Raw genomic sequence first — 55,541 nt, 5'->3', positions numbered from 1 at the left:
CGCCTCCACCCCCTTCGTGGGCGAGCCGAACCATTGGGTCGCGCCGATCGGGATCGCGGATTTCAACGGCGATGGTCATCAGGAGATCGCCCTGATCGACGCGCCGCACCGCTTGGGCATCCTGCGGCTGTTCCAGTTCGAAAATGGCGCGCTGCGCGAGGTCTTCCACGGCGGCACTCTCACCAATCACCGTTACGGCGCCGATCGGATCATGGGGGGCGTGCGTGATTGCGGATCTGGCCCGGAAATGATCCTGGCGAGCTTCGACTGGTCACAGCTCCGCGCGGTTTATCTTGATGCAGAGGCCAACGTGAAATGGCAAAGCCTCGGGCCCGACACCTCGCCTGCCGCCTTCGAAAAGGCGATGGCCTGCGCGCTGTGATCACTTCAACTGGCTGTCCTTCGAGCCGCGCCGGTTGATGCCGCCGCGCGGCGCACGCCGCGCATCGCGTTCGGAGGCGCACTCCACGCACAGCTTCACGCCGGGAATGGCCTCGCGCCGGGCCTGCGGGATCTCCTCGCCGCAATCGGCGCATTCGGTGAGGCTCTCGCCCACCGGGCCGCGCCGCGACTGAAGCCGCTCCAGCTCGTCGCGGATCGACGCCTCGATCTGCTCGCTCACCGCCCCGTCTTTTGCCCAGCCACCAGCCATGATTACCCTCCTTCAGGTCCGCGTGCCGGCCCATTTTCGGAACGGCGAGCCTAAGCCCGCCGCCCGACTCTGTCAAAGTACGCTCATTGATTGTCTAGCTGGCCGCGCACCGCACCGAGCCCCCGGCGCGAGATGCGATAGGGTTGCCCGCCTCTGGAGGCGATCAGCCCGCGGCGGCGCAACCGCGCGAACAGTTCGAGGTCGCAATCGGCCAACAGGTGCCCGTCGCGGGTCACGCAATGAATGGCGCTGATCTTGCGACCGGTTTGGCGCTCGTGGCGGATCGAACCGCCCTGCGCCAGAACGTGCAGAGCACGTTGCTCACGTTTCGAGATATTCATGGGATGTCCTGTGAAACGGATATGAAAATCCGAGCGGGGCGATCACCCCACCCAGCGGTTCACATCTGGCCCTTCCACGCGGAAGAGCCCCTTACACAGGCTCTGACATCCAGTCTCCATCACGGCCGCCAACTCGGGGCGGTGCCGGCCCAATATGGTCGTGCCCGCCTTTCCGATCAAGGGCGCGTCGCCTTTCGTGCGCACGCCGTCGCTTTCCCCCCAGCTTCGCGCAAAACAAACGCTGATTGTGCCTGCAACCCGGGCGGGGTAAGCCGACGCCCGAGACTGCGAAAGGACGCCAGCCATGACCCAGACCGCCGACACCTACGTTCTCACCGTTGCCTGCCCCTCGACGCGGGGGATCGTCGCGGGCATTGCCAACGTGTTGGCCGATCAGGGCTGCAACATCACCGACTCGCATCAATATGACGACCCGAAGACCGGGCAGTTCTTCATGCGCGTGAGCTTCGTGTCGGAAAAGGGCAAGGGCGCCGAGGAAATCCGCGCCGCCTTCGAACCGGTCGCCGCCGATTTCAAGATGGATTGGGCCCTGCGCGACTCCGGCGAGAAGATGAAGGTCCTGCTGATGGTGTCGAATTTCGGCCATTGCCTGAACGACCTTCTGTATCGCTGGCGCATCGGTGCGCTGCCGATCGAGATCGTGGGCGTGGTGTCGAACCACATGACCTATCAGAAGGTCGTCGTGAACCATGACTTGCCCTTCCACCACATCAAGGTGACGAAGGAGAACAAGCCCGAGGCCGAGAAGCGCCTTCTGGACGTGGTCGACGAGAGCGGGGCCGAGCTGGTCGTGCTGGCGCGCTACATGCAGATCCTCTCGGATGCGCTGTGCCAGAAGATGTCGGGGCGGATCATCAACATCCACCACTCCTTCCTGCCGAGCTTCAAGGGCGCGAACCCCTACAAGCAGGCCTATGAGCGCGGCGTGAAACTGATCGGGGCGACCTCGCATTACGTGACCGCCGATCTCGACGAAGGCCCGATCATCGAGCAGGACACCGTGCGCATCACCCATGCGCAGAGCCCCGAGGATTACGTCTCGCTGGGCCGCGATGTCGAGGCGCAGGTGCTGGCGCGGGCGATCCACGCCCATGTGCAGTCCCGCGTCTTCCTCAATGGCAACAAGACCGTGGTCTTCCCGGCCTCGCCCGGCGCCTATGCCTCCGAGCGGATGGGCTGATCAGAAGCGGCGCAACCCGGCTTCGGTCACGATCATGTCGAGCGACTGGTCGGTCGGCTCGGTCGGCACCTCCGGCACTTCCTGCGCCGCATAGGTGAAGCCGATCGCCGTGACCGGGCCGCGAGCGCGCAGGCCTTCCAGCGTGCGGTCGTAAAAGCCGCCGCCATAGCCCAGCCGGTAGCCGCGCGCATCAAAGGCCAGAAGCGGCACGATAAGCACTTCGGGGACCATTTCCTCGGCCTCGGCGGGGATATGCGCGCCGTAAGCACCTTCGATCATCTCGGTCTCGGGGCTCCAGCGGTGAAAGACCAGCGGCTGTCCCTGCCCCATCACCACCGGCAGACAGAACGGCCCGCCATGGGCCAGCATCGCCGGGCGCGGATCGGGCTCGGTGCGGATCGGCCAATAGCCCGCGAGAACCTTGCCCTTGAACGGTTCCAAAGCCGCCGCCAGCGCCTGCGTGGCTGCGCCGTCATCACCCGCATGGGCCATCTTGCGCGAGGCGAAGGCATCCTTGCGGGCGAGATCCTTGCTCATAGCAGCAGGATCGAGGCGAGACCGAGGAAAGCGAAGAAACCCACCACATCGGTCATCGTGGTCACGAACGTCCCCGAAGCAAGCGCCGGATCCGCGCCCAGTTTCTCAAGCGCCAGCGGGATCAGGATGCCCGAGAGCGCCGCCACCACGAGGTTGATCACCATCGCCAGCGCAATCACGATCCCCAGTTGCGCCCCCGAGAACCAGAAGGCCGCGACGATCCCCATGACGATTGCAAAGGCCAGCCCGTTGAGAAGCCCCACGACCGCCTCGCGTCGCACAACGCGCCAGACGTTGCTTTCGGTCAGGTCGCGGGTGGCGAGCGCGCGCACCGCAACGGTCAGCGTCTGCGTGCCCGCATTGCCCCCCATCGAGGCCACGATCGGCATCAGCACCGCCAGCGCCACGAGCTGTTGAATCGTCCCCTCGAAAAGCGAGATCACCCCCGAGGCCAGGATCGCCGTCAGCAAGTTCACGAAAAGCCAGGGAAGACGCTGACGCACGGTCTCCATCACCGTATCCGAAATCGCCGATTCCTCGCCCACACCGGCCAGGCGCAGGATGTCTTCCTCGTGCTCTTCGTCGAGCACCGACATCGCGTCGTCGATCGTAATCACCCCGACAAGCCGGTCATCCTCATCCACGACCGGGGCCGAGATCAGGTGATACTGGTTGAACGCATAGGCGACATCGCCCTCTTCCTGATAGGCCGAGATCGTGCGGAATTCCTCTTCGCAGATATCGAGAAGCTTCGAGGCGCGCGGGGCCGAAAGGATCCGTCCCAGCGTGACATTGCCGAGCGGGTGATAGGCCGGGTCAACTAGGATCACGTGATAGAACTGGTCAGGCAGCCATTCTGCGGAACGCAGAAAGTCGATCGTCTCGCCCACCGTCCAATGCTCAGGCGCGGTAACGACCTCGCGCTGCATGAGGCGGCCAGCGGAGTATTCGGGATAGGCGAGCGATTTCTCGACCGCGGCCCGGTCGGTATCGTCGAGCGCGTCGAGGATCGCCTCCTGCTGGGGCTCCTCGAGGTCTTCGATGAGGTCGACCACGTCATCGGAATCGAGCTCGCGCACCGCTTCGGCCAGAACCTCCGGCGGCAGGCTCTCAAGCACCTCTTCGCGGATGCCCTCGTCGATCTCGGTGAGGATCTCACCGTCGATCTCGCGCCCCCAGAGGCGCAGGATCTTGCGGCGTTCACTGCCGGAAATCTGTTCGAGAAGGTCGGCGATATCGGCCGCGTGCAGCGGCTCGAGCAGTTCGCTCAGCCGCGCTGCGTCCTCTTGCTCTGCAGCATCGAGGATCGCCTCGACCACCTCGCCGTCAAGCCGGTAGTCCTCTTCCTCGCGGTCATGTTCTTCGGCAAGTGCTTCGGCCATGTCGCCCCCATTCCGATCGCGCGGAAAACATAGACGGATTCGCGCGGATGGACAGGGGGCGCACGGAAAAAACATCACCGTGCTGCCAGAGATTTACCTTCGCGCGGCCTCGCCCTAGCATGGCGCGTCGGACGGGAGAGTGTGATGGCTGAGCTGCATCTGGGTCAGGTTCTGGAATATCGCGGGGATGCGCTGGTCGAGGGGCCCGAGGCGGTCACCCATCGCCGCCATGGCGCATTGCTCGTCGAGGGCGGAAAGATCGCGGCAATCGGCGAGGCCGACGATCTGCGTGCAGACCATCCGCAGGCCCGCGTCACCGATCACGGCGCGCATCTCCTTTCGCCCGGTTTCGTCGACGCGCATGTGCATTATCCGCAGACCGCGATCATCGCGAGCTGGGGCAAGCGGCTCATCGACTGGCTCAACCACTACACCTTCCCCGAAGAGATCTCCTTCGCCGATCCCGCCCATGCGACGGAGATTGCCAATCTCTATCTCGATCTCGCGCTGGAAAACGGCTCCACGACGATGTGCAGCTATTGCACGATCCATCCGGGCAGCGTGGACGCTTTCTTCACCGCCGCACAGGCGCGCGGGATGCGCGCGGCAGCGGGCAAGACCTGCATGGATCGCAACGCGCCCGATGGTCTGCGCGACACGCCGCAATCGGCCTATGACAACAGCAAGGCGTTGCTGGAGCGGTGGCACGGGGAGGACCGGCTGAGCTATGTCATCACGCCACGGTTTTCGCCCACCTCTTCGGCGGATCAACTGGCGGCTCTGGGGGCGCTTTGGGCGGAGCATCCTGATTGCCTGATGCAAACCCATCTGAGCGAGCAGGTGGACGAGATCGCCTGGGTAAAAGAGCTGTATCCCAATGCGCGCGATTATCTCGACACTTACGAGACCTACGGGCTGCTGGGCGAGAACGCACTTTACGGCCACGCGATCCACCTGGAGCCGCGTGAAGCCGACCGCATCAAGGAGACCGGCGCGGCGCTGATCCATTGCCCGACCTCGAATACCTTCATCGGCTCGGGGCTGTTCGACTGGCCCAAGCGGCTGGCGGAAGGTCAACGGATCGGACTTGCGACCGATACCGGCGGCGGGTCGAGTTTCTCGATGCTGCGCACGATGGCGGCGGCCTATGAGATCGGCCAGCTCACGCATAAACCGCTGCATCCCGCGCAGCTTTGGTGGCTGGCCACGCAAGGCTCGGCGCAGGCGATGGGGATGGGCGACAAGATCGGTGCCTTGGCCCCCGGCATGGAAGCAGATTTCATCGCCGTCGACCTCGCCTCAACCCACGCCATCGCCCAGCGCGCGGCGCGCGCCGAGGACATCTGGGAGGCGATCTTCCCGACGATCATGATGGGCGATGACCGCGCCATCGCCGGGGTCTGGACGCTGGGCGAAAAGCGGCGTTAAGCGCCCCTCACTGGTAATGCAGCGCCTCGATCGGATCGAGGCGGGCTGCGGCACGCGCCGGGAAATAACCAAACACCATGCCCACCACCGCCGAGAAACCGAAAGCCAGCGCGATCACGTCGAGGCTGGGCGAGAACGGGATCTCCATGATCTGCGCCGCGACATAGGCCAGCCCTAGACCCGCGAGGATGCCGATCACACCGCCCAGAAGCGACAGCACCACCGCTTCGACGAGGAACTGCATCAGAACCTGGCTTGCCTGTGCGCCCACCGAAAGGCGGATGCCGATCTCGCGGGTACGCTCGGTCACCGAGACCAGCATGATGTTCATGATCCCGATGCCCCCCACGAGCAGGCTCACTGCCGCGACCGAGGACAGCAGCCCCGTCAGCACCGAGTTGACCGAGTTCAGCATCGAGGCGAGTTCCTTCATGTCATTGACGGAGAAGTCGTCTTCCTCGCCGATGGCGATGCGGCGGCGGTCGCGCATCAGGGTCTTGATGTCCGAGATCGCGCGCTCGGAAGACACACCGGGGGCGACCGTCATCGAAATGGAGGACACGTCCTGGCCGCCCAGAAGTCGACGCTGCACGGTGCGCACCGGCATGATCACCAGATCATCCTGATCCTGCCCGAACGAGCCCGCCCCCTTGGCAACCAGAAGGCCGATCACCTCGCAGGAGATGGATTTGATGCGGATCTTCTCGCCCGTGGGATCGGTCGAGCCGAACAGCGCGGTGCGCACCGTCTCGCCTATGATGCAGACATTCGCTCCGCTGCGATCCTCGGCGGTCGAAAAACCGCGCCCACGCGCGATCTCCCAGCCGCCGATCTCGAGATAGTCCGAGGTCGTGCCTGTAATGGAGGTCGACCGGTTCGTATTGCCGTAAACTGCGGTTTCCGAGGTCGAGACCACCGGGGCCACCGCCGAAAGCGCGCTCAGATCCTGAAGTGCCTCGACATCTGCAAGCTTGAAGGAGGGGGCGTTGTCACGCGTGCCCGGCCCCATCATCTGTGCACCGGGCCGCAGGATCAGAACGCTTGTGCCGAGCGATTCCACATTGGCCGAAACCTGCTCGGACGAGCCCTGCCCCACGGTGACCATCGCGATCACGGCTGCCACGCCGATCACGACGCCCAGCACCGTGAGGAAGGAGCGCAGCGCATTGCGGATGATCGCGGTGAGCGCGAGCCGAACCGTTTCCCAAAGCATCACGCCCCCCTTTCGGCCATTGCCTCGTCACGCACGACCTTGCCATCGGTGAAGACGACCAGCCGCGAGGCATAGGCGGCCATGTCTTCCTCGTGGGTCACCATGACAATGGTCAGCCCCGCATCGCGGTTGAGCTCCTGCATCAGCTCCATGATCTCGACGCTGCGTTTCGTATCGAGGTTGCCCGTGGGCTCGTCGGCAAGCATCACCATCGGCTCGCCAGCAAGCGCCCGTGCGATCGCCACGCGCTGTTGCTGGCCGCCCGAAAGCTGCGAGGGGGTGTGATCTTCGCGCCCTTCGAGACCCACCCGCGCCAAAGCCTCGCGCGCCCGTACCAGCCGCTCGGCCTTGCGCTGGCCTTTGTAGATCAGCGGTAGTTCCACATTCTCGATCGCGGTGGTGCGCGGCAGCAGGTTATAGCCCTGGAAGACGAAGCCGAGGTAATGACGGCGCAGAAGCGCACGCTGATCTTGATCGAGCGTCGCCACCTCGACCCCGTTGAAGCGGTACTGCCCGTCGCTCGGCCGGTCGAGACAGCCGATGATGTTCATCGCCGTCGACTTGCCCGAGCCCGACGGCCCCATGATAGCAACGAATTCCCCTTTTTCCACGCGCAGATCCACACCGTCGAGTGCTCGCACCAGCGCCTCGCCGGAACCATAGGTGCGGGTGATCCCGCTCAGCTCGATCAGCGGCGGGCTCATTGCGCGCCGTCCCGCTGATCGGTGATCACCTGATCGCCCTCGGTCAGATCACCCGCGGTAATGATCGTAAGCTTGCCATTCGACGCGCCCGGCGTGACGGCGACTTCGACCGGGCTGCCGTCGCGCAACACCCAGACGGATTTGCCCGTGGCGGTCGCGCTGTCCGATCCGGGACGGGATGGCATGATCAGCCCGACCAGCCCGCCCGCGCCATTGCCCGTATCTTCGACCACCTGCGGCGGCGCGTAACGCAAGGCCGCATTGGGCACCAGAAGCGCGCCGGTTTCCTCGTCCACCGTGATCGTCGCGGTGGCGGTCATGCCCGGGCGCAGCAGCATCTGGCTGTTATCCACCGCGAGCACGCCCTTGTAGGTCACCACGTCATCGGTGGTCTCGGGCGCGTAGCGCACCTGGGTGATCGTCGCGGGGAAAATCTCGCCGGGATAGGCATCGACGGTGAAGCTCGCACGGTTGCCAACCTCGACCTGACCGATATCAGCCTCATCGATGTCGACGAGAAGCTGCATCTTGCTCAGATCCTCGGCCAGCGTGAACAGCGTCGGCGCCGAGAGCGAAGCCGCCACGATCTGCCCCGCCGAAACGTCACGGTCCAGAACGACCCCCTTGATCGGCGAGCGGATCACCGTCTTTTCCAGATCGTCCTTTTCCAGCGCGAGATTGGCTTCGGCCAAGGTGAGCGAGGCCTGTGCCGCCTGAACTGCCGCCACCGCCCGGTCACGCGCGGCGACATAGCCCACGAAATCGCTGTGGTTCACCACTCCGCGCCGCTCAAGCTCGGCCTGCGCGTCGTAGAGCTCTGTCGCTTCGCGCTGGGTGGCCTCGGCCTGCAAAAGCTCTGCTTTCGCCGCAGCCAGAGCGGCCTCGGCATTGGCGACCTGCGCATTGAATTTCGTGTCGTCGAGACGGGCGAGCACCTGCCCCACCTCGACCGTGTCGTTGTAATCGACCTCAACGCTCGCAAGCGTGCCCGACAGTTCTGAGGAAACCTCGACCTCGGTCGTCGGCTCGACCGTGCCGGTAGCGGTCACCGTCACCGTCAGGTCGCCACGGGTGACAGCCTCGGTCACGTAACTCACCCCACCCGATTGCTCGGATCCTGCGAGCCAGAACCACGCCCCGCCCGCGCCGAGAAGCGCAACCACCGCAACCACCCAGAGCCAGCGCCGCTTGCGATGCTTGCCCCCTGCGAGCATTCGTTCGATCTCTTCGCTGCTTCGATCTGCCATCTGGGCCGTCCTTCATTCGTCGGGCTTGCATCGCAACTCACACGATGTCTCCTCATCTTACGCATGATGAACAGTCCTCCGTCGCAGCACAAATGCATTGAGGCAGAACAATTTAGCCGCGAATAGACGATATGCGCCCAGCGATTGGCTACGAGCGCCGATTACCCGGCGGGCTCCTTGCCTGCGCCCTTACCGTCAAGGCGATGGCGCAACGGCAGCAGACTGAAAAGCGCAGCTCCCGCGAACCCGGCACCGGCAAGAAACGTCCATTGCGCGCCCCAAACCTGCCATAGCGCACCTGCGACGACGCTCGCCACCAGTAGCGCGACCCCGGTCACGAGATTGAACATCCCGAATGCTGTCCCACGCAACTCGGCCGGGACGGCTTCGGCCACCAGCGTCGAGAGCAGCCCTTGCGTGAACCCCATATGCACACCCCAAAGCAGAACGCCCACAGCCAGGCTCGAGAACCCGCTCGACAATGCAAGCACGATATCGGCCGCGATCAGCAGGCACAGTCCGATGATCAAAAGCCCGATCCGGCCGATACGATCCGACAGCACCCCGACCGGATAGGCGGTGAGGGAATAGACGAAATTCATCCCCACGAAGACCAATGGCACCAGCATGATCGGCACACCCTCGCCCTCCGCGCGCAGGATCAGAAAGGCCTCGCTGAAACGCGCCAGCGTGAAAAGCGTCGCCACCACCACGACCCACCAATAGACCCCGCCCAGGAGTTTCAGCTCGGCAGGTGCAAGCGGGTTGCGCACCCGGCGCAGCGCCTCGGGGCGTGCGGGCTCCTTCACCGCGAAGAGGATCAGCCCCAGTGACAGGAAAGCCGGGATCACCGCGACCCAGAACACGGCTCGGAAATCGTCGGAGAAGAGCCACATCAGACCGATCGCGGCGAGCGGCCCGACGAAGGCACCAACCGTGTCGAGCGACTGGCGCAGTCCGAAGGCCGCACCGCGCAGCCCCTCGGGCGCGAGATCGGCCACCAGCGCATCGCGCGGCGCACCGCGAATGCCCTTGCCGACGCGGTCGATGAAACGCGCCGCGACCAGCCAGCCGAAGCTGGGCACGAGCGGAAAGATCGGCTTGGTCACTGCCGCAAGGCCATAGCCCAGTGCCGCGAGCAGCTTGCGCTGCCCGATCCTGTCGGACAGCGCCCCGGAGAACACCTTGGTGATCGCCGCGGTCGCCTCTGCGATCCCCTCGATCACACCGACGGCCAGCGTCGACGCGCCAAGCCCCACCGTCAGGTAGACCGGCAGAAGCGCGTGGATCATCTCGGAGGAGACATCCATGAAGAGCGACACGAAGCCGAGCGCCCAGATCCCCGCGGGCAATACCTTCCTGTCTGCCGCGTTTGGATTGCTCACGCGCTCGCTCCTCTCTCAGCCCGCTGTCACGATGCGCTATCGTGGCGCGGATTTGGGCGATGACAAGCCTTGGAAGGTCGCCGAAGCGCCGCAGATGTCGCAAAGCGTGCGCACAGTCGCGTGATCCGCGCTAGGGTCGGCATCAAGACAGCGAAAGGCGCGACTCCATGAGCGAGACATCCCTGATTTTCTCCGCGCAGGAATATCGCGATCGCATCGCGCGGCTGCAAACTGCGATGGCGCTCGAAGGGCTCGACGCGCTCTTGCTGAGCACGCCCGCCGATATCTTCTACACGACCGGATTTCTCACCCGTTTCTGGGAGAGCCCCGCCCGACCGTGGTTCGTCGTGGTGCCGCAGGCCGGCGACCCCGTTGCGGTGATCCCCACGATCGGGGCCGAGTTGATGGGACGCTGTTGGATTCCGCAGGTCCGCACCTGGGACGCGCCCGATCCACGTGATGACGGGGTGAGCCTTCTCGCCGGGACTCTCGCCGATATGGTGCCCGAGAACGGACGGATTGGCCTGCCAATGGGGTTGGAAACTCATCTGCGCATGCCCTTGGGCGATTTCGAGACCTTGCGCAGCCACCTCGCCCCGCGTGTGCTCACCGATGCAACCGCCAGCGTGCAACGGGTGCGCGAAATCAAGTCCGAGGCCGAGATCACAAAGATCCGTACGAGCTGCGAGATCGCCGCGCGTGCCTTCGACCGGGTGCCGGAATTCGCGCAGGCGGGCCAGCCACTCGACGCCGTCTTTCGCGATTTCCAGATCGCATTGCTGAGCGAGGGCGCGGATTGGGTGAGCTATGTCGCAGGCGGCGCTGGAGCTGACGGATATGGCGACGTGATCTCCCCCGCAGGTCCGGACCCCTTGCATGTTGGCGATGTGCTGATGCTCGACACCGGGGCCGTGCGCGAAGGCTATTTCTGCGATTTCGACCGCAACTGGGCGATCGGCTCTGCCTCGGATTGCGCGCGGCGCGCCCATCGCGCGCTCTGGCAGGCAACCGAAGAGGTGATGGCCACCCTGCGCCCGGGCCACCGGGCCTGCGATGTCCATGAGATGCTCTGCGCCGGGCTGCGCCGCCATGGTGCCACGCCCTCGGGCGGCAGGCTCGGCCACGGGCTCGGGGTGACGCTGACCGAATGGCCCTCCTTCACACCCCTCGACACCACACCGTTGCGCGCAGGCATGGTGCTCACGCTGGAACCGGGCTGCAAGACGCGCGACGGGCGCATTCTCGTGCATGAGGAAAACATCGTCCTGCGCGAGAACGGAGTGGAACTCCTCTCCCCCCGCGCGCCCGCAGAGCTGCCGGAGATCCTTGGATGAACGCCTTTCCTTATGAATTGCTCGAAGAGGCCCTGCCCCGGCTCGGCCTTGTGGTGCTTCAGGTCGATGAAACGATCGAACAGGATTTCCGTCGCCTCTTCCCGTCTGGCACGACGCAGATACATGTCAGCCGCGTGCCCTCGGGGGCCGAGCTGACGCCCGACACTATCGCGCAGATGGAGGCCACTCTGCCCGCGGCGGCGGCTCTTCTGCCCCCGGCTGCACAGTTCGATGCGGTGGGCTATGCCTGCACCTCGGGAACGACGCTGATCGGCGCGGCGCGCGTGGCGGAACTGGTGTCCGGCGCGGTGCAAACCCGCGCCGTTACCGACCCGCTCAGCGCCGCACTCGCGGCCTGCCGCGCGCTGGGGCTGGAACGGGTGGGGATCGTCTCGCCCTATATCACCTCGGTCGCAGGGCCGATCCGGCGGGCTTTCGAAGCGGCAGGGCTGAACGTGCCCGACACGCTGTCTTTCGGCGAAGAGGTCGAGTCGCGTGTGGCCCGCATCGCCCCGGCCTCGATCGCCGAGGCCGCACGCAACCTCGCCAAACGCAACACGCTCGACGGGGTCTTCCTGTCCTGCACCAATCTGCGCACGCTCGACATCATCGCACCGCTCGAAGCCGAGCTCGGTCTGCCGGTGCTCAGTTCGAACCAGGTCCTCGGCTGGCACATGGCGCAGCTCTCGGGGGCACGGATCGCGACGGCGGGACATGGCAGGCTGCTTGCAGGCTGACCCGACGCGCGAACGGTCTTGACGGAACGTCGCAAGGCGCGCATTGGACGCCATCTGGTCCTTGCCTGAAAGCGCCGCACAATGTCCCACAACCCTTATGAAGCGGCCGGTTTCTACGACACCGCCATCGCCGAAGGGCGACATCGCGCCGTAGTGGGCGGGCGCTGGGACGAGACCGGGCGCATCCAGATGGAGGTGCTGCGCGCAGCAGGATTGCAGCCGCATCATTACCTGCTCGATATCGGCGCTGGATCGCTGCGGCTGGGCTGCAAGGCGGTGCCCTATCTCGAGCCCGGGCATTACTGGGCGACCGACGCCTCGCGCGCGATCATGCTGGCGGGCCATCGCGAGGAACTGACCGAGCCGGAAAGGCTCGATCCCGCCCAGCTGATCGAGGATCCCCGTTTCGAGTTTCCTGACATTCCCCAGACAATCACCCATGCGATCGGCTTCGCGGTCTTTCCGCATCTTCCGATGGCCTATCTTCGCCGCGCACTCACCAACCTGCGCGGGTTCGAGCAGCTGGAAACATTTCTCTTCAGCGTTTTCCTCGTCCCCGATGCCACGCAGGCCGCACGCCCCTATCGCCAGCCCGACGGGGTCGTCACCCATGACATCCGACCGCCCTATCACGTGCTGGCCGAAGACGTGGAGCACCTCGCCCGCTGCACCGGCTGGCAGGTGGCACGCCAGACGGTGATGCTGCCCCGCGGGCAGGTGCTATACAGCGCGACGCGTCTCTGAGGCGACGTCCATAGGGCCGCAGCACGCCCTGGACATGCCCTCGGCTCAAAGACAATCGCGAACGGACGCCGGCTTGAATTCCTCATGACCGCCTGTTCGATCAACGCCCGCAGATACGCAGCGTGCCGAAGACGGGCTCGTTGCACGCCGAGCGGTTACGGTGCCGACTGGTTTCACGACACCTTGAAAGACAAGGGGGCGGCCCTTCCAGTCCGGATCTGAAGTCACGCAACAAATCCCTCAAACACCACCAGCCCCGCCAAAGGCACCGCGACCAGCTCGGGGTCATGCTCGGAAAGCTCAAGGATTGGCAGCGCGGCGCAATCGGCTACGGGAGGGGCCCGAAGAGCGCCTCGCACATCTCGGGCAGGCTCACCCTCACGGACGTGCCTGCGCGGTCAGGTTGTCGAGATATAGCGCTGCAAGCACCTGCGCATTACGTGCGAATTCCGGATCCCGGCTGTGCTGGGCCGCGACGATCGCCCCGTCGATCAGAACCGCAAAGCTGCGCGCAACCTCGGCCACGTCCTTTGCCTGCAATTCGATCGCCTGCGCCTTGAGCCAGGTGATCAGGTGTTCCTTATGGAGCGCGGCGGCACGGCGCACCGCGTCATTGCCGGTATCGAACTCGGCCACCGCATTGATGAAAGGGCAGCCGTAGAAGCCGGGATCCGCAAACCAGTCCTGAAGCACGTCAAAGACGGCGAGCAGCCGGTCGCGCGCCGAACCCTCGACCTGCGCAAGCCGACCGAAGAACCACTCGCGCCAGGTCTCGCCCTCGGCCTGCAGCACCGCGGCGATCAGTTCTTCCTTCGATGCAAAGTGATTGTAGAGCGTCGCCTTCGCGGTCTCGGCCCTCGCGAGGATGGTGTCGATACCGGTCGCCGCGAAGCCGTGATTGCAAAACAGGTAGGAAGCCGCGCGCATCAGGCGCTCGCGCGCGTTTTTCGAGGGACGAGCAGCAAAACTCCAGTTGTGGCTGGTATTGGGGCAGAGATTTTGCAGACCGTCTTCCATGAATTCACCTTAATGCATGGGTGAGATTTAAAACAACTCGAGGTTTTGATGGCATAGCCAAGAAGAAAGATCAAGACAGATTGGTCCATTTTGTCGCAGGTGACGCCGGGATCAAGAATCGGGCATTTCTGTATCTTGGGGCAAGCCTCCGACCAAATACGGTCATTCTACCCCTTTTTTTGCTTATTTTTTTCTCAGTTTTGGAATTTTGCGGCGGAAACGTCCGGTTCGATTGACGATCCTCCCTCACGGTGCAGTGAATAGACAGACCTGTTCGTTTCCACCCCGGAAGGAGATCCGATGGCCATGACGCTCACCTTGTCCGACAGCGCTGCGCAAGGCACCCAAGACGCCCCGCGCCGCCGCCCTGCCCCGGTCGGGGCCCATGTCGCCATCAAGGGGCTGAGCCATGCGTATCGTCGCCATGATGGCAAGGTGCTCGACGGGATCGACTTCGAGATCAAAGCCGGGGAGGTCGTGGCGCTGCTGGGCCGTTCGGGCTGCGGCAAGTCCACCTTGCTGCACATGCTCTCGGGGCTGACGCACCCTTCCGAAGGTGAAGTCGTCATCAACGGCAACACGATCCGCGAGCCTTCGCCGAAATGGGTGATGATGTTTCAGGCACCCTCGCTGTTTCCCTGGATGACCGTCGCGCAGAACGCGGCGCTCGGGCTGAAATTCACCCGTCGCAATGACCAGATCGCGAAGCGCATCCCCGAGATCCTCGACCTTGTCGATCTTGGCGCCTTCGCCGATCGCAATGCGCAAGAGCTCTCCGGCGGGCAGCAGCAGCGCGTGGCCTTGGCCCGCTCGCTCGCGCCCAAGCCCGAGATGCTGCTGCTTGATGAACCCTTCTCTGCGCTCGACGCCTTTACCCGGCGCAACCTGCAACGCGATGTGCGCCAGATCGCCCGCGATCTCGGGCTGACCCTCGTGCTGGTCACCCATGATGTGGGCGAGGCTGTCCGCATGGCCGACCGCGTGATCGTGCTCAAGGCCAATCCCGGCCGCGTCTTCGAGGACACCGTGATCACGCTCTCGGAAGAGGAGCGCAGCGGCGGCTCCGACGAATTCCAGGCCGAACACAGCCGCCTGATGAACATCTACTCGCAGGCTGCGGACGCGCCGGGCGAGGCCACTGAGACGACCAATGACTTCACTCAGATCTGAACGGAGACGCGACCGATGACGAAGAAAACCTGCTCTCACAATCACCCTCACGACCTGCACGCCGCCTGCTGCGGTGGCGAAGAAGGGTTTGATCCGGGCCGCCGTCAGACGCTCGATCTGTTGGCCAAGGGCGGGCTCGCGGCCATGCTGGGCGGGTTGGCCGCTGGCCTGCCGCAGATGGCGCGCGCGCAATCCGATGATGTCCTGCGCATCGGCTACCTGCCGATCACCGACGCGACCCCGCTGCTCGTCGCCCATGCCAAGGGCTATTTCGAGGAAGAGGGCATCAAGGCAGAGAAGCCGACGCTGATCCGCTCCTGGCCGGCACTGATCGAGGGCTTCGTGGCGGGCAAGTTCAATCTCGTGCACTTCCTCAAGCCGATCCCGGTCTGGATGCGCTACAACAACAATGTGCCGGTCAAGATCATGGCCTGGGCGCATACCAACGGCTCGGCGCTGGTGGTCGGCAAACATACCGACATCACCGATTTCGCGGGCCTCGGCGGCAAGCAGGTCGCGGTGCCGTTCTGGTATTCGATGCACAATATCGTGCTGCAATACGCGCTGCGCGCCAATGGCATCAAGCCGGTGATCAAGCCGCAGGGCGAGGCGCTGGCTCCCGACGAGTGCAACCTGCAAGTTCTGCCGCCGCCGGACATGCCGCCCGCGCTCGCGGCGAAGAAGATCGACGCCTATATCGTGGCCGAGCCCTTCAACGCTCTGGGTGAGCTGAAGGCAGGCGCGCGGATGCTGCGCTTCACCGGCGACATCTGGAAGAACCACCCCTGCTGCGTCGTGTGCATGCACGAGGAAGACACCACCGCCAAGCCCGAGTGGACGCAAGGCGTGATGAACGCCGTGGTCAAGGCCGCCATCTATGCCAGCCAGAACAAGGCCGAGGTGGCCGAGCTTCTGTCGAAGGACGGCGCAGGCTACCTGCCCGCCCCGGCCCCGGTCGTGACCCGCGCGATGACGCTCTATGCCGATCACCCCGAATATATCGAGGAAGGCGCGATCAAGAACGAGGGCGAATTCCACAACGGCCGAATCGACTTCCAGCCCTGGCCCTATCCGTCCGCGACCAAGCTGATCGTCAACGCGATGAACGAAACGGTCGTGGCCGGCGAGACCACCTTCCTCGAAGGGCTCGACCCGGAGTTCGTGGCCAATGACCTCGTCAACTACGACTACGTGAAAGCCGCGCTCGAGAAATACCCCGAGTGGAAGGCCGATCCGTCGGTCGCCGGCGGCGCGGATCCCTACACTCGCGAGGAGATCTTCAAGCTATGAGTGATGCGGTCCAGCTCCCCTCGACGATCCTGCGCATTCCGCGCCTCGGCTCGGCGCGCAGCCTGATGAACGCGCTGATCGGCATCGCGGCCCTTCTGGGCGTCTGGTGGTTCGGCGGGTTCATCGTCGAGAATGATCCCGACCTTTACGCCTTCGCCGATTTCGCGCCTGCCCCCACGCTCGAGCGGCTCTGGGAGATGATCGTCTCCGGCGAGGTGCTCACGATGTCGGGGCCGTCGCTGGAACGGGTGGGGCTGGGCCTGCTCTTTGCGGCCGCGTTCGGGGTGCCGGTCGGCATCCTGATCGGCCGGGCGCCGAGGATCCACGAGGTCACCAACGTTCCGTTCCAGTTCCTGCGGATGATCTCGCCGCTCAGCTGGATGCCGATCGCCGTCATGGCGTTCGACACCTGGGACGGGGCGATCGTGTTCCTGATCGCGATGGCTGCGGTCTGGCCGATCCTGTTCTCGACCGCCGCGGGCGTCCGCCGGATTGATCCGGCCTGGCTCAAGGTGGCACGCAACCTCGGCGCACGCCCGCTGCATCTGCTGGGCACGGTGATCCTGCCCGCCATCGCGGTCGACGTGATGCAGGGTATCCGGCTCGCGCTGGGTGTGGCCTGGGTCGTCCTCGTGCCTGCCGAATATCTCGGCGTCACCTCGGGCCTCGGCTTCGCGATCAACGATGCCCGCGACACGCTCGACTATTCCCGCCTGGCCGCAACGGTCGTGGTGATCGGGGTGATCGGTTTCGCCCTCGACGCCGCCATCGGCCAGCTCGTCAAGAAGTTCAACTGGGTCCGCGCCACCGCGCATTGACCCGCAATCCGCAGACACCAACCAGGAGGTACTCCCATGTCTGAACCCGCCACCGCACTCACCGGCTGCCTTGCGCCCACCGCCGAGACCTCGTGCCTCGCGCCGATTTCGAAGGAAGGCCTCGATGACCTGATCGCCAAGGGCAAGGCCGATCCGAAAGCCGTCAAGACGCTCAAGTGCAAGACCGTCGCCGAAGGCCGCTTCCGTCACGCGAACTATATCCGCAACCTCGAGCCCTACATCGTCGACGAACCGCCGGGGCTGCTGGGCGACGACACCGCGCCGAACCCCTCCGAAGCCTCGCTGGCTGCGCTGGGTTCGTGCGTCGCGGTCGGCCTGCACGCCAATGCCATCGCTCGCGGCATCACGATCCAGAAGCTCGAGCTCGAGCTGGAAGGTGACCTGAACATCACCGCCGTCTGGGGCACCGGCGACGTGTCGGAAAAGCCTGTCGGCTTCACCGATGTGCGCATCAAGGTCGATATGGAAGCGGATTGCCCGCAAGAAGAGATCGACGCGCTGATCACGCATGTCACGCAGTGGTCGCCGGTGTTCAACACCTTCTCGCGCCCCGTGAACATGGTCGCGGAATCCGTCTGACCCGGGTCGGGAAACGCGCTGACCCAGATGCCGCGCCCTCTTCGGGCGGGCGCGGCCCTCCCCTCCCTCAGTAAAGGACCCGAACCGATGAATGTTGTAGCCCCCATTACCGCCTATGACCCCGCCGAGGTCGAGCGCGTCTCGGCCGAGATGCTGGCGCCGCTCGTGCGCAAGATCGATGACGAGCGGATCTACCCCGAAGAGATCGTGCGCGCCTATGGCAAGGCGGGCGCCTATGGCACCCATATCGGCGGCAAGGACAGCGATGTCGATCTGACGACCGCGGTGCTGGCGATGGCGCGCGCCTCCGAGGAGTGCCTCTCCACCGGTTTCTGCCTCTGGGCGCAGGACACGCTGGCCTGGTATATCGCGAGCTCCGACAACGACCACCTCAAGACCGAGCTTCTGCCCCAGGTCGCGCGCGGCGAGGCTCTGGGTGGCACCGGCATGTCGAACCCGATGAAGGCTCTGGGCGAGATCGAACCGATGCGCCTGAAGGGCGAGCGCGTCGAGGGCGGCTACAAGGTCAAGGGGCTGCTCCCCTGGGTCTCGAACCTGCCCGAGGACGGCTATTTCGGAACGATGTTCCATGTCGAGGTCGAAGGCCAGGACACGCCCAAGCGGGTGATGGCGATCATTCATGCCGGCTGGGACGGCATCAAGCTCAAGCTGGACCACGAATTCGTGGCGATGGGTGGCACCGCGACCTGCAACGTGATGTTCCGCGATGTCTTCGTGTCCGATGACTGGGTGCTGGCCGATCCGGCCGAGCCTTTCGTCAAGCGGATGCGTTCGGGCTTCACCCTGCTGCAATGCGGGATGGCCGCCGGGATCATCAAGAACTGCATCGACCTGATCAAGCAGGTGGAAACCCCGCTGGGCCATGTGAATAAATACCTGCCCGTTCAGGCGAGCGATCTCGAAGCCGAGTATGACGCGCTGGTGGCCGATGTGGTCGAGATGTGCGCCACGCCCTATGACGAGAGCGACGCCTTCTATCTGCGCGTGCTCAAGGCCCGCCTTGCGGGTGGCGAACTGGCGATGAAGGCCGCGCATTGGGCGCAGCTGCATCAGGGCGCACGCGGTTATGTCACCCACGGCGTGGCGCAGCGCCGCCTGCGCGAGGCCTATTTCGTCGGCATCGTGACTCCCGCGACCAAACATCTGCGGATGCTGATCGACCAGCTCGAAGGCTGACCCTACCGGACGTGGCGCGGGGAGAATTCCGCGCGCCACTCCACCCTCGCGACTTTCAGACGATCCAACAGGACGCCGTTCAGGGACGGCGTGAACAGGGAGTATTGTCCAATGGAAACGAAACTTATCACCCCCACCGAGCTGCACGCGCTCAACGATGCCGGTCTGGCTGTCGTGATCGACACGCGCGATCCCGACAGCTTTGCCGCCGGCCACGTCGCGGGCGCTGTGAACATGCATGACATCTTCACCTTCCTCGCCACCTCGGATGCGGCGGGTATGGCCGCGCTCAAGGAGAAGTTCGCCGCCGAGTTCGCAGCCGCCGGGCTTGATGGTGAGAAGACGGCCGTCATCTACGAGGCCTCGATGAATACCGGTTTCGGTCAGTCCTGCCGCGGCTTCTTCCTGCTCTCCTTCCTGGGCTACCCCAAGGTTAAGGTTCTGCATGGCGGCTTCGCGGCCTGGGCCGCCGAGGGGCTTCCGGTCTCGACCGCGCCTGTCGCGCCGACGCCCGGCGGGTTCGAGATCGACCCTTCTGCCGGTGCCATCATGATGGATGTGGCCGACATGAAGGCCGCGATCGACGACCCCGAGGCAGTGATCCTCGACGTGCGCGACATCGACGAATGGATCGCCGAAAGCTCCTCGCCCTATGGCAAGGATTTCTGCCCGCGCAAGGGTCGGATTCCCGGTGCGGTCTGGATCGAGTGGTATCGCATGATGAAACCCGGCGCCCATGGCCCCGAGATGAAATCGAGCGCCGAGGTGCTGGCCGAATGCGCCACCGTCGGCATCACCCCCGATACCCCGGTCAAGATCTACTGCTTCAAGGGCGCCCGCGCCTCGAACACCTTCCTCGCGCTGAAAGAAGCCGGTGTGAAGGATGTCGCGATCTATTTCGGCTCGTGGAACGAATGGTCCCGCGATCCGTCCCTGCCGATCGAGGAAGGGCTGCCCTACGGCGCCTGACCCTGCACCCCCCATCATCTGACAAGGAGATATCAAGATGACCACCCGTGCCGAACTCACTGAGAAGATCGTCGCTCACAAGACCTTCAACGACATCAAATGGAGCGATGTCGCCGCCGCCGTCGGCCAGTCCAAGGAATGGACCACCGCCGCGCTGATGGGCCAGATCTCGCTCTCCAAGGAGCAGGCCTATGCCGCGGGCAATGCGCTTGGCCTGAACTTCTCGGACGAGGAAATCGCGCTGCTGATGACCGTGCCCTATCGCGGTTCGCTGCCGACCGCCGTGCCGACCGATCCGTTGATCTACCGCCTCTACGAGGTGGTGAATGTTTATGGCACCACGATGAAGGCGCTGATCGAGGAAGAATTCGGCGACGGCATCATGTCGGCGATCGACTTCACGATGGACATCTCGCGCAAGGCCGACCCCAAGGGCGACCGCGTGACCATCGTGCTCGACGGCAAGTTCCTGCCCTACAAGATGTATTGACCGGCAAGGGGGGCGGGCCAATCGCGGCCCGCCCCGACCGCCCCTGAAAAGGCATAATCCATGAAACCGATCGTCATCATCGGCGCGGGTCAGGCAGGCCTCGCCCTTGCTGCAAAGCTGCGCGCCCTTGGCTGCGAGACGCCGATCAAGCTGATCGGTGCCGAGCCCGCTCCGCCTTACCAGCGCCCGCCGCTTTCGAAGAAATACATGCTTGGAGAGCTCGACCGCGAGCGTCTCTACCTGCGACCCGAAACCTTCTACGCCGAGAACGCGATCGAGCTGGTGACGGGCACCTGCGTTGCAGCCATCGAAGCCGCGGAAAAGATCGTCGTGCTGGATAACGGCACCCGTATCCCCGCCTCGCAGATCGCGCTTTGCACCGGAGCCGACCCGATCCGGTTGCCCAAGGCGATCGGCGGTGATCTGGCGGGCGTCTATACGATGCGCAACCTTGCCGATGCCGATGCGATGGCTGACGAATTCCGCCCCGGCGCGCGCGTGCTGATCGTCGGCGGCGGCTATATCGGGCTCGAGGCGGCGGCGGTTGCCGCGGCAAAGGGGCTCCAGGTTACCCTCGTCGAGATGGCCCCACGCCTGTTGGCCCGCGTCGCCTGTACCGAAACGGCCGCTTGGTTCAAGGCCCTGCACGAAAGCCATGGCGTCGATATTCGCGAAGGCGTTGGCCTGTCGGAGCTGAAGGGACAGGACGGGCGGGTCACGCGCGCGCATCTGTCCGATGGCACCGATCTCGACGTTGATTTCGTCATCGTGGGGATCGGCGTGCGGCCGGGCGTGGCGCTTGCCGAAGCTGCCGGCCTTGCCATCGAGAACGGCATCCGCACCGATGCGATGGGCGCGACCTCTGCGCCCGGAATCTGGGCTGCGGGGGATTGCGCCTCCTTCCCGCACAAAGGGTGCCGGATACGTCTGGAATCGGTGCCCAATGCGATCGACCAAGCCGAGGCCGTCGCGGCCGCGATGCTCGAACAGGGCGCGCCGTATGTTGCAAAGCCCTGGTTCTGGTCGGACCAATATGACGTGAAACTTCAGATCGCAGGGCTCAATACCGGCCATGACAGTGTGATCGTGCGCCCGGGCGACAAGCCCGGCACGGTCTCTCACTGGTATTTCGCGGGCGCGCGGCTGCTCGCCGTCGATGCGATGAACGACCCGCGCGCCTACATGACCGCGAAGCGCTGGATCGAGGCCGGTCAATCACCCGAACTCGCGGCGCTGGCCGATCCCGCCATCGCCTTGAAATCCGTGCCGCTTGCGGCCCCCCAACCCGAACTTGCAGAGGCTCCATGATCACCGTGACCTTCGAGGGCGCCGACGGCTCCCGCATCACCACCCAGGCCCGCCCGGGCATGACCCTGATGGAAGCCGCCCGTGCAGCCTCGGTGCCCGGCATCCTTGCCGAATGCGGCGGGGCTTGTTCGTGCTCGACCTGCCATGTCTATGTGGCGCCTGATTTCTTCGACCTGCTGGAACCAGCCGGCGAAATGGAGGTGGATCTTCTGGACTTCGCCTGGGAGCCCGATCCTGCGCGCTCGCGCCTGTCTTGCCAGATCGTGCTGAGCGAGGCCCTCGACGGGCTGGTGGCACGGGTGCCCGAACGCCAAGGCTGATCGCCAATCGCGGAATGCGCGGCTTGTAGAGCTCTTATGTCACGCCACCGACGACCAGGTCTGGGCCATGGCGATGCATGTCAATGTTCACCTGCCCTACCTGGACGGTCATCCGATACTGTTCGGTCCACCGCCGCCCGCCGGGGCATTCGGGCCGCAGGTTCAACAGGCTTGAGATAGTCCGTGTCACGGATCATGCTGAGGGCATGCAATATCGTTTCGCCGACTGTGAGCTTGATACAGACGCCTTCGCGCTGACGCGCGGCGGCCGCTCCGTTCACGTCGAGCCGCAGGTCTTCGATCTGCTCGTGATGCTCGCGGAGGCCCAGGGCGAATTGGTGAGCTACGACCAGTTGGTCGAACGGGTATGGCACGGCCGTATCGTGTCAGATGCGACGATCGCCGCGCGCATCAGTTCCGCCCGAAGCGCAGTCGGTGACGATGGCAAGCGTCAGGCCGTGATCAGAACCGTGTCGCGGCGCGGTCTTCAGATGGCGGTGAGCGTTGAGCGCGCGGGAACTCGGGCCCAGCGCACAAACTCAAACGATACGCGCGATGCACGACGCCAGACGATCCGGTACACCGCTTCGCGCGACGGAACTTCGATCGCATATGCCTCGATCGGAGACGGCCCGCCTCTTCTGCGCGGGGGGCATTGGCTCAGTCATCTCGAACAGGACTGGAATAGTCCGATCTGGCGCCCGATGCTTGAGCGCTTGAGCCGTCAGCGACGTCTCGTGCGATATGATCCGCGCGGCACCGGGCTTTCGACGCATGAGTTCGGAAACCCCGGCATCGAAGATTTCGTCGATGACATGGAGGCTGTCGCAAACGCCGCGGGTCTGGAGCGCTTTCCGATCTTCGCGGCATCGCAGAGCGCCCCGATTGCGCTCGCCTTTGCCGCACGGCATCCGGAGCGGGTCAGCAGGCTCGTGCTGATCAATGGCTTTGCCAGAGGGTCTTCGGCGCTGGGAGAGCATGAGAAAACCGAAACCATGGTGGGGCTTATCCAGAGCGGCTGGGGTATTCCCGACAGCGCTTTCATGAAGGCCTTCGCCACGATCTTCGTGCCGACCGCCACAGCTGAAGAGCTCGATAGCCTGATCGAGATGCAAAAGTTGTCGGCCAGCGCCGACACCGCGGCTCGCTTGCGCCGCATTATCGGTGCAATCGACGTGAGCGAGTTGCTGCAACGCGTCACGGCGCCGACCCTTGTGCTGCACTCCACCGGCGACTCGATTCAGCCCTTGTGCCAAGGGCAATACCTCGCTCAACACCTTCCCAACGCAGAGCTGCAACTGATCGACAGCAGCAATCATGTGAGCCTCCCGAGCGATCCGGCCTTTGAGCAGATCTGCTCGGAAATCGAACGCTTCCTGGACGCGGACCTGTCTTGAGGTGTCGCGGCGTGACGCCGGTCAGCACCTTACGCGAAGGCGGCGCGGCGCACTTCTGAAGAAGAATAGAGGAAATCTCAAAGCCTTCTAAAGATCTCCTTCAAGCGCGGATTTTCGGTTCGGGCACAGTGGATACCTGAAGCAACCAGGAGACCAGCCATGAACAGCTCGCAGGACTACCGGACCACCGCCACCGGCGCGATCGATTATGCCCATTACACCCGCGCCGCGATGGCTATCCGTCAGCAGGATGCGCGCGCCATGTTCGGACGTATCGGGACGATCTGGAGGAAGATCACGGACCTGATGGGTGGCGGGCACAACGCCCCCGCATCCAAACCAAAGCGGCTTTCGACGACGCGTTGACGCTGACGCGACAAGACGAAACCGACCGGGTTTGCATGAAACCTGCTATACTGGACTTTCCATGCAGCGGATTGGAGGGGGACAAATGGCTGCCGATGGACGTCAATTCAGCGGTTTGAGCGATGCGCAGGTCAGAGCATTCGATACCGCGGCCCGCGAGGCCCGGAGCTTTCGAGAAAGCCTTCCAAGGCGGCCCGCGCGCCCGACACTCTCACTGGACGACGCGGTCGGACGCTTTCTCGGGCCGCTCCCCGAGGGCGGCATGCCCGAGGACGAGGTGGTCGCGCAAATCGTGCAAGAGTCCGACGGGGGATTGCACTCGATGGCTGCCCCTACATTCTTCGGCTACGTATTGGGCGGCTCGCACCCGGTCGGTGTCGCGGCGGATTTCCTCGTCTCGGCCTGGGGACAGAACTCCGGCACCTCCTTCGAGACGCCCGCAATCACCGGTATGGAGCGCGCGGTTTGTGACTGGGTCATCGATCTTCTGGGATTGCCGTCCGGCAGTGGCTCTGGGCTGGTGACCGGCGGCACGGTGGCGAACATGGTCGGCGTCATGGCGGCGCGGCACGCTCTTCTGGCGGCCCAAGGCTGGGATGTCGAAGCGCATGGCCTTTTCGGAGCGCCCGAAGTTCCCGTGATCATCGGACAGGATGCCCATTCGGCACCCTTCGCGGCACTGCGCTATGCGGGCTTTGGTGCAAAGCGGGTCCACAAAGTCGCCACAGACGCAGAGGGTCGTATTGATCCCGACGCGTTCCGAGACGCCCTGAGCCAGTGCGACGCGCCCCCTCTCGTCATTTTGCAGGCAGGTCAGATCAATACCGGGGCATTCGATCCCTTCTCCGAATTGATCCCCCTGGTGCGCGCAAAGCAGGGCTGGGTCCATGTCGACGGGGCTTTCGGGCTCTGGGTGGCCGCTGTTCCGGAACTGGCCGAGCGCTTGAGCGGTGTCAGTGATGCTGACAGCTGGGCCGTGGATCTGCACAAATGGCTGAATGCTCCCTTTGATGCGGGGATGGTGATCGTCCGAGACCGGGCGCCGCTCGTGGCGTCCATGTCGGCGCGCGGGGCCTATCTTCCCGACACGACCGCCTATTGGGAGCCCGCCGACACGACGCCTGAATTGTCGCGACGCGCCCGAGGTGTTCCAAGCTACGCCATCCTTCGTCATCTCGGACGAACCGGTGTGCGCGAACTGGTGATGCGCCATTGTCGGTTGGCCAATCAAATTGCCAAAGCGCTCTCTGCCGAACCGGGGATACGCGTGCTGAACGAGATCCACAGCAATCAGGTCGCGATTGCCTGCGGGGACGGGCCGGACGGCGATACGCTGACAATGCGGACCCTCGAACGCGTGCAGGGGCGTGGCAAAGTCTATCCAACCCATGGGGAGTGGGCCGGACGGAAGATCATCCGGGCCTCGGTGATCGGCTACGCGATGCAGGATGCTGATGCGGATCTTCTGTCGGCCGAGATCATCGACGCCTTTCGTTGGTGCCAGGACCATCCGGAATAAGCCTGGCCGTGCGATCCCCGCGTCAGAACCTTGCCGGGCCGATGATGCTCCCCCTGGATTGCGTCGGACGATCCCTCCGGTCTCTGCGCTCTCGCCGGTTCCAAGCTTCCGCAGACAACATGAGCGCGGCTCAAAGTACAGTGCGCGTGAGGCGCTTGATCACCATCTTCGAGCGCCCGTCACCGTCCACGGTGCGCACCTCCATCTGGAAGCTGCTGCGGCTCCCGTCGGGCGCCAGAACGGTGAGATCGTCGATATCCGAAGCGCTCTCCATCTGGTGGCGGGCATATTTCATCCCCCGCAGTCTGGGCGGCAATTCGGTCTCTATGAAGGTCGCGATATCGTCCGCGCCAGAGATGACGCCGAAACCGGAGGCTGTCGACCAGACGCCATCGGGATCAAACAGGCTCGCAGCACCCGCACCATCGCGCCTGTCCACGCAGTCGAGAAAGCGCATCAGGAGCGATCTTTGCGAGTGGCGCGCGGCATAATGGGTATGGAGCAATTGGTGAGCGGCGCGAGAGTTCGGTGCTCCAAGTTCGGAGGCGTAGAGCGCCTGAACATCCGTGTTCTCGTAGGAGCGGCGACGCGGTGCTGTCGCATCGACCCCGTAAATCGCCTTGGCGCGTTTTTGCAGAATGAGCGGGTCCATGGATTTCGGCTCTCCCCCTCCCCCGAGGCAACCACCGACGCAGGCCATGACCTCGATGGCGACGTAGTCCTCGCGCCAGTCCTCGTCTTCCAGCATGCGTTGGGCCGCAGCGATGCCGCTGCACACGGCCACCGTGCCGACACCGGGGATCGTCGCGGTTTTCACGCCCTCACGGACGCCGCGCAACGCCTCCCATTCCAGGGGCAGATCGTCTTCGACCCCTTTGAAATGCGCGGCCGTGCGGACCATCGCCTCCATGACCCCGCCGGATGCGCCGAATATCTGGGCAGCCCCGGTGCTCTCGCCCAGCGGGCTGTCGAACTGTCCGTCTTCAGCCAGCGCGCCGAACGGAATCCCGCGTGACCGGATCATCCGCGCCAGTTCGCGCGTCGTGAGCACATGATCCACATCGCCAGAGACGCCGGGGCGCTTTGCCTCGTCCTTCTTGGCCGTGCAGGGCATCACGCTCACGACATAGGGTTCAACCGTCCCATCCGCGAAATCGGGTCCCAGGGAGCGTGCAAAACGGCCCCGTTTGGCGATCGCACCATGCATCTGTTGGGGCGATTTGGTCGTGCTCAGATGCGGCAGGAGATCGGGGCGGTTCAATTCCACCCAGTTCACCCAACCCGGACAACAGGACGTGAACAGCGGAAGCTCGGTGCCGGCCTCGAGCCGCGACAACAGTTCCGTCCCCTCCTCCATGATCGTGAGGTCGGCGGCGAAATTCGTGTCGAAGACATAATCGAAACCGAGCATCCGCAGCGCGTTGATCAATCGGCCCGTGCTCACGGTTCCCGGCTTCAGTCCGAACTCTTCGCTGATGGCGACGCGGGTCGCGGGAGCGACCTGAACGACCGACACGCGCCGACGCGCATCGAGCGTATGCAGAACCTCATGCCAGTGCGGCGCCTCGATCAGAGCGCCCACCGGACAGACAAGCGTGCATTGGCCACAGGAAATGCAATTGGTATCCGACAGGGGCGCGTCGAAGACGGTGACGGGGCGGCGGTCGAATCCCCGGTCGGCAAAGCCGATCACGTTCTGGTTCTGCACGCTCTCCCCGCAGACCTCCGCGCACAGGCCGCACTCGATGCATTTCGACAGATCCCGCCAGATGCTGGGAGAGGTATGATCGGAGGCGAGCTCTTGTGACGCGGATACTGCCCCGTCGGGGACCTTGGGCCAACGGTCCTCCCACTGGTTTTCGCTGACGAGACGCTGGAGCCGACAGGCCCCGTTCACCTCGCAGCGCATACAGTCATTCGGATGGCGCGCGAGAAGCCATTCTGCATCGGCTTTTCGGAATGCAGTCAGGGCCTCGGTATCCGTTGTCACGACATCGCCGTCCTTCGCCAAGGTGCGACAGGCCGGTTGGGGATTGGGGATACCCTCGATCTCGACGAGACACATGCGGCACACGGCATGGGCCGGAAGGCCGGGATAAAAGCACAAGGTCGGGACATGGATACGCGCCGCCTTTGCCGCATCCAGCAAGCTGGTGCCTTCGTCGACCTCAACGTGCCGTCCATTGATCGAAAGCGTGATCATGCGAAAGAGCCTCCCCAGTCCAGAAGTATAACAGATGCCTGCACCGCGGCAGAAGGCTCGCGTTTTCGGCATGTCTCGGAGCACCGTGGCTTTCGGCAAATCCCCAACTTCCGGGCAGCCGTGCTAGACTGAAGGCTGATGGTGCTGGAAAGGACGGCGGTAATGACCCGAGCCACCCGGACATCAAGGCCAGCCTCATTTAGGGGCATCGGCGGTTACTGGCGCGGCGACTGCCCGCCATGGATCGCCCTCTTTGTGGTGCTGATCGGTGGGCGGTGGGTCGTTGTCCAGCTTTGGCAAAGCATATCGCTGCCGGTCTCGCCGCCCCTCTTCGCATGGCTCGTGCTGGGTGACATGGTGCTGGCGCTTTGGCAGCTGGTCGGGGCGTGGCGCAGCCTTTCGCGCTGGGTCGACTCGAGGGCGCGAGGTGAAATGCTGCTCGCAGGACGCGTGGCGATGGTGGTGACGGCGGTGGTGAGCGTGACCCACGCACTCGATCAGGCGGCGCGGGAGACAGCGGCCTTGGCGCCGGTCTCTTTCGTCGGGCCGAGACCGCTGGAGGTGCGCAACCGGGTCGCTTATCTGACGGGAGATATCAGCTACGATCTTCTGGCGCGGTTCGAGGCAACCCCGATGAAGGATGTCTCGATGCTTGATCTCGACAGTGCCGGCGGACAGGTCTTCGCCGCGCGGGCAATGGCAAAACGAGTGATGGCATGGGGGCTGGATACGCAGGTGACAAAGCGCTGCTATTCTGCCTGTACGCTGATCTTCATGGCAGGCTCTCGTCGTGACCTTGGCCCCGAGGGGGAACTCGGTTTTCACGGCTATCTTTTGCAAGCACAGCCATTACCGATCGACGTCGGGCAGGAGGAGGCGATCGATCGCGCCTTTCTGCGCGATCAGGGCGTGACGGCCAGTTTTGCCACGCAGGCCTTCGCGACACCGCACCGCGACATCTGGCGCCCGGACCGCCAAGTGCTGATCGCCGCCGGGGTGCTCCGCGACTGACAATTGACCATCTCCAGGCCAAGCGTGCCCTGCCAACTGAAGGCCTGCGGACGCCCTGAAAGCAGCGAAAAACGATCGGCTGGCGGAGAGGAATGCCCGCTCCCAGGCCCTCAGCCGACAGAACGACGCCTTCGTCGCGCATTCCAACCGTCAGCGCCTCTAGAAAGGCGCGCAGAACCTTACGCCGTCCGACATTTACTTCCGGCGCGGCCAAGCCATCGTGCAAAAAAGGATCGAACGATCCTATTTCTTGGGCGCATAGTGCCCTCCCAACCCATTGCGACTGATGAAAAAATACCTCTTGGCACGCGCCGACCCTCGACCCAAGGACGGCTATTGCCCCGCGCGCAGCCAGAACAGATGGCGCCTCATGCCGGCACGGTGCCCACATGCCGATCCATGGATCCTGTGTCCGGGCAATGGGCGTAGCTGTTTTCAAGCCGAGATCCTGGACCGGCGTTCGCGCAGTTGCCGAAGCAGAAGCGCCGCGAGGAACATCCCGGTCAGGATCAGCACGATCGTTGGCGCGGGCGCCGCATCGAGCCAGAACGCGGCATAGATCCCCACAAATCCCGAGATCAGCGCCGCAGCGACGGAGGTCATCAGCATCGCCGTGAAGCGGCGCGTCAGAAGAAAGGCGATGGCGCCCGGGGCGATCAGATAAGCCACGGAGAGGATGATGCCCACCGAGGACAGCATCGCCACAATGGTTGCCGACAGGATCGCCAGAAGCCCGTAATGCAGCCAACCGACCCGCAACCCGATCATCCGCGCCTGCACCGGATCGAAACTATGGGCGAGGAAATCGCGCCATTTCACGCCGAGGATCAACGTCACCGCCCCCGAGATCAGCCCGGCCGTCCACAGGTCTTCCCGCCCCACGCCCAGCATGTTGCCGAACAGGATGTGATCGAGATGGAGCGCGCTCTCGATCTGCGTGTAGATCACGATGCCCAGCCCGAACATTCCGGAAAAGACCACGCCCATCACGGTATCCTGCTTGATGCGCGAATTCTCCTTGATGAACCCGGTCCCCACCGCGCAGAGAAGCCCCGCGAGAAACGCGCCGATGATCAGTGGAACCCCCGCGACATAGGCAAGAACGACACCGGGGAGCACCGCATGGCTCGTCGCATCCCCCATCAGCGACCAGCCCTTGAGTACAAGAAACGTGCTCAGCATCGCCGCGGCCGGGGCAATCAGCGCCACGATCACGAAGGCGTTCTGCATGAAGGCAAACTGGAAAGGCAGAAGCAGGTCTCCCATCACAGGCTCTCCTTCAGCGCCTCACGGGCGCGGGCACGCGCCGCGAGCATCCCGTGCTTGGGCGCGAAGACGAGCGCGGCCCCGAAGAGCATCGTTTGCAGGCAGACGATTACGCCACCCGTCGCTCCGTCGAGGAAATAGCTCAGATAGGCGCCGAGCGCGGATGTCAGCGCGCCGATCGTCACCGACAGGGCCAAGAGCCGCGGGAAACGGTCGGTGAGCAGGTAGGCCGTCGCTCCCGGCGTCACCACGAGCGCGATCACCAGAAACGCGCCTACCGTCTGCATCGCGGCCACCGTCGAGGCCGAGAGCAGCGTGAAGAACACCAGCCGCAGCGCCGTCACGTTCAGCCCGATCGAACGCGCATGCGCCTCGTCGAAAAACATCGCCATCAGCTCGCGCCATTTCGCCAGCAGCACTGTCAGCGAGACTCCCCCGATGATCACCAGTTGCACCGTATCGCCAGGCGAAATCGCGAGGATATTGCCCATGATGATGGTCTGGATCGAGACCGCCATCGGGTTCAGCGAAACCATGAACAGCCCCAACCCGAAGAACGCGGTGAAGATCAGCCCGATCACCACGTCCTCCTTCAGCCCCGAGCGCTGGCGCAGGAACAGCATCGCCAGCGCCGCGAGCCCCCCTGACAGGAACGCCCCCAGCGCGAAGGGCAGGCCCAGCATATAGGCGCCCGCGACACCGGGGACGACGGAATGGGAAAGCGCATCGCCGATCAGCGACCACCCCTTGAGCATCAGATAGGCCGACAGGAAAGCGCAGACCGCACCGACGAGGGCCGAGACCCAGATCGCATTGGTCATGTAGCCGTATTGGAAGGGCTCGAGCCAGATCATGACCGCCCCTTCAGCGTGCGGGTGCGGTCGTCATAGATCACCAGCGGGCGCTCATCATCCGAGAAGACCTCGAGCTTGCGCTGGTCGGTATCGTTATGCAGGCGCTCGCCTTCGAGCATGAAGTGGCGCAGCACGCCCCCGAAGGCCTCGCGCAGCTTCTGCGAGGTGAAGACCTCCGCCGTCGCCCCATAGGCCAGCACCGTGCCCTTGACCAACACGACCCGGTCGCAGAATTCGGGCACCGAGCCGAGGTTATGCGTGGCCACCAGCATCACCCGGCCCTCGGCGCGCAGATCGCGCAGCAAGGCGATGATCTGGTCTTCGGTCTTCACATCGACCCCGGTGAAGGGCTCGTCGAGCAGGATCACCTGCGCATCCTGCGCGAGCGCCCGCGCAAGAAAGACGCGCTTTTTCTGCCCGCCCGAAAGCTCGCCGATCTGGCGGTGGCGAAATTCGGTCATATTGACCCGCGCCAGCGCGACGGCGACCGCATCGTGATCGGCAGGGCGCGGGCGTCGGAAGAAGCCCATATGGCCGTAACGGCCCATCATCACCACGTCCTCGACCAGCACCGGGAAGGTCCAGTCAACCTCCTCGGCTTGGGGAACATAGGCCACCGCCTGCGCCTTCATCACCTCGCGCACCGGCCGACCGAGGATCTCGATCTCGCCCGCCGCAACCGGAACGAAGCCCATCAGCGCCTTGAAAAGCGTGGATTTCCCCGACCCGTTCACGCCGACGAGCGCAGCGATCGTGCCACGCGGGATCGCAAAGCTCGCATCGCGCAGCGCGGTGTGGCCGTTGCGATAGGTCACGGTCACGCCCGTCGCGCGGATGCCGTCTTCGTTCGGAGCCTCGCTCATGGCTGCAGACCTTTCACGATCGTCTCGGAGGTCACGCGCAGCAGGTCGAGATAGCTCGGCACCGGCCCGCCCGGCTCGGAAATGCTGTCGACATAGAGGACGCCGCCATATTTCGCGCCGGTTTCGCGCGCGACCTGTTTGGCGGGCTTGTCCGACACCGTGCTTTCGGAAAATACCACCGGGATGTTCTTGGACCGCACCGCGTCGATGACGGCACGCACCTGCTGCGGCGTGCCCTGCGCATCGGCATTGATCGGCCAGAGATAGACCTCCTTCAGACCGAAATCCCGCGCGAGATAGGAAAACGCTCCTTCCGAAGTCACCAGCCAGCGGCGATCTTCCGGCAGAGCGCGGGCGGCCTCGCGCAAAGGCCCGATCACCTCGGCCATCTGCGCCTTGTAGGCCTCGGCATTGGACGCATAGCTGGCGGCGTTCTCGGGATCGGCCGCGCTCAGCGCATCGCGGATATTGTCGATGTAGATTTCCGAGGAGGAGAGCGCCATCCAGCCATGCGGGTTCGGCTTGCCGTCATAGTCGCCGCCCGAGATCGAGATCGGTTCGATCCCGTCGGAGACCGTTGCGGCAGGCACGTTGCGCAGGTTCGAGAAGAACTGTTCGAACCAGCGCTCAAGGTTGAGCCCATTCCACAAGATCAGATCGGCATCCTGCGCTTTCACGAGATCGCGCGGCGTCGGCTGGTAGCCGTGAATCTCGGCGCCGGGCTTGGTGATCGAGACCACCTCCGCCGCATCGCCCGCCACGTTCTGCGCCATATCCGCGATCACTGTGAAGGTCGTGACGACCTTGAGCTTGGCTTCGGCCCATGCAGGCCCGGCCAGCGCAAACGCCGCCACCATGCCAAGAACACCTCTTCTGCCGATCATCTAAGTCCTCCGTTTCATGTGATTGTCGCGAGGCTATCTGGGAATGATTTGCAACTGTAAAGGCAAATGCAAATCACTTGCAACTAGAGCTTGCCAAAAACTGCGATCATGCGCGAAAAGAAGGCGATGACACAGATCGACCGCCGAACCGAGAAGCTGACCACCGCGCTGCGCCGAGCCGGCGTGCGCATCACCCGCCAGCGGGCCGCGCTCCTGTCGGTTCTGGCCGAGGCCGAGGATCATCCCGAGGCGATCGAACTGCAGCGCCGCGCCGAGGCGGTCGTGCCGGGGATCTCACTCTCGACCGTCTATCGAACGCTGACCGAGTTGGAACATCAGGGCGTGATCCTGCGCCATCAGTTCGAAGGCACGCCCGCGCGGTTCGAGCATAGCGAGGCGCGCCACCACGATCACATGATCGATGTCGAGACCGGCGAGGTGATCGAGTTCGCCAATGACCGGATCGAGGCCTTGCAGGCCGAGATCGCTGAGGCGATGGGCTACGAGATCGTCCATCACCGGTTAGAGCTTTACGTCCGCCGCAAGCGCGCGCCGGGCGATCCGGATTAGGCGCGCGGCCCGGCCGCAACCACCCCGTCCCGTGCGAGCATCTTCGCCTCGGCCGCATCGAGCCGGGCGATCGCGGCCTCTTCGCAGCCGGTCTCGCGCAGGGCCCGCGCCCAGATCTTCGACACCGAGACCGCAGACCAGGGCAACGCGGCCTGCGTCACCCAGGCCCGCGCCCGGGGCGGCAGCCGGTCATGTGCCGCCATCGGGTCGGCCCGGCCGCGCCTGCGCAGCCGGGTGACGAGGTTCTTCCTCATGCCGCGCGGCCCCATTGCGGGAAGGGATCAACGAGATCGGTCCAGGCCTCGGGTGCAAAGCGGGTCTCGGGAACGAGGCACCGCTCCAGCATCGTCTCGATCCGGGCGCGGTTCATCTCGGCTCGGCGAAAGCGATGCTCATTGTTCGCACTGCATCCCAACCCGAAGCAACGACGACTTGCTGAGAGTAGGAGGCGCGTTGACTGCAGTTGTATATGCGATCAATGGGGAGCGCTCTCGCCGGGGTATTTTGGAGAAACTCCGTCCGGCAAAAGATCCTCGTATCGTCAAATCGCGTAACACTCGTGAACCAAACTGAAGATGGGTGATAGCGTGCGCCATGCCGCGATGCACAAAACCTCCAAGGCGACCGTTTACTATGACGGAGGGTGTCCGTTGTGTCGCGCGGAGATCGGTCTCTATCGGGTGACGCCGGGCGCGGAGGCGCTCGCGTTCGTCGATCTCTCCGAGCCGAGCGCGACCCTGCCTGACGGGCTGAGCCGGGACGATGCGCTGGCTCGGTTCCACGTCCGCAAGGGGGATGGGCGTCTCGTCTCGGGGGCTGCTGCTTTCGCCGAACTTTGGTCCCATCTTCCGCGCTGGCGTGGTTTGGCGCGCATCGCACGGTGGCCGCTCGTCAAGACCCTCCTCGAACTGACCTATCGCGCCTTTCTGAAGCTGCGCCCCGGTATCGTCTGGCTCTTTGTCAGGTTCACGAGGCGACGCGCCCGATGAGTGCGACGCCGGTGGAGCAGCCAAAAGACTACTGGCGCGTGGGCTTTCTCGCGATGGTGCTCGCCACGGCGAGCATCCCGATTTATATCCACCTGCCAAGTTTCGCGGCAGCGCGACTGGATCTGTCGCTTGGTCAAGTCGGAGCGATCCTGCTGCTGATCCGGATCGTGGATTTCCTGCAGGATCCGCTGTTGGGATATGTGACAGACCGCTGGGCGCGCTTCCGAGCGGGTTTCGCAGTCCTTGCGATGGGGCTTCTCGCGGCGGGCTGCGTGGCGGTATTTTCGCTGCCACCGGAGGGACATTCTGCGCTCTGGCTGACCGGTGGGCTGGTCGTGGCGTTTACGGGCTATAGCCTTGGGACGATCCTAATCTACGGCCAGAGTGCCGCCTTCGCGGGCACGGGACGGACCCGGGCGCAGCTTAGCCTTGCGAGTTGGCGCGAAACGGGTGTTCTGATCGGTGTGACTCTCGGAGCGATTGCGCCGACGCTGCTTGCGAACGTCTCGGCAAGCGCGGATGGCTATGTGGCGTTCGGCTGGCTCATCGCGCTGTTGGCTCTGATCGCGATCGTGCTGGCGCGGCCGCTGTGGCGCAAGACGCAAGTGGCGTCGATGCGACTGAACGGGCGGGGGCTGATCGGGTCCGGCGCGGGCTGGCTCCTGCTGCTGGCCTTCGTCAACAGCCTGCCGGTGGCGGTGACATCGACGCTATTTTTGTTCTTCGTGGGAGATCGGCTCGGCCTGCCTGACATGGCCGGGCCTTTCCTCATCCTGTTTTTCATTGCAGCCGGCGCAAGCGCACCTGTCTGGGGGCGTCTCGCCCGACGTGTCGGCGCCCGCCGGGTACTTCTGGCTGCTATGATCCTCGCTATCGTGAGCTTCATCGGCGCGTTCAGCCTGCCGCCGGGCGCTTCGTGGTCCTTCGCGGCGATCTGCATCGGCTCGGGCATCGCGCTTGGCGCGGATATGGTGATCCTCTCGGCGCTCTTTGCGCCGCCCTGTCGCGTGCAGGGCTCCAGGCGGGGCAGGCTTTCGGCATCTGGAACTTCAGCGCCAAGGCGACGCTGGCGATCGCTTCCGGGACCGTGCTGCCGCTGCTTCAGCATTTCGGCTACCAGCCCGATGGCGAGAACAGCCGGGCGGCGCTCGACGCGCTCAATGTCAGCTATGCGCTCGTGCCCTGCGCGCTGAAACTGGCGGCGATCGCCCTTGTGCTTCGGTTGCCGCGTGACATTCTTGACCCCGCAACCTGACGCTGGAGGATGCCCGTGACCCTCAAATCCCTGCTCACGATCGCAATGCTGCTTAGCGCAACCCTCTCTGCCCGAGGTGAACCGATGCTCCCCGAGACCTTTTCGAACCACCCCGAAACCCGCTGGCGTGTCTTCACCGATACGGTGATGGGTGGCGTCTCGACCGGACAGCTCAGCTTCGAGCGCGAGGGCGCTACACATTTCGCCCGCCTCCGCGGCAAGGTCAGCACGAAAAACCGCGGTGGTTTCATCCAGATGCAGATGAAACTCGATGCGCCGCCAGAGGGCGCGCGCGGCGTGCGGATCGTCATGCGCGGCAACGACGAGGATTACTTTGTCCATCTGCGCAGCCGCACGATGCTGTTGCCCTGGCAGTATTATCAGGCGCGGTTTCATGCCACGGCAGGCTGGACGGAGGTGAAGCTGCCCTTCGCGGCTTTCACGCCTTCGGGCGGGATGCTGCGCGCCGAACCGCGCGCGAAAGACCTTAAATCCATCGGCGTCGTTGCTTATGGCAAGGAGTATGACGCCTTGATCGACGTGAAGGAAATCGGCTTTTACTGAGCGCCTCCGGGGGGCTCCTCGTGGGGGCCTCTCGGCTCAAAACCGCTCGCGATTGCGTGCAGATCCGAGAGCGTCCTGTGATCCAATCTCGGGCAAAGCTCGTAACCCCTACATGATCCGCAAAGGGTCCAAACAAGGGAGTATGAGTATGCTGAGAAGAACCTTCATGGCGGCGGTCGTCGCAGGCACCGCCCTCGTTTCCACCCCGATCTATGCCGATGGTCATGGCAAGATGGACATCGTCGATACCGCCGTCGGCGCGGGCAGCTTCGGCACGCTGGTCGCGGCCGTTCAGGCCGCAGGGCTTGTCGATACGCTCAAGGGCGAAGGGCCGTTCACCGTCTTCGCGCCCACCGACGAGGCCTTTGCCAAACTGCCCGCTGGCACGGTCGAAGACCTGCTGAAGCCCGAGAACAAGGACACGTTGACGGCGATCCTCACCTACCACGTCGTGCCGGGCAAAGTCATGTCGGGCGACCTGAGCGACGGGATGATGGCCGAGACCGTTCAAGGCTCGCAGGTCACGATCAAGACTGACCCCGCCGTCATGGTCGATGAGGCGGCTGTCACCCAGGCCGATATCGAGGCCAGCAACGGCGTGATCCATGTCATCGACTCGGTGATCATGCCGAAGATGTAAACGGGACGCCTGCCGCTTCCTCCAATCCAACGGCAGGCGTTTCTCCCGGTTGCCCGCGCGTGATGGGTCTTCGCGCGGGCAACCCCCAGTTTTTGACTTTCCAACTGGTGTTTCGGTCAGGCGGCCCGGATCTGGGGCGCTTGCCCAGGTTCTATCCAAACGCCGCCGTCATAGCGCGCGCTGATCCGGCCCGCGTCATCCATCGCCTGCAGCGAAAGCCAGCCATTGTCGAACAGCGCCTTGAGCTGCGGGTGCCGCTCCAGAACGCCCGAGATCGCCTCCGTCGGGGCCGCGACGACGATGGAGAGCCGCAGCGGATCATGGTGCAGCTGTTCCCCGTCATGCAGCGACTGCGTCGGCAGCCCAACCCGCAGATCGCCGCCATTGCCCTCAAACACGCCGATCCCGCCGACCACGTTGTGCAGCAGTTTGTTGCCTGCCCCGAACACTTCGGGCGCGGTGGCTGAACCGTGATATTGCAGTGCGATCCAGCTCGTGACCACTGCGGGGGCGGTCAGGATCAGTTCCAGCGTGGCGAAGTCGTCATCCTGCCGCCAATGGTAATCGTGCAGGAAGGCCCGCCCGCCAAGATCACAGCCCAGACTGCGCGCCCGCGGCGCCACGATGAAGGCGCGGCATCCGGCCAGACCCCATTCGGGCCGCAGCTCGGACCAGTCCTTGCCGCGCCGGGACAGGTCGGCCTCCGATCCCGCGCGGGGCAGGGCTTGTGCCCGCGCCGTCCGCGCGATTTCGCCCGCCTTCGAGAGCGCCGCCCGCAGCCGCACCAGATGCGCCTTCGGCACCGCGCCGAGCCCTTCGTCGAACAGGTGCAGCGCGTCGCTGACCGTGTCATGCAGCCCCGCGAGGAAACGCGTCTCAGGCGGGATCGCGATACCGCTCCGCGAAAGCCCCTTGCGCACCACCGGATCATTGAGCAGCTCGGCCAGAAGCCGCGCGTTAACATCGCCCGCATGGCCGCCACAAGCCCCGCATTGCAGGGCGCTCGCATGCGGCGCGTTTGTGACATGCGCACCGTGCCCCGCGATCAGCACCACTGGCGCGAAACCGGAGGTAAGCGACATTGCCCGCAACACCCGGCCCGCGAGTGCGATCCGCTTGTCCGAGGGCAGGTCGAGTGCGGGCACAGGTTCAGGGGACGGGGCGTAGTCCTGCGCCATCGCCGATCTGAATAGCTTGCCCAAATAGAGCGGCCCGGCCGCCTCCACGAAGGCGAAGGATGAGACCGCGGCCAGCTTGAACCGGCCCCAGGCGCGGGTCGCGCGCCGGGTGATCCGTTCCGCCTGGTCTGCCTTGCCGCTCACCGCGACCTGCGAGTTGAGCGCCGCCTCCAGCAGCACCGGCGCCCGCGCCTCGCGCTGATCCGAGGCCAGCCCGAGATGCGCGATCGGCAGGCCGAAGAACCCCGCGAAGCCACGCGTCTGCACCCCAGGATCAGCGGCTTCCAGCGCCCGCCGGAATGGCTCGGAACGCACGTCGATGCAGAAGATCGCCTGAATGTCCGGCTTCGGTGCGCCAGCCCTGCCTCCCGAGGTGGCAAGCTTTTCGGCCAGCGCCCGCTCCTCGGCCTGATCGGCAGCCTCCTGCAGGGCCAGATCGATGCGTAGATCGTGGCTCGGCTCCAGCGGCGCGGCATGAGCTTTCAGCGCCTGCGTCCAGGGCGTGGCGAGTTGGTCGGCGAAGCAGTCGAGCAGCGCCACCTCCCAAGCGAGCCGGATTACCAACATCTCGAACCCCAGCGCGTTGCGTTCGCCCTTCAGCCCATCGACCCAGCCGAGCCCGCGCACATATTGTGCCCAACCGCCGAGGCTCATCGCGAGCCGATGCAGATAGAGGGGTGCGGCCTCGGCGCTCAGACCGAGCTTGCCGCACAATTCCGCGAAGGCCGCACGTGGATCCGTGGGCAGGCTCGCCACGAAGGCGCAGAAGCCGCGCAGTCCATGTAAGCCCGGCGTCAGGTCGCGTAGCGCGAAAGCCCGCCACGCCTTGAAGGCCGATCCGCCCGGTGCGGGCCAGAGCGCTTGCCCCTTGTCGAAATGCCCGCCAGCCCACAGACCGACCCGGTCGGCGATCAGAGCGGGCCAATCCTGCCCGGTTTCCCGCGCCGCCAGATCGGCCAGCGTTGGATCGGGGCAATAGGCGGGCGAAGGGGCATGAAGCGCCTTTTGCACCTGATCGGGATCGAGCCCGGCCTTTAAAGCGGCGGCGGCGATGTCCTGCTCCGTCACGCGCCCGGCCTCGAGCCACGCGGCGATCACCTCGCGCGGGGCGGTGATCCGCGCGCCCGCCACCCGCGCCAGCCGGCTCGCGGCCCGAAGGCGGCTCTCTCCGGCCTGACCGAGGTAGGGGTTCACCGCGACCGTCGCCTCCAAGCTGAAGGCGGGCGGAATCTGTGCCAACGCATCTTCGGCGGCGGCAAAGAGTTGCAGCGTGGTGCCGGGAAACTGATAGCTGTGGAAGCTCATTGCCTTAACCTTTCTTGAGGAGAGTCTGCCCGATCAACCGATCGGTGAGCGCATTGAGATAGAGACCGTTCATCAGATGGACCCGCAGCCCCGCCGCAGCCGGATGGCTGCCCCAGAGCGGGAACGTCGCCTGCGCCCATGCCGCGAGACCGAACCCCACGACGGTCAGGAGCATCACGAGCCAGATCAGCGGATCGGCGACGGGCGGCGGCGGCAGGGTGCCCGCCGAGAGCGCATTCGCCCCCCAATGCAGCGCGAAATAGCCAAGGGTCGCGCCCAGAGACATCAGCGTCGTGCGCCAGAACAGAGGCCAGGGCGCGGCCTCCGCCAGCCCCTGCGCGATCAGGTAGGCCACACCGAAGACGAGGATGGCACCGAGCGCGATCGCCTGTGGCGGCTCGTGCCAGAGCCCGGAGAGCGCGAGCGCCCCGCCATAGATCGCAAGCGAGAGCGCAAAAGCACGCAGCACCGCCCCGGCGCCCGGCACAGCGACAGGGCCGGGCCGACGCTGCTGCGCCACTGCGGCGACCGCGCTGCCGGAGGACAGGAAGGCATGCGCCTTGTAGAGCGAATGCGCCACGATATGCAGAAGCGCCAGCGGGAACAGCGCCAGTCCGCATTGCAGCACCATGAAGCTCATCTGCGCACAGGTGGACCAGGCAAGCGAGGTCTTCACCGCCGATTGCGTCGTTGCCACCGCCGCCGCGACCAGCGCGCTGAACCCGCCGACCAGCGCCAGCACCGCGAGCACGCCGGGCGCGGACAGCATCACATCGGCAAAGCGGATCAGCAGGAAACCTCCGGCGTTGACCACGCCCGCATGCATCAGCGCCGAGACCGGGGTCGGGGCCTCCATCACCTCGGTCAGCCAGCCGTGGGTCGGGATCAGCGCGGATTTGAACACCGCCGCGAGGCCGAGAAGGCCCGCCACGATCCAGAGCGAGGACGGCCCGTTTCCGGCGCGCGCGGCCTCGGCGATACGTGCGATGTCGGTGGTGCCGAAACCATACGCGAGCAGGCTCACCGCGATCAGAAGCGCGCCGCTTGCGATCAGCCCGCTAAAGGATTTCTTGCGTGCCGCCCGCTGCGCGCCATGGCGCTTAGGGTAGAAGAGCAGGAGCCGCTGCAGACCCGAGCCGACTGCGATCCAAGCAACCATCAGCTGGAACAGGTTGCCCGCGACCACGAGCGCCAGCACACAGGCGAGTGTCAGACTCATCCAGCCCATGAACCAGCTTTGGCGCGCCTCGCCATCAAGCGCGACCCGCGAAAAGCGCAGCACTACCCAGCCGACGAAGCCGACCGTCAGCGCGAGAGAGATGCTGACGATATCGCTGCGCGCCGACAGCCCGATGCCCGCCACTCCGAAGAGCGGGCTTGTCTCGGGTCCCGACAGCACAAGCGTCACTGCCGCTATCATTGTCGCGAGAAGTCCCAGCGCCGCGGCCAGTTCCGGCCCGCGCAGGCGCGCCCCGGCCCGTGCCGCGGGACGCAGAAGCAGATCTGTGCCGACCGCGATCAAGAGCGCCGGGGGCAGCAGTAGAAGATAAGACATGGCAACCTCCATTCCGTTCCGGGGAGAGGTAGCGGTGGTTCATCTTGAATAAAAATTCATTGTTTGCTTCATATCGTTCTGTTTAATGGAACGATGTCGGAACTGAACTATCATCATCTGCGCTATTTCCATGAGGTCGCAAAGGACGGAAACCTGACGCGCACGGCGGAGCGGTTGAACGTCTCGCAATCTGCGCTCTCGACGCAGATCCGCACGCTGGAGGCGCGGATCGGGCACCAGCTGTTCGAGCGCCGCGGTCGCCAATTGGTTTTGACTGAGGTGGGCCATATCACGCTCGACTATTCGGAGCGGATCTTCGAGGCGGGCGAAGAACTTGAAGCCACGTTGCGGCAAGCTTCGGCGGGGCGTCAAGCGGTGCGCATCGGGGCGCTCTCGACGCTTTCGCGCAACTTCCAGATCGGGTTTCTCGCACCGATCATCGGGCGTCAGGATGTGGAGATCGTGCTGCGGTCAGGCAGCGCGAACGTGCTGTTCGAGGCCCTGCAGGCGATGGCGCTCGACGTGGTTCTGACGACCGAGCCGCCCGCCCGTGACGTGTTCTCGAGCTTCATCGCGCATCGCGTCGCAGAACAGAAGGTTCTCTTGCATGGCACGCCGCACCGGCTGCGGCACGCCACGCTTGAGGAGATGCTGCGCGAGGAGCCTGTGATCCTGCCGACCGACAGTTCGATCCGGACCGGGTTCGACAGTCTGATCACGCGACTCGGATTGCGCCCACAAGTGGCGGCGGAAGTCGACGACATGGCCATGATCCGCCTTCTGGCCCGAGAGGATGCAGGCCTTGCGATCACGCCCGCGGTCGTTCTGGCAGACGAACTCCGTGAAGGGTTGCTCATGACTGCGCCTTTCGATCTCGATATCGGCGAGGATTTCTACGCCGTGACCCTGCAGCGCCGATTTCCGAACCCAGTGGTTACGGACATGCTGGAGAAGGCGCGCGAGGCCGAGGCGCCGAGGGCTGACTGACGCAGGAGTGCCAAACGATAGCGCGATGGTGCTGACTCATGGTTCGGCCCTTTGCGGACATTCATCCCGCCGAGTGACCGTTGCGGCGCGACCCGCCCAAACGGACATTCGCCGCTCGCGCATGATCCGAAATGAGCTGCAATTCGCGGCTGTTGTATCGACCGAGCACTTGCGCGTTTCCCAGCAACACCGCGTCTCGCTTGAGGAATACATCAACCCTGCGATGAAGCCGGGTCGTGTTGGGTCAAGAAATCTAGCCCGTCGTGCTCAGGATTTCTCCAATTTTGAGCGCTTTCATAGGATTTCCGTCAACTTTTAGCTGGCGCATCATAAACGCCTTTGCGGGGTTCTTTACTCCCATTGCTATGTCGTAGAACACGCTAGCGTCCGCCGTCAGAGTTATGTCAGCGGCCTGATCGCTCTCAATTGCTCCCGTTTCGTCCACATAGAGCGTCGCTGTGCCCGGCATCTCTAGCCGCACGCTGCCCTTTATGCGATTTTTTGAGCGTTTGCTCACAAGGTCCAAGATTTCAGCTTTACTTGGTTGGGTCATGTTGTTCTCCTTCGCCAAGCATGGACACTCTTTTCGGTTGCTCTGTCCAGTTTGACGCTGTGTCTTGACCAGAGAATTGCGCTTCCCGCCCAGGGCTGCCGTTCAGTCTAAGCGCCGCTAAAGTCAGTTCTCGTAACGAATCTGAGCTTGGAATCTTGGTCTGCTCCAGCGATCTATGAGTGGCAACCTCGTTCCATGCACCGGGCTCCACCCGGTGCATGTTGAAAATTTCAATTCAAGCCTTTTCTACCGTCGCGCGGTTTGCCACGGCGAAGGCCAAAGGGGTAACCACTTGCGTAAAAATGAAAGCGATTGGCCAAGCGACGAGCGCCTGCCGCGGCCAGTTCGCGAGCCATTCCTCAGTCGGCCCAATGGCGATGAGGGACATGGTGCCAGACATCAGGACAGCCATCATGAAGGTGATGAGTAATTGCGCGAGGATGAGGGTCTTTCGTTTCATTTCCGTCTTTTCCAAGTTGTGGTCGGACGGGGCAGAAGTAACTCCCCCGACACCGACCAGTGATAGGTCGATGCCGCGGGTTCGCAGATTGGTGCGACTGGATCTCTGTGTGACAGAGGGCCGGAATAACCAACCGGCCTTGAAATCTTCTCGGCCCCGAGGACTTACAACTGCGGGTCGCGTCCCGCAAGCTCGGTGACGCTTCGCTTGGGAGCGATTATCGCTCTGCATGCGCCCGGTCCGTAACGTTATTTCGGTGTAGAAAAGCGGCCAGGGCATTGGTCGATGCGCAGCAGATTTCGATTGGCTCGTTGCCGCTTTGACGCGACCGCTGGTGCCCCCCCGTATCAGGGCGGCTCACGCGTTCCCACGCACTCACTTTCCAGCATCGCGAGCTGTATCGAACGCGCAAAATATCTTTTCGAGATAGGCGATCGCGTCGCCGGTCGCATCTGCGAGATTCGGGGCCGCATTGGGTGAGATCGAGAGTTTCCCGTCCTCACCGCGATGCACCCAGCCTTTTTCCTGCAAGACCAGAACCTTTCGGCGCACGGTCTCTCTCGGGATGCCGCTGTAATCCGCGATCGATTGGATGTTGATTGCATATTGAGATCGCCGATCCTCAGCGCGCGTCGCGAGATCTTCCAAAGACACGAGTTGCGGATTCCAGTTCTCGGGCCGGGTCCGCTCTCCGATGACGGCCAGGACGAGCAGCAGATCGAGGTCCCCATCGAACCGTGCGCGAAACTGCGCCAGAAGACGCGTGAAGGCGGAGAGATGCACAGGCCAAATCGCACCGAAATTCTCGCGGATGAAATCGCGTCCCTTGTGCTGTCCCACCTGCATCTGAACCTCCTAAATTGCCGCGTCGCCCATTTTGGGCGCCATTCCTCTTGAAGGTCAATGCGATCACGGTAGCGTGAATGTTGCCCGAAGCTCACGGGCGTCTCGTGGCAACGACGGGTGTGCAATGAAGCCTGAGCCCCAAGTTTTCTCTGCGCGTGCTGGACGAAGATTTGCGTCCGCCCTGACGGTGTCCTGTGCCGCCCTGGTATTGGGCACCGCGACCAATGCGCAGGAACGCGATCCGACGATCCTCTACGAGGACAACGGCCTGACGGTTCGCACCCATCTGCAAGCCGGGGTGAACGCCGTCAGCGAACAGAACCTGTTTTGGGATTTCGCCGACAGCTTCGCACCGGGTTCGGGCTTCAACGCGGACAAGAATTGGCTCGAGTTCTACATCAAGCCCGGCGTGAGCTTCGAAAAGAGGCTCGACGCGGGACAGGTCTTTTACGGAAAACTCTCGGCGGTCGCATCTTACACTCTTGGCACCGATGCCTATGACTACGGCGATACCGGGCGCACGACGATTGAGGAAGCCTATCTCGGCCTTCGCATGCAGCAGGCTGAAGGTATGGGCTTCGATATCTCGCTTGGCCCGCGTGAATTGAAGCTCGGCACCGGCATGCTGATCGCCAATGGCGGCTCGAGCGGCTTCGAGCGTGGGGCGCTGAAATTCGGACCGCGCAAGGCCTGGGAAATGGCCGCGATCGGAAAGATCACGCAAGGCGCATTCGCGGCAACCACCTTCTATATCGACCCGAACGAGCGCCCCGCGAGCGACGGGCATAACAGGCTCGCCGGTATGGATATGCGCTTTGACGATCCGCGCGGGGGGTATCTCGGGCTTACCTATGTCAATGTGCTCAATTCCGACTCCGCCTATATTCAGGCGGCCCCCGGAGGTCTGGGCGCGCCCGTGATCCTGCCCGGTGCCCGCGACGGAACGAATGCGCTCAACCTGTATGCGCGGACCAATCCGTTTTACGGCGCCTTCGAGAACTGGGTCGCCTCGGCGGATTTCGCCTATGAGTGGAATGACCGGATTGATCTGGCCGCCTGGGCCGGGCGCGTCCAGCTTGGCTATACCTTCGCGGATTTGCCCTGGTCGCCGACGCTGACCTATTCCTACCAGACCTTCTCGGGAGACGACCCGAACACGGCCCGGCTCGAGCGCTTCGATCCGCTTTACTATGAGGGGTCTCCAAGCGCCTGGGCGACGGGGTCGAAATCCTCGATGGTGTTCATCAATTCCAACGTTCAGGCCCATGGCCTCGCGCTGAAACTTCAGCCGACCCGTCAGGACAGCGTGACCCTGCGCTATGCCCATATCCGCGCGAACGAGCTGAACAGCCCGATCCAGTTCGGACAGGCGACCCGGCTCGACACGACAGGTGCGACGGCGAACGTCCTCTCCGGCGTCACCAACGCGCATCTCTCCGATGACGTCTTTCTCGAATACAGCCGTATCATCAACCGCAACACCTTCCTGACCGCAGGGGTCAGCGTCTCGATCCCCGGCAAAGGGATCAAGAATGCCGTGGCGGGCAAGGTGCCCAACTGGACCGGAGGCTTCCTCAATGTCGTCGTCAATTTCTAAACGGATCGCGCAGACGGTCACCCTGGTCACGACGCTCTGTCTGGCACCTGCGGCCTTCGCCCAATCCACACCGCTTTCCGCGCAGGACTCCGACCCGCGCGTCATGGGCTGGATGCAGGGCTTTCCGCCGCCCGCCGACAAGCTGATTACCCAGCCGGATTCGAACTTCTTCAGCTTCCCGAAGCTGCGCTGGTCGGTCTGCCACCTGCGGGAATTCCTGCCGACCGAGGAAATCAGCCGCGGTCTCGGGGCCCCATCCACGCTGCGCTATCCCTCTGCGCCGCGTTTCGCCGATCTGCGCCAGGAAATCGACGCGCTCAGCTTCACGCCGCTGAACGCCGAAGCCCCGATGACCTGGGAGCAATCGCTTTACGCCAATTACACTGATGGCATCCTGATCCTGCATGAGGGCGAGGTCGTCTATGAGCGGTATTTCGGCTGTCTCGACGAGACCGGAAAACACGCGGCCATGTCGATGACGAAATCCGTCACCGGGCTTCTGGGCGAAATTCTGGTGGCCGAGGGCAAGCTCGACGATACGCTGCTGGTGCGCGACATCATCCCCGAGATCGGCGAAAGCGCCTTTGCGACGGCGACCGTCCGGCAGGTGATGGATATGACGACCGGGGTCAAATATTCCGAGGATTATTCCGACCCGAACGCGGATATCTGGCTTTATTCCGCCGCGGCAAGCCCGCTGCCCAAACCCGAGGGTTACACGGGCCCCAACGGCTATTGGGAATATCTCCAGCAGGTGAAGCCCGACGGCGAACATGGCGCAGCCTTCCATTACAAGACGATCAATTCCGACATGCTGGGCTGGATCATCAGCCGGGTCACGAACAAGTCGGTGACGGAGCTTGCCTCGGAACGGCTCTGGCGGCCCATGGGCGCGGAACAGGACGCCTATCAGACGGTCGATGCCAAGGGCGTGCCCTTCGCTGGGGGCGGCATCTCGGCCAGCCTGCGCGATTTGGGCCGGCTTGGGCAGATCATGCTCGATGAGGGCGCGTTCGGGGGCAAGCGACTTTTCCCGGCCGAAGTGGTCGAGCACATTCGCAAGGGCGGTGATCCGTCGAAGTTCAGCGGCTTTCCGACCATCCCGAACGGGAGCTATACGAGCCAATGGTGGGTCTTTCACAACGATCACGGCGCCTTCGCGGCGCGCGGCGTTCACGGGCAAACCATCTATGTCGATCCGACGGCAAAGATGGTCCTCGTGCGGTTCGCTTCCTATCCGCAGGCGCAAAACGGCTTCATCGATCCGACCTCGCTTCCCGCCTATCAGGCCGTTGCGGAGTATCTGATGTCGCGGTGACGCAGCTAATCGCGCTGACGACACCGGACTGTGCGCTCTCTTCGCATTGCCGACCTTCGTGGTTCGCGCAGCGAATGTCTGCTTTCCGCCCTACTCCGCCATTTCACTCTGCCCCTTTCACTGCAATGTCGGTCGGTTCTCGTGCGCCGCGAGACCATCGATCACCTTGATCACTGCGCGCAGATCCCATCCGCGCCCGGCGCCTCGCAGCATGTCTGCCAACGCTTCGATCGTATCCGCCGGCAGGCCGCGTGCCGTCCCCGCCCGGCGCGTGAAATACGCCAGATGCGCGCCAGAGAGCGGTGGGATATCGAGCACGCGACAACGGCTCAGCAGCGGCGCTGGCACGACCCGACGGTTGTTGGAGGTCAGGATCCAGCCAATCCACCGCATATCGAACCGCACCCTGTGATAGGGGCAGTTCCAGGTCCGGGCGCTGAGGGGTTCGAGCAGCGGCAGGAGCGCGTTGCTCAACGCAAAGCTGAAGCCCTTGTTCGAACGCACATCGCCCACCTTGTCCACCTCGTCGATCACGATGACCGGGTTGCCCACGCGCTCGCGCAGAATGAGTTCCACAGGTCGGCCGGGATGGGCCGTCGACCAGCCTTTCTGGCTACCCGCGACCGCGAAGCCGGCCGGTTCATTCGCAGCGTCGATCAGTTCCGAGGGCGTGCCGATCAGCTCTGCCAATCGCCGCGCCCAATGGCTCTTTCCGATGCCCGGAGGTCCATCGAGGAGGAGCGGCGGCAGGCGCAAGGCCGGAGCACCCTCGCGCACACTCTCACGCATCGCATTCCAGGCGATCTCGCTCGCGCGGCCCATCCAGGGCATCTCCTCGTGCAGAGCGGCGGCAATCTCGTCGGCGCGGTGTTCGCTCGCGAGCCGCACCATGCGCACGCCGTGTTTGAGCCCCGCCAGCGTCTCCCGTGCCTCTCGACCCAGATGTGCCATTCCCGACGCGCTGAGCCGCCGATCCGCGAGCACAGAGGCCCGACGCCGAATCCTGTCGCCATCATGCAAGCTGGGGCGACAGGCCCGCATCGCGTCGTCCCAGCACTCATCATCGCGCACCGCGTCGAAGTCAGCCGGATCGTGGCCCTGCGCCACCCAACGCAGTTTGCGCAGGAACCTGGTGAGTTGTGCCTCGATCTTCGAGGATGAGGTCTCGAGATCGAAGCGAAGATCACAGATCGGGAAATGGTCGGACATGGCAGGCTCCTTCTGGTCAGGCGGCACGCGCCGCTGACGCCCCTCGCGAAACGGCTGCTTGCGAGGCGTTGATGATGAGGAACCCGGGTTTGGGTGGAGGTTAAGTCGATTTCCCGAGGCGACGTCAACCGGCCCGGAGCGCCGGAAACGGATTAGAAAGCCCCTTCGCCGACGACAAGTCAAGGCATTGAAACAAAAGAAAAACCACCGAAGGCCGAGCCTTCGATGGTCACGTTATGCTTTCCGGAATGGACAAAAACCTACCGGAATGGACATTTTATGCGGTGCTCAATAATATCAGCCCCGCTCCCGCGTCACCCGCATTTGCTGTGGCCGCAATCGGCGCAGGTCATGCAGCCTTCGACCATCCGCATCGCGTAGCTCCCGCAGGACGGGCAGGCTTTGCCGCGCGGGGCTTCGCCGACGATCATTTTCTCGGCCTCGGGGTCGGATTTCAGGCCCATCCCCTCGCCTTCGAGGAAGCCCGTCGCAATCATGTGGCGCTCGATCACGCCGCCGATCGCCGCGAGGATCGAGGGGACGTATTTGCCCTGCATCCAGGCGCCGCCGCGCGGGTCGAACACGGCTTTCAGCTCTTCGACCACGAAGGACACGTCACCGCCGCGACGGAACACGGCCGAGACCATGCGGGTCAGCGCGACGGTCCAGGCGAAATGCTCCATGTTCTTGGAGTTGATGAAGACCTCGAAGGGACGGCGATGGCCGCCCTGAACGATATCGTTGATGGTGATGTAGATCGCATGCTCGGAGCCCGGCCACTTGATCTTGTAGGTCGAACCTTCCAGCGCGGCGGGACGGTCCAGCGGCTCGGTCAGGTAGACCACCTCGGCGCCCTGATCGACCTCGGGGGCCTTCTCTTCCTTCTCGGAGACGCTGAGAACCGAACCCGTCACATCGTTCGGGCGATAGGTCGTGCAGCCTTTGCAGCCGGTGTCCCAGGCTTCCATATAGACCGATTTGAACTCCTCGAAGGGGATATCCTCGGGGCAGTTGATGGTCTTGGAAATGCTCGAGTCGATCCATTTCTGCGCCGCCGCCTGCATCCGGACGTGATCCATCGGCGCAAGGGTCTGGGCGTTGACGAAATAGTCGGGCAAGGGTTTGTCACCGAACTTGTCGCGCCACATCTGCACGGCGTAATCGACCACCTCTTCCTCGGTGCGCGAGCCGTCGGGCTGCAGCACCTTGCGGGTATAGGCATAGGCGAAGACCGGCTCGATGCCGCTCGACACGTTGCCCGCGTAAAGCGAGATCGTCCCGGTCGGCGCGATCGAGGTCAGCAGCGCGTTGCGGATGCCGTGTTTGCGGATCGCCTCGCGCACATCATCATCCATCTGCAACATATTGCCGGAGTTGAGATATTTCTCGGCATCGAAGAGCGGGAAAGCGCCCTTTTCCTTCGCCAGATCGACCGAGGCGAGATAGCTCGCCCGCGCGATCAGCTTCATCCAGGCCTCGGTTTGCGCAGCCGCCTCTTCAGAGCCATAGCGCAGCCCCAGCATCAGGAGCGCGTCGGCCAGACCCGTCACGCCCAGCCCGATCCGGCGCTTGTTTTGCGCCTCTTCGCGCTGCGCCTCGAGCGGGAAGCGCGAGGCGTCGACCACGTTATCCATCATCCGCACGGCCAGACGCACCAGCTCGTCGAGCTTTGCGGGGTCCAGCGCGGCATTACCCTCGAACGGGTTCGTCACGAGACGCGCGAGGTTGATCGAGCCGAGCAGGCAGGCGCCATAGGGCGGCAGGGGCTGCTCGCCGCAGGGATTGGTCGCGGCGATCTGCTCGACATAGTTGAGGTTGTTCATCTTGTTGATGCGGTCGATGAAGATCACGCCCGGCTCGGCGTAATCATAGGTCGCGCGCATGATCTTGTTCCACAGATCACGGGCGTTCAGCGTGTGATAAACCTTGCCGTCATATTTCAGATCCCAAGGGCCATCAGCCTTCACCGCTTCCATGAAGGCATCCGTCACCAACACCGAGAGGTTGAACATCCGCAGCCGGGCCGAGTCCTGCTTGGCGGTGATGAAATTCTCGATATCGGGATGGTCGCAGCGCATCGTCGCCATCATCGCGCCGCGACGCGAGCCCGCCGACATGATCGTGCGGCACATCGCATCCCAGACATCCATGAACGATAGCGGGCCGGAGGCATCGGCCGCCACGCCCTTCACCTCGGCGCCGCGCGGGCGGATCGTCGAGAAATCATACCCGATTCCGCCGCCCTGCTGCATCGTCAGCGCGGCCTCTTTGAGCATGTCGAAGATGCCGCCCATATTGTCCGGGATCGTGCCCATAACGAAACAGTTGAAGAGCGTCACCGCACGCCCCGTGCCGGCCCCTGCGGTGATCCGCCCAGCGGGAAGATATTTGAAGTCTTCCAGCGCATGGTAGAATTTTTCTTCCCATTCAGAGGGCTTGTCCTCAACCTCGGCCAGGGCCCGTGCAATCCGCCGCCAGCTATCTTCCACCGTTGCGTCGATGGGCGTGCCGTCCTGCTCTTTCAGGCGGTATTTCATATCCCAGATCTGCTCGGCGATGGGGGCGGCAAAACGGCTCATTCGGTCCTCTCGACGGTCGGTGCGGAAATGCTCAGAAATCAGACGCCCCCGCCGCATATCGTGCGCCGGGGGCGGATAACCACTATACCTAAGGCCCCTCCGCCTGACCAGATGCAAATCGGACATTGCCGTGAAGGGATCAAAATCCTAACTAGGGATCATGGGTGAAAACACTGTGAACCTGATCAAACTTTGCGTCGGCGCCGAGAAGGTCGAGGACCTGATCGCGTGGCAGTCCAGTCGCTATGGCAGCGGCCCGGCGATGCATGTCACGCGAATGTGGCCCAAACGCGCGGATGAGATCCTGAACGGCGGGTCGCTTTACTGGGTGTTCAAGGGCGCTGTGCTCGCGCGCCAGCGTATCCTTGAGCTGTCCGAGGTGATGGGCGCTGACGGGATCGCGCGCTGCGCCATTGTGCTTGATCGTGAGGTGGTGCGCACCGAGGCGCTGATGCGCCGCCCGTTTCAGGGCTGGCGCTATCTCAAACCAGAGGATGCGCCGCGCGATCTGCCCAAGGGCCGCTCCCGTGAAGATGCCCTGCCCCGCGAGCTTGCCGTGGCGCTTGCCGAGATCGGCCTGCGTTAAGAGGCGAGCCAGTCTTCGGCCTCATTGCGCGCAGTGAAGATGCGCAACCCATCCCCCTCGCCCTGCATCGTGGCCTCGTCATGCATGTCTTGCGGCACAACCAGCGCGCAGCGTTCGGCCTGCCCGTCCCGGCAAGCCCGGCGCATTCCGCCGACCAGCTCTGCCATGTAGCCATCGAAGCGCGGCGCGACCTCGACCAGCAGTTTCTGGGTCGGGGCGACTATGCGCAGCGCCTCGGTCACGTCCCGCGCGAGAACCGTGCCGGAGGCTTCAAGCCCCGCGACACCTGCGGGGCTGTTGTCCATCTTCTCGATCATCGGAACCCTCCTTCAACTCACAACATTCCAATCGGAAAACGTGCGAGCAGAGAGGGTGTTCCGTCACAAGCGCGGGATGTCACCCCCGCAAGGCCCGGATGCGCGCGACAAGCTGACGGGTCGAGCCGTCCTTGCCCTCCCCCGCGTCCTCGCCGCTCAGCACCGGGGCGAGCGCGAGCGCCAGCTCCTTGCCAAGCTCCACCCCCCATTGATCGAAGCTATTGATCCCGAGGATCACGCCTTCGACAAAGACGCGGTGTTCGTAAAGCGCGACGATCCCTCCGAAGACCTCCGGCGTGAGCTTGGGGTAAAGCAGCGTCGTCGAGGGTCGCGAGCCCGGGAAGACGCGGTGGCGCGCCTGACGGTCGAGCTCGGCCCCCTCCAGCCCCTTCTTGCGCATGATCTCGGTCGCCTCGTCCAGCGTCCGGCCCCGCATCAGCGCCTCGGATTGGGCAAGACAGTTGGCCACCAGGAGAAGATGCTGATGCGCCAGGTCGGGTTCGTGCCCTTCGGCGGCGACCATGAATTCGCACGGAATGATCCGCGTGCCTTGGTGGATCAGCTGGTAGAACGCGTGCTGGCCGTTGGTGCCGGGCTCACCCCAGACGACCGGGCCAGAGTTATAAGGTAGATCTTTGCCATCCATGCTGACCCGCTTGCCGTTGCTCTCCATCTCGAGCTGCTGGAGATAGGCGGGCAGACGCGCAAGCCGTTGATCATAGGGCAGAACTGCGCGGGTCGCGTAGTCGCAGAATTGGTTATGCCAGATGCCCACCAGCGCCAGCAGCACCGGCAGGTTGTCCTTGAACGCAGCTTCGCGGAAATGCGCATCCATCGCCGCAGCGCCCTTGAGGAAATCGGCGAAATCCTCCGGCCCGATCGCGATCATCAGCGACAGGCCGATCGGCCCCCACATCGAATAGCGCCCGCCGACCCAATCGGCGAAGCCGAAGACGCGCGACGGGTCGATCCCGAAGGCCGCCGTCTTCTCGGCCGAGGTCGAGAGCGCCGCGAATTGCGCCGCCGGCTCCGCGACTTTCCCGGCCATCCAGCGCTTTGCCGTCTCGGCATTGGTCATCGTCTCGATCGTGGTGAAGGTCTTGGAGGCCACGATCACCAGCGTCGTTTCCGGGTCCAGACCGGCCAGCGTGTCATGGATATGCGCGCCATCGACATTCGAGACGAAATGGCAGCGCGGCCCGTCGTGATAGGGCGCAAGCGCAAGCGTGGCCATCGCCGGGCCGAGATCCGAGCCGCCGATGCCGATATTGACCACATCGGTGATCTTGCCCCCCTGCCCCGTGAACTTGCCGTCCCGCACATCGCGGGCGAAATCGACCATCCGCGCATAGGTCGCACGAACCTCGGGCATGACGTTCTCGCCATCGACGAAGACATCCGTGTCGAGATTGCGTAGCGCCGTATGCAGCACCGCGCGGCCCTCGGTCTCGTTGATCTTCGCGCCCGTGAACATTGCCTTGGCGCGGGCGGCGACCTGCTTCTCCTCAGCCAGTTTCACCAGTAGATCAAAGGTCTCCGCGTCGATATTCGTCTTGGAGAAATCGAACAGGAACGGCCCCGACTCGCGGCTGAACCCCGCCGCCCGATTGTCCTTTTCGAACAAGTCCGCGATCTCGCGGCTTTGAACGGATTGCGCTTTGTCGAGGAGGTCTTGCCAGATGGTCATCGCTTACTCAGCCCAGTGAACGGTCGCGTCTTTGAGAACGGCGCGCACCGGCGCCTGTTCCACGGGAAGGGTCTCGGCGGCCTCGATGGCTTTGCGCTTCTCGGCCCCGGTGATCAGGATATGCGTGTGCATCGCGTCGCGCAGAACAGGCGCCGAGAGCGTGATGCGCGGCTCGCCCGCCGCTTCGGCGCGCATCGGCAGCAGGATCGGTGCATCGTCCGAGAGCGCCTCGGCCAGACGATCGGCGCCGGGAAAGAGGCTTGCGGTATGCATATCCGCCCCCATCCCCAGCAGCAGCACCGAGATCGGCAGATGCGGCGCGATCCCTTCAGCGAGCTCCGCCATCTTGTCCTCGGGGCGCGGCGCCTCGGCGTAAAGCGGCACCAGCGTCGCCTTGGCCGCGCGCCCGGTCAGGAGGCGCTCGCGGATCAGGCGGGTGTTCGAACGCTCCGAGCTTTCAGGCACCCATCGCTCGTCATTGAGCAGCACCGCGACCGATCCCCAATCGAGATCCACGCCCGAGAGAATATCGAAGATCGGCCCCGGCGTGGTCCCGCCGGGCACCGAAAAGGTCGCGTGCCCCTGCGTCTGGATCGTCTCGCGTAGCTGGCTCGCGATACGATCGGCGAGGCCCATCATCAGGAACTCGCGATCGGGGTAACTCTTAAAATTCATTCACGGATCTCCCGCCAGCGTCGCCCGTCACGATGCATCAGCATCAGCGCATCATCGGGCCCGGACGAGCCGCTGTCATAAGGCTGCGGCTTGTCGCCCCGCTCTTCCCACCCCTCGATGATCGGATCGGTCCAGGCCCAGGCGGCCTCGACCTCGTCGCCGCGCATGAACAGCGTCTGGTTGCCCCGGATCACATCCATGATCAGGCGTTCATAGGCGTCGGTGATGTCCGCTTCCTCGCCCAGAGCTTCCGCAAACGACATATCGAGCGGCACCTGCACGAGGCGCATACCGCCCGGCCCCGGCTCCTTGATCATCATCTTGAGATTCATGCCCTCATTGGGCTGGAGCCGGATGACCAACACGTTCTCGCGCCATTCGCCCTCGGCCTCGTCGAAGATCAGATGCGGCGGTTCCTTGAAGGTAATCGCGATTTCCGAGGTCCGCGCGCGCAGACGCTTGCCGGTGCGCAGGTAGAAAGGCGTATTCACCCAGCGCCAGTTCGCGATATGGCATTTCATCGCGATATAGCTTTCGGTCTTCGAGTCCGGGTTCTCGGCATCCTCGACATAGCCCGGTGCGTCCTTGCTCGCCTGATACTGCCCGCGCACCATATCGGCCGGAACCACGGGCTGAAGCGCGCGGATCACCTTGAGCTTCTCGTCACGCACCGCGTCCGGGTCGAAGTGATAAGGCGGCTCCATCGCGATCAGGCACAAAAGCTGCATCAGGTGGTTTTGCACCATGTCGCGCATTGCGCCAGACTTGTCATAATACGATCCGCGCCCCCCCACACCGACCGTTTCAGCCACGGTGATTTGCACATGATCGACAAACTGGCTGTTCCAGAGCGGCTCGAAGAGAATGTTGGCGAAACGGACAGCCATCAGGTTCTGAACCGTCTCTTTGCCCAGGTAGTGGTCGATCCGGTAGATCTGCGTCTCGTCGAAATAGGCAGCCAGTGTGGCGTTGAGCGCCTTGGCCGAGGCCAGATCGCGACCGAAAGGTTTCTCGACGACGATCCGCGCGTCCTTGCCCGCGATGCCGCGCTTGTGCAGCCGCTCGGCGAGATCGCCGAAAAGCGCGGGAGCGACCGAAAAATAGAACGCATTGATCTCTTCGGGGCGAACCTTGGATTTCAACGCATCCCAGCCATCCTCACCCCTGGCGTCGATTGGCACGTAATCGAGAAGCGTGAGAAACCCCTTGAGACTTTCCTCGTCACCCGAATGCTTCCCGCCGAACTCCGCGATCGCCGCCGCGGTCTGATCGCGAAATTCCTCGGGGGTCATCTCGGAGCGCGCAGCCCCGATGATCCGAGACCCGTCCGGGATCTGCCCCGCGCAGAAGCGGCGGAAAAGGCCGGGCAGAATCTTGCGGTTGGCGAGATCGCCAGTGGCGCCGAAAATCACCAGATCGAACCGATCGACGGGAATGACGCGCGAAACCATGGGCTGCTCCGTGTTTGAGGTCCGTTAGCGCTAACGCGCCCCTTCTACTCACCTTCGCCTTTCGAGTCTAGCATTGCCGGACCCGCAAGCAACGCCGCTGGCCGCGATTAAACGGCCTCGCGGGACAGAAAAGCCTCAAGCGCCTGAATATCTGGCACGATTTCCTCGGCAAAGCCATCTGCAAAGGCTTCGAAATCGTCGCGGGTCTCGGGCGGCACCGACAGCAGAACCGGCAAATCGGACGCCATGGCCTGCGCAATCAGATCGCGACACCCCCGCCCCGCGGCCTCCTGTTTGCCGAACTTGTTGAGCAGGACCACCGTACCCGGCGCGGCCTGCTCGAGCGCAGCCCCCACCTGAGCAACCACCTCTTCGAGAGCGCCCGCGTCGAGCGAGCACCCCGACGCCCCCTTGCCCAGATCCTGCGAGATGGCGCGGATCTGCCCCCCCGGCAGCAGGCGCAGATGCATTTCGCAATCGAAGCGCTGTCGCGCTTCAGCCCGCACCATGCCGATCACCGGCCGCCCCGCCTGAACGAGGCGTTCGGCGAGTTGGGCCAGCAGGCGATCCGCTGCACCGCGTTCGTGGCATGTGACAAACCCGATCATGGTCCTCTCAATGACCCCGCCATCGCAGCCGGTCAAGGGGGCGAAAGGGGGCGCTGCCCCCTCTTTCCTATCGGAAATTCACCCCCGAGATATTTAAATCAAGAAGAAGAGGAATTGGAGACTTCTTCTTGATCGAAATATCTCGGGGGAGTCCTCGAAGAGGAC

55 protein-coding genes and 1 pseudogene (1 of these 56 running past the window's edge) are annotated in these 55,541 nt (G+C 63.9%); 29 read left to right on the top strand and 27 right to left on the bottom strand.

Annotated elements, in window-relative coordinates:
- Positions 1 to 382: the 3' portion of an FG-GAP repeat domain-containing protein gene (locus TP2_RS04615; protein WP_051692179.1), read on the top strand. It extends 377 nt beyond the left edge of the window; 382 of the gene's 759 nt are visible here — the last part of the coding sequence; the start codon falls outside the window, past its left edge; the stop codon is at positions 380 to 382.
- On the opposite strand, the gene TP2_RS04610 is transcribed toward TP2_RS04615, so the two are convergent.
- Both TP2_RS04610 and TP2_RS04605 read right to left on the bottom strand, forming a co-directional pair.
- Positions 383 to 652, bottom strand: coding sequence for a DksA/TraR family C4-type zinc finger protein (locus TP2_RS04610; RefSeq protein ID WP_038074106.1), 270 nt, complete (start codon positions 650 to 652; stop codon positions 383 to 385).
- An 83-nt stretch (positions 653 to 735) separates the two neighbouring features.
- On the bottom strand, positions 736 to 993 hold the full coding sequence (locus tag TP2_RS04605) for a YjhX family toxin (protein WP_038074104.1): 258 nt from the start codon (positions 991 to 993) through the stop codon (positions 736 to 738).
- A 304-nt stretch (positions 994 to 1,297) separates the two neighbouring features.
- On the opposite strand from TP2_RS04605, the gene purU reads away from it, so the two are divergent.
- Positions 1,298 to 2,194, top strand: coding sequence for a formyltetrahydrofolate deformylase (gene purU / locus TP2_RS04600; RefSeq protein ID WP_038074102.1), 897 nt, complete (start codon positions 1,298 to 1,300; stop codon positions 2,192 to 2,194).
- Here purU and TP2_RS04595 read toward each other — a convergent pair whose 3' ends face one another.
- Entirely contained in the window at positions 2,195 to 2,731 is a 537-nt protein-coding gene (locus TP2_RS04595) for a 5-formyltetrahydrofolate cyclo-ligase (RefSeq protein ID WP_038074101.1), read from the bottom strand. It lies immediately after the preceding gene.
- The gene (mgtE, locus tag TP2_RS04590) at positions 2,728 to 4,113 is read right to left on the bottom strand and encodes a magnesium transporter (RefSeq protein WP_038074099.1); all 1,386 of its coding nucleotides are present in this window, start codon (positions 4,111 to 4,113) and stop codon (positions 2,728 to 2,730) included. Before mgtE ends, TP2_RS04595 begins: the two co-directional genes overlap by 4 nt.
- A gap of 144 nt (positions 4,114 to 4,257) precedes the next feature.
- On the opposite strand from mgtE, the gene guaD reads away from it, so the two are divergent.
- Positions 4,258 to 5,541 (top strand): guanine deaminase, encoded by a 1,284-nt coding sequence (guaD, locus tag TP2_RS04585; RefSeq protein WP_038074096.1) that lies wholly within the window; start codon positions 4,258 to 4,260, stop codon positions 5,539 to 5,541.
- A 7-nt stretch (positions 5,542 to 5,548) separates the two neighbouring features.
- Here guaD and TP2_RS04580 read toward each other — a convergent pair whose 3' ends face one another.
- The 4 genes from TP2_RS04580 to TP2_RS04565 all read right to left on the bottom strand — a co-directional run bounded on the left by TP2_RS04580 (position 5,549) and on the right by TP2_RS04565 (position 10,090).
- Positions 5,549 to 6,754, bottom strand: a complete 1,206-nt coding sequence (locus TP2_RS04580) for an ABC transporter permease (RefSeq protein WP_038074092.1) — start codon at positions 6,752 to 6,754, stop codon at positions 5,549 to 5,551.
- Entirely contained in the window at positions 6,754 to 7,458 is a 705-nt protein-coding gene (locus TP2_RS04575; RefSeq protein ID WP_038074089.1) for an ABC transporter ATP-binding protein, read from the bottom strand. The genes TP2_RS04580 and TP2_RS04575 overlap by 1 nt, the downstream gene beginning before the upstream one ends.
- Positions 7,455 to 8,705 (bottom strand): efflux RND transporter periplasmic adaptor subunit, encoded by a 1,251-nt coding sequence (locus TP2_RS04570; protein WP_038074087.1) that lies wholly within the window; start codon positions 8,703 to 8,705, stop codon positions 7,455 to 7,457. Before TP2_RS04570 ends, TP2_RS04575 begins: the two co-directional genes overlap by 4 nt.
- A gap of 161 nt (positions 8,706 to 8,866) precedes the next feature.
- Positions 8,867 to 10,090 (bottom strand): MFS transporter, encoded by a 1,224-nt coding sequence (locus TP2_RS04565; protein WP_038074083.1) that lies wholly within the window; start codon positions 10,088 to 10,090, stop codon positions 8,867 to 8,869.
- A 167-nt stretch (positions 10,091 to 10,257) separates the two neighbouring features.
- Here TP2_RS04565 and TP2_RS04560 point away from each other — a divergent pair, with 167 nt between their 5' ends.
- The 3 genes from TP2_RS04560 (at position 10,258) to TP2_RS04550 (ending at position 12,905) form a co-directional block, all read left to right on the top strand.
- Positions 10,258 to 11,424: a M24 family metallopeptidase gene (locus TP2_RS04560; RefSeq protein ID WP_038074079.1), complete on the top strand. Its 1,167-nt coding sequence runs from the start codon at positions 10,258 to 10,260 to the stop codon at positions 11,422 to 11,424.
- Positions 11,421 to 12,161: a maleate cis-trans isomerase family protein gene (locus TP2_RS04555; RefSeq protein ID WP_038074076.1), complete on the top strand. Its 741-nt coding sequence runs from the start codon at positions 11,421 to 11,423 to the stop codon at positions 12,159 to 12,161. Before TP2_RS04560 ends, TP2_RS04555 begins: the two co-directional genes overlap by 4 nt.
- An 81-nt stretch (positions 12,162 to 12,242) precedes the next feature.
- The gene (locus TP2_RS04550) at positions 12,243 to 12,905 is read left to right on the top strand and encodes a class I SAM-dependent methyltransferase (RefSeq protein WP_038074073.1); all 663 of its coding nucleotides are present in this window, start codon (positions 12,243 to 12,245) and stop codon (positions 12,903 to 12,905) included.
- Between the two features lie 378 nt (positions 12,906 to 13,283).
- Here TP2_RS04550 and TP2_RS04545 read toward each other — a convergent pair whose 3' ends face one another.
- Positions 13,284 to 13,922 carry a TetR/AcrR family transcriptional regulator gene (locus TP2_RS04545; protein ID WP_051692178.1) on the bottom strand — a complete coding sequence of 213 codons (639 nt, stop codon included), beginning with the start codon at positions 13,920 to 13,922 and terminating at the stop codon, positions 13,284 to 13,286.
- 300 nt (positions 13,923 to 14,222) lie between these two features.
- Between TP2_RS04545 and TP2_RS04540 the strand changes: the two genes are divergently transcribed.
- From TP2_RS04540 to TP2_RS04485, 12 genes are all read left to right on the top strand, one after another.
- Positions 14,223 to 15,092, top strand: coding sequence for an ABC transporter ATP-binding protein (locus tag TP2_RS04540; protein ID WP_206198310.1), 870 nt, complete (start codon positions 14,223 to 14,225; stop codon positions 15,090 to 15,092).
- A 15-nt stretch (positions 15,093 to 15,107) separates the two neighbouring features.
- Positions 15,108 to 16,382, top strand: coding sequence for an ABC transporter substrate-binding protein (locus TP2_RS04535; RefSeq protein ID WP_084713939.1), 1,275 nt, complete (start codon positions 15,108 to 15,110; stop codon positions 16,380 to 16,382).
- Positions 16,379 to 17,200: an ABC transporter permease gene (locus TP2_RS04530; protein WP_038074070.1), complete on the top strand. Its 822-nt coding sequence runs from the start codon at positions 16,379 to 16,381 to the stop codon at positions 17,198 to 17,200. Before TP2_RS04535 ends, TP2_RS04530 begins: the two co-directional genes overlap by 4 nt.
- Positions 17,201 to 17,236: 36 nt before the next feature.
- Entirely contained in the window at positions 17,237 to 17,800 is a 564-nt protein-coding gene (locus tag TP2_RS04525; RefSeq protein ID WP_038074067.1) for an OsmC family protein, read from the top strand.
- An 87-nt stretch (positions 17,801 to 17,887) separates the two neighbouring features.
- Positions 17,888 to 18,997 (top strand): acyl-CoA dehydrogenase family protein, encoded by a 1,110-nt coding sequence (locus TP2_RS04520; protein WP_038074063.1) that lies wholly within the window; start codon positions 17,888 to 17,890, stop codon positions 18,995 to 18,997.
- Between the two features lie 111 nt (positions 18,998 to 19,108).
- Positions 19,109 to 19,966 (top strand): sulfurtransferase, encoded by an 858-nt coding sequence (locus TP2_RS04515; protein WP_038074060.1) that lies wholly within the window; start codon positions 19,109 to 19,111, stop codon positions 19,964 to 19,966.
- Positions 19,967 to 20,003: 37 nt separating this feature from the next.
- Positions 20,004 to 20,456 (top strand): cyanase, encoded by a 453-nt coding sequence (gene cynS / locus TP2_RS04510; RefSeq protein ID WP_038074057.1) that lies wholly within the window; start codon positions 20,004 to 20,006, stop codon positions 20,454 to 20,456.
- A 60-nt stretch (positions 20,457 to 20,516) separates the two neighbouring features.
- Positions 20,517 to 21,764 (top strand): NAD(P)/FAD-dependent oxidoreductase, encoded by a 1,248-nt coding sequence (locus tag TP2_RS04505; protein ID WP_051692177.1) that lies wholly within the window; start codon positions 20,517 to 20,519, stop codon positions 21,762 to 21,764.
- Positions 21,761 to 22,084: a 2Fe-2S iron-sulfur cluster-binding protein gene (locus tag TP2_RS04500; RefSeq protein WP_038074054.1), complete on the top strand. Its 324-nt coding sequence runs from the start codon at positions 21,761 to 21,763 to the stop codon at positions 22,082 to 22,084. The genes TP2_RS04505 and TP2_RS04500 overlap by 4 nt, the downstream gene beginning before the upstream one ends.
- Positions 22,085 to 22,290: 206 nt before the next feature.
- Positions 22,291 to 23,481, top strand: a complete 1,191-nt coding sequence (locus tag TP2_RS04495; RefSeq protein WP_038074053.1) for an alpha/beta hydrolase — start codon at positions 22,291 to 22,293, stop codon at positions 23,479 to 23,481.
- Positions 23,482 to 23,640: 159 nt separating this feature from the next.
- Positions 23,641 to 23,847: a hypothetical protein gene (locus TP2_RS04490; RefSeq protein WP_038074050.1), complete on the top strand. Its 207-nt coding sequence runs from the start codon at positions 23,641 to 23,643 to the stop codon at positions 23,845 to 23,847.
- A gap of 85 nt (positions 23,848 to 23,932) precedes the next feature.
- Positions 23,933 to 25,366, top strand: coding sequence for a pyridoxal phosphate-dependent decarboxylase family protein (locus TP2_RS04485; RefSeq protein WP_051692176.1), 1,434 nt, complete (start codon positions 23,933 to 23,935; stop codon positions 25,364 to 25,366).
- A gap of 130 nt (positions 25,367 to 25,496) precedes the next feature.
- Here the strand turns inward: TP2_RS04485 and TP2_RS04480 are convergent, their stop codons facing one another.
- Complete coding sequence (locus tag TP2_RS04480) at positions 25,497 to 27,569, bottom strand: [FeFe] hydrogenase, group A (protein WP_038074047.1); 2,073 nt, start codon at positions 27,567 to 27,569, stop codon at positions 25,497 to 25,499.
- A gap of 138 nt (positions 27,570 to 27,707) precedes the next feature.
- Between TP2_RS04480 and TP2_RS17875 the strand changes: the two genes are divergently transcribed.
- On the top strand, positions 27,708 to 28,580 hold the full coding sequence (locus TP2_RS17875; protein WP_157617039.1) for a hypothetical protein: 873 nt from the start codon (positions 27,708 to 27,710) through the stop codon (positions 28,578 to 28,580).
- Between the two features lie 435 nt (positions 28,581 to 29,015).
- Here the strand turns inward: TP2_RS17875 and TP2_RS04470 are convergent, their stop codons facing one another.
- Genes TP2_RS04470 through TP2_RS04455 form a run of 4 tightly spaced genes read right to left on the bottom strand, consistent with a single transcriptional unit; the run spans position 29,016 to position 32,447 of the window.
- On the bottom strand, positions 29,016 to 29,846 hold the full coding sequence (locus TP2_RS04470) for a metal ABC transporter permease (protein ID WP_157617038.1): 831 nt from the start codon (positions 29,844 to 29,846) through the stop codon (positions 29,016 to 29,018).
- Positions 29,846 to 30,700 carry a metal ABC transporter permease gene (locus TP2_RS04465; RefSeq protein ID WP_038074042.1) on the bottom strand — a complete coding sequence of 285 codons (855 nt, stop codon included), beginning with the start codon at positions 30,698 to 30,700 and terminating at the stop codon, positions 29,846 to 29,848. The genes TP2_RS04470 and TP2_RS04465 overlap by 1 nt, the downstream gene beginning before the upstream one ends.
- Entirely contained in the window at positions 30,697 to 31,563 is an 867-nt protein-coding gene (locus tag TP2_RS04460) for a manganese/iron ABC transporter ATP-binding protein (RefSeq protein WP_038074039.1), read from the bottom strand. The genes TP2_RS04465 and TP2_RS04460 overlap by 4 nt, the downstream gene beginning before the upstream one ends.
- Complete coding sequence (locus TP2_RS04455) at positions 31,560 to 32,447, bottom strand: metal ABC transporter substrate-binding protein (RefSeq protein WP_038074038.1); 888 nt, start codon at positions 32,445 to 32,447, stop codon at positions 31,560 to 31,562. Before TP2_RS04455 ends, TP2_RS04460 begins: the two co-directional genes overlap by 4 nt.
- A gap of 126 nt (positions 32,448 to 32,573) precedes the next feature.
- On the opposite strand from TP2_RS04455, the gene TP2_RS04450 reads away from it, so the two are divergent.
- The gene (locus tag TP2_RS04450; RefSeq protein WP_038074166.1) at positions 32,574 to 33,017 is read left to right on the top strand and encodes a Fur family transcriptional regulator; all 444 of its coding nucleotides are present in this window, start codon (positions 32,574 to 32,576) and stop codon (positions 33,015 to 33,017) included.
- Here the strand turns inward: TP2_RS04450 and TP2_RS04445 are convergent.
- Positions 33,014 to 33,271 (bottom strand): DUF6525 family protein, encoded by a 258-nt coding sequence (locus TP2_RS04445; RefSeq protein ID WP_038074162.1) that lies wholly within the window; start codon positions 33,269 to 33,271, stop codon positions 33,014 to 33,016. The genes TP2_RS04450 and TP2_RS04445 overlap by 4 nt on opposite strands.
- A gap of 321 nt (positions 33,272 to 33,592) precedes the next feature.
- On the opposite strand from TP2_RS04445, the gene TP2_RS04440 reads away from it, so the two are divergent.
- The 5 genes and pseudogenes from TP2_RS04440 to TP2_RS04425 all read left to right on the top strand — a co-directional run bounded on the left by TP2_RS04440 (position 33,593) and on the right by TP2_RS04425 (position 36,465).
- A complete protein-coding gene (locus tag TP2_RS04440; RefSeq protein WP_038074037.1) occupies positions 33,593 to 34,006 on the top strand; it encodes a thiol-disulfide oxidoreductase DCC family protein in 414 nt (137 codons plus the stop codon).
- Positions 34,003 to 34,941 (top strand): annotated as a pseudogene (locus TP2_RS04435) (MFS transporter); the annotation flags it as partial. The gene TP2_RS04440 and the pseudogene TP2_RS04435, both read left to right, overlap by 4 nt.
- Complete coding sequence (locus TP2_RS19005; protein WP_338065274.1) at positions 34,923 to 35,261, top strand: MFS transporter; 339 nt, start codon at positions 34,923 to 34,925, stop codon at positions 35,259 to 35,261. The pseudogene TP2_RS04435 and the gene TP2_RS19005, both read left to right, overlap by 19 nt.
- 9 nt (positions 35,262 to 35,270) lie before the next feature.
- On the top strand, positions 35,271 to 35,825 hold the full coding sequence (locus tag TP2_RS04430; RefSeq protein WP_038074036.1) for a CIA30 family protein: 555 nt from the start codon (positions 35,271 to 35,273) through the stop codon (positions 35,823 to 35,825).
- Positions 35,826 to 35,973: 148 nt separating this feature from the next.
- Positions 35,974 to 36,465 (top strand): fasciclin domain-containing protein, encoded by a 492-nt coding sequence (locus TP2_RS04425; protein ID WP_038074035.1) that lies wholly within the window; start codon positions 35,974 to 35,976, stop codon positions 36,463 to 36,465.
- Positions 36,466 to 36,581: 116 nt separating this feature from the next.
- Here TP2_RS04425 and TP2_RS04420 read toward each other — a convergent pair whose 3' ends face one another.
- Positions 36,582 to 38,948 (bottom strand): YbcC family protein, encoded by a 2,367-nt coding sequence (locus tag TP2_RS04420; RefSeq protein WP_038074032.1) that lies wholly within the window; start codon positions 38,946 to 38,948, stop codon positions 36,582 to 36,584.
- A 4-nt stretch (positions 38,949 to 38,952) separates the two neighbouring features.
- Entirely contained in the window at positions 38,953 to 40,503 is a 1,551-nt protein-coding gene (locus TP2_RS04415) for a proton-conducting transporter transmembrane domain-containing protein (RefSeq protein ID WP_084713948.1), read from the bottom strand.
- Between the two features lie 93 nt (positions 40,504 to 40,596).
- Here TP2_RS04415 and TP2_RS04410 point away from each other — a divergent pair, with 93 nt between their 5' ends.
- A complete protein-coding gene (locus TP2_RS04410) occupies positions 40,597 to 41,490 on the top strand; it encodes a LysR family transcriptional regulator (protein ID WP_038074030.1) in 894 nt (297 codons plus the stop codon).
- A 253-nt stretch (positions 41,491 to 41,743) separates the two neighbouring features.
- On the opposite strand, the gene TP2_RS04405 is transcribed toward TP2_RS04410, so the two are convergent.
- From TP2_RS04405 to TP2_RS04395, 3 genes are all read right to left on the bottom strand, one after another.
- Positions 41,744 to 42,043 carry an SCP2 sterol-binding domain-containing protein gene (locus TP2_RS04405; protein WP_038074028.1) on the bottom strand — a complete coding sequence of 100 codons (300 nt, stop codon included), beginning with the start codon at positions 42,041 to 42,043 and terminating at the stop codon, positions 41,744 to 41,746.
- 235 nt (positions 42,044 to 42,278) lie between these two features.
- On the bottom strand, positions 42,279 to 42,503 hold the full coding sequence (locus TP2_RS04400; protein WP_038074025.1) for a DUF2798 domain-containing protein: 225 nt from the start codon (positions 42,501 to 42,503) through the stop codon (positions 42,279 to 42,281).
- A gap of 375 nt (positions 42,504 to 42,878) precedes the next feature.
- On the bottom strand, positions 42,879 to 43,349 hold the full coding sequence (locus tag TP2_RS04395; RefSeq protein ID WP_051692174.1) for a helix-turn-helix domain-containing protein: 471 nt from the start codon (positions 43,347 to 43,349) through the stop codon (positions 42,879 to 42,881).
- 187 nt (positions 43,350 to 43,536) lie between these two features.
- On the opposite strand from TP2_RS04395, the gene TP2_RS04390 reads away from it, so the two are divergent.
- Positions 43,537 to 44,946: an alginate export family protein gene (locus tag TP2_RS04390; RefSeq protein ID WP_240473711.1), complete on the top strand. Its 1,410-nt coding sequence runs from the start codon at positions 43,537 to 43,539 to the stop codon at positions 44,944 to 44,946.
- The gene (locus TP2_RS04385) at positions 44,927 to 46,264 is read left to right on the top strand and encodes a serine hydrolase domain-containing protein (protein ID WP_038074020.1); all 1,338 of its coding nucleotides are present in this window, start codon (positions 44,927 to 44,929) and stop codon (positions 46,262 to 46,264) included. Before TP2_RS04390 ends, TP2_RS04385 begins: the two co-directional genes overlap by 20 nt.
- A gap of 117 nt (positions 46,265 to 46,381) precedes the next feature.
- Here the strand turns inward: TP2_RS04385 and TP2_RS04380 are convergent, their stop codons facing one another.
- Both TP2_RS04380 and TP2_RS04375 read right to left on the bottom strand, forming a co-directional pair.
- On the bottom strand, positions 46,382 to 47,473 hold the full coding sequence (locus TP2_RS04380; RefSeq protein WP_038074017.1) for an AAA family ATPase: 1,092 nt from the start codon (positions 47,471 to 47,473) through the stop codon (positions 46,382 to 46,384).
- Between the two features lie 314 nt (positions 47,474 to 47,787).
- On the bottom strand, positions 47,788 to 50,052 hold the full coding sequence (locus tag TP2_RS04375; RefSeq protein WP_038074015.1) for an adenosylcobalamin-dependent ribonucleoside-diphosphate reductase: 2,265 nt from the start codon (positions 50,050 to 50,052) through the stop codon (positions 47,788 to 47,790).
- A 160-nt stretch (positions 50,053 to 50,212) separates the two neighbouring features.
- On the opposite strand from TP2_RS04375, the gene TP2_RS04370 reads away from it, so the two are divergent.
- Positions 50,213 to 50,638, top strand: coding sequence for a DUF1489 family protein (locus TP2_RS04370; RefSeq protein ID WP_038074013.1), 426 nt, complete (start codon positions 50,213 to 50,215; stop codon positions 50,636 to 50,638).
- Here the strand turns inward: TP2_RS04370 and TP2_RS04365 are convergent.
- The 5 genes from TP2_RS04365 to TP2_RS04345 form a co-directional block, all read right to left on the bottom strand.
- Positions 50,635 to 50,955: a hypothetical protein gene (locus TP2_RS04365; RefSeq protein ID WP_038074011.1), complete on the bottom strand. Its 321-nt coding sequence runs from the start codon at positions 50,953 to 50,955 to the stop codon at positions 50,635 to 50,637. The genes TP2_RS04370 and TP2_RS04365 overlap by 4 nt on opposite strands.
- Positions 50,956 to 51,034: 79 nt before the next feature.
- Positions 51,035 to 52,642 (bottom strand): glucose-6-phosphate isomerase, encoded by a 1,608-nt coding sequence (gene pgi, locus TP2_RS04360; protein WP_038074009.1) that lies wholly within the window; start codon positions 52,640 to 52,642, stop codon positions 51,035 to 51,037.
- A 3-nt stretch (positions 52,643 to 52,645) separates the two neighbouring features.
- Positions 52,646 to 53,317: a 6-phosphogluconolactonase gene (gene pgl, locus TP2_RS04355; protein ID WP_038074007.1), complete on the bottom strand. Its 672-nt coding sequence runs from the start codon at positions 53,315 to 53,317 to the stop codon at positions 52,646 to 52,648.
- Positions 53,314 to 54,768 carry a glucose-6-phosphate dehydrogenase gene (zwf, locus tag TP2_RS04350; protein WP_038074005.1) on the bottom strand — a complete coding sequence of 485 codons (1,455 nt, stop codon included), beginning with the start codon at positions 54,766 to 54,768 and terminating at the stop codon, positions 53,314 to 53,316. Before zwf ends, pgl begins: the two co-directional genes overlap by 4 nt.
- A gap of 107 nt (positions 54,769 to 54,875) precedes the next feature.
- Positions 54,876 to 55,376: a DUF2478 domain-containing protein gene (locus tag TP2_RS04345; RefSeq protein WP_038074003.1), complete on the bottom strand. Its 501-nt coding sequence runs from the start codon at positions 55,374 to 55,376 to the stop codon at positions 54,876 to 54,878.
- Positions 55,377 to 55,541 lie beyond the last annotated feature (165 nt).

Source organism: Thioclava pacifica DSM 10166, assembly GCF_000714535.1.
GTDB classification, from domain to species: Bacteria; Pseudomonadota; Alphaproteobacteria; order Rhodobacterales; family Rhodobacteraceae; genus Thioclava; species Thioclava pacifica.
The sequence above is the reverse complement of the archived record's forward strand: the minus strand, read 5'-3'. Positions and strand labels throughout refer to the sequence as shown.

Bases quoted from the DNA above. Each gene is read 5' to 3' on its own strand.
- TP2_RS04610 (WP_038074106.1), bottom strand. From the start codon at position 652: ATGGCTGGTGGCTGGGCAAAAGACGGGGCGGTGAGCGAGCAGATCGAG.
- TP2_RS04605 (WP_038074104.1), bottom strand. From the start codon at position 993: ATGAATATCTCGAAACGTGAGCAACGTGCTCTGCACGTTCTGGCGCAG.
- purU (WP_038074102.1), top strand. From the start codon at position 1,298: ATGACCCAGACCGCCGACACCTACGTTCTCACCGTTGCCTGCCCCTCG.
- TP2_RS04595 (WP_038074101.1), bottom strand. From the start codon at position 2,731: ATGAGCAAGGATCTCGCCCGCAAGGATGCCTTCGCCTCGCGCAAGATG.
- mgtE (WP_038074099.1), bottom strand. From the start codon at position 4,113: ATGGCCGAAGCACTTGCCGAAGAACATGACCGCGAGGAAGAGGACTAC.
- guaD (WP_038074096.1), top strand. From the start codon at position 4,258: ATGGCTGAGCTGCATCTGGGTCAGGTTCTGGAATATCGCGGGGATGCG.
- TP2_RS04580 (WP_038074092.1), bottom strand. From the start codon at position 6,754: ATGCTTTGGGAAACGGTTCGGCTCGCGCTCACCGCGATCATCCGCAAT.
- TP2_RS04575 (WP_038074089.1), bottom strand. From the start codon at position 7,458: ATGAGCCCGCCGCTGATCGAGCTGAGCGGGATCACCCGCACCTATGGT.
- TP2_RS04570 (WP_038074087.1), bottom strand. From the start codon at position 8,705: ATGGCAGATCGAAGCAGCGAAGAGATCGAACGAATGCTCGCAGGGGGC.
- TP2_RS04560 (WP_038074079.1), top strand. From the start codon at position 10,258: ATGAGCGAGACATCCCTGATTTTCTCCGCGCAGGAATATCGCGATCGC.
- TP2_RS04555 (WP_038074076.1), top strand. From the start codon at position 11,421: ATGAACGCCTTTCCTTATGAATTGCTCGAAGAGGCCCTGCCCCGGCTC.
- TP2_RS04550 (WP_038074073.1), top strand. From the start codon at position 12,243: ATGTCCCACAACCCTTATGAAGCGGCCGGTTTCTACGACACCGCCATC.
- TP2_RS04545 (WP_051692178.1), bottom strand. From the start codon at position 13,922: ATGGAAGACGGTCTGCAAAATCTCTGCCCCAATACCAGCCACAACTGG.
- TP2_RS04540 (WP_206198310.1), top strand. From the start codon at position 14,223: ATGGCCATGACGCTCACCTTGTCCGACAGCGCTGCGCAAGGCACCCAA.
- TP2_RS04535 (WP_084713939.1), top strand. From the start codon at position 15,108: ATGACGAAGAAAACCTGCTCTCACAATCACCCTCACGACCTGCACGCC.
- TP2_RS04530 (WP_038074070.1), top strand. From the start codon at position 16,379: ATGAGTGATGCGGTCCAGCTCCCCTCGACGATCCTGCGCATTCCGCGC.
- TP2_RS04525 (WP_038074067.1), top strand. From the start codon at position 17,237: ATGTCTGAACCCGCCACCGCACTCACCGGCTGCCTTGCGCCCACCGCC.
- TP2_RS04520 (WP_038074063.1), top strand. From the start codon at position 17,888: ATGAATGTTGTAGCCCCCATTACCGCCTATGACCCCGCCGAGGTCGAG.
- TP2_RS04515 (WP_038074060.1), top strand. From the start codon at position 19,109: ATGGAAACGAAACTTATCACCCCCACCGAGCTGCACGCGCTCAACGAT.
- cynS (WP_038074057.1), top strand. From the start codon at position 20,004: ATGACCACCCGTGCCGAACTCACTGAGAAGATCGTCGCTCACAAGACC.
- TP2_RS04505 (WP_051692177.1), top strand. From the start codon at position 20,517: ATGAAACCGATCGTCATCATCGGCGCGGGTCAGGCAGGCCTCGCCCTT.
- TP2_RS04500 (WP_038074054.1), top strand. From the start codon at position 21,761: ATGATCACCGTGACCTTCGAGGGCGCCGACGGCTCCCGCATCACCACC.
- TP2_RS04495 (WP_038074053.1), top strand. From the start codon at position 22,291: ATGCAATATCGTTTCGCCGACTGTGAGCTTGATACAGACGCCTTCGCG.
- TP2_RS04490 (WP_038074050.1), top strand. From the start codon at position 23,641: ATGAACAGCTCGCAGGACTACCGGACCACCGCCACCGGCGCGATCGAT.
- TP2_RS04485 (WP_051692176.1), top strand. From the start codon at position 23,933: ATGGCTGCCGATGGACGTCAATTCAGCGGTTTGAGCGATGCGCAGGTC.
- TP2_RS04480 (WP_038074047.1), bottom strand. From the start codon at position 27,569: ATGATCACGCTTTCGATCAATGGACGGCACGTTGAGGTCGACGAAGGC.
- TP2_RS17875 (WP_157617039.1), top strand. From the start codon at position 27,708: ATGGTGCTGGAAAGGACGGCGGTAATGACCCGAGCCACCCGGACATCA.
- TP2_RS04470 (WP_157617038.1), bottom strand. From the start codon at position 29,846: ATGGGAGACCTGCTTCTGCCTTTCCAGTTTGCCTTCATGCAGAACGCC.
- TP2_RS04465 (WP_038074042.1), bottom strand. From the start codon at position 30,700: ATGATCTGGCTCGAGCCCTTCCAATACGGCTACATGACCAATGCGATC.
- TP2_RS04460 (WP_038074039.1), bottom strand. From the start codon at position 31,563: ATGAGCGAGGCTCCGAACGAAGACGGCATCCGCGCGACGGGCGTGACC.
- TP2_RS04455 (WP_038074038.1), bottom strand. From the start codon at position 32,447: ATGATCGGCAGAAGAGGTGTTCTTGGCATGGTGGCGGCGTTTGCGCTG.
- TP2_RS04450 (WP_038074166.1), top strand. From the start codon at position 32,574: ATGACACAGATCGACCGCCGAACCGAGAAGCTGACCACCGCGCTGCGC.
- TP2_RS04445 (WP_038074162.1), bottom strand. From the start codon at position 33,271: ATGAGGAAGAACCTCGTCACCCGGCTGCGCAGGCGCGGCCGGGCCGAC.
- TP2_RS04440 (WP_038074037.1), top strand. From the start codon at position 33,593: ATGGGTGATAGCGTGCGCCATGCCGCGATGCACAAAACCTCCAAGGCG.
- TP2_RS04430 (WP_038074036.1), top strand. From the start codon at position 35,271: ATGCCCGTGACCCTCAAATCCCTGCTCACGATCGCAATGCTGCTTAGC.
- TP2_RS04425 (WP_038074035.1), top strand. From the start codon at position 35,974: ATGCTGAGAAGAACCTTCATGGCGGCGGTCGTCGCAGGCACCGCCCTC.
- TP2_RS04420 (WP_038074032.1), bottom strand. From the start codon at position 38,948: ATGAGCTTCCACAGCTATCAGTTTCCCGGCACCACGCTGCAACTCTTT.
- TP2_RS04415 (WP_084713948.1), bottom strand. From the start codon at position 40,503: ATGTCTTATCTTCTACTGCTGCCCCCGGCGCTCTTGATCGCGGTCGGC.
- TP2_RS04410 (WP_038074030.1), top strand. From the start codon at position 40,597: ATGTCGGAACTGAACTATCATCATCTGCGCTATTTCCATGAGGTCGCA.
- TP2_RS04405 (WP_038074028.1), bottom strand. From the start codon at position 42,043: ATGACCCAACCAAGTAAAGCTGAAATCTTGGACCTTGTGAGCAAACGC.
- TP2_RS04400 (WP_038074025.1), bottom strand. From the start codon at position 42,503: ATGAAACGAAAGACCCTCATCCTCGCGCAATTACTCATCACCTTCATG.
- TP2_RS04395 (WP_051692174.1), bottom strand. From the start codon at position 43,349: ATGCAGGTGGGACAGCACAAGGGACGCGATTTCATCCGCGAGAATTTC.
- TP2_RS04385 (WP_038074020.1), top strand. From the start codon at position 44,927: ATGTCGTCGTCAATTTCTAAACGGATCGCGCAGACGGTCACCCTGGTC.
- TP2_RS04380 (WP_038074017.1), bottom strand. From the start codon at position 47,473: ATGTCCGACCATTTCCCGATCTGTGATCTTCGCTTCGATCTCGAGACC.
- TP2_RS04375 (WP_038074015.1), bottom strand. From the start codon at position 50,052: ATGAGCCGTTTTGCCGCCCCCATCGCCGAGCAGATCTGGGATATGAAA.
- TP2_RS04370 (WP_038074013.1), top strand. From the start codon at position 50,213: ATGGGTGAAAACACTGTGAACCTGATCAAACTTTGCGTCGGCGCCGAG.
- TP2_RS04365 (WP_038074011.1), bottom strand. From the start codon at position 50,955: ATGATCGAGAAGATGGACAACAGCCCCGCAGGTGTCGCGGGGCTTGAA.
- pgi (WP_038074009.1), bottom strand. From the start codon at position 52,642: ATGACCATCTGGCAAGACCTCCTCGACAAAGCGCAATCCGTTCAAAGC.
- pgl (WP_038074007.1), bottom strand. From the start codon at position 53,317: ATGAATTTTAAGAGTTACCCCGATCGCGAGTTCCTGATGATGGGCCTC.
- zwf (WP_038074005.1), bottom strand. From the start codon at position 54,768: ATGGTTTCGCGCGTCATTCCCGTCGATCGGTTCGATCTGGTGATTTTC.
- TP2_RS04345 (WP_038074003.1), bottom strand. From the start codon at position 55,376: ATGATCGGGTTTGTCACATGCCACGAACGCGGTGCAGCGGATCGCCTG.